44 protein-coding genes (1 of these 44 running past the window's edge) are annotated in these 42,550 nt (G+C 72.1%); 23 read left to right on the top strand and 21 right to left on the bottom strand.

What is annotated here, in order from left to right; translation table 11 throughout:
- Both KIK05_RS13695 and KIK05_RS13690 read right to left on the bottom strand, forming a co-directional pair.
- A partial coding sequence (locus KIK05_RS13695; protein WP_214411068.1) for an ArsR family transcriptional regulator occupies positions 1-141 on the bottom strand: 141 nt, incomplete at its 3' end.
- Between the two features lie 287 nt (positions 142-428).
- Entirely contained in the window at positions 429-1,247 is an 819-nt protein-coding gene (locus KIK05_RS13690; protein ID WP_214411038.1) for a helix-turn-helix transcriptional regulator, read from the bottom strand.
- A gap of 84 nt (positions 1,248-1,331) precedes the next feature.
- On the opposite strand from KIK05_RS13690, the gene KIK05_RS13685 reads away from it, so the two are divergent.
- Both KIK05_RS13685 and KIK05_RS13680 read left to right on the top strand, forming a co-directional pair.
- Positions 1,332-2,174, top strand: a complete 843-nt coding sequence (locus tag KIK05_RS13685) for an NAD(P)H-binding protein (protein ID WP_214411037.1) — start codon at positions 1,332-1,334, stop codon at positions 2,172-2,174.
- Between the two features lie 201 nt (positions 2,175-2,375).
- Complete coding sequence (locus tag KIK05_RS13680; RefSeq protein ID WP_214411036.1) at positions 2,376-3,557, top strand: cysteine desulfurase family protein; 1,182 nt, start codon at positions 2,376-2,378, stop codon at positions 3,555-3,557.
- A gap of 90 nt (positions 3,558-3,647) precedes the next feature.
- On the opposite strand, the gene KIK05_RS13675 is transcribed toward KIK05_RS13680, so the two are convergent.
- Together KIK05_RS13675 and KIK05_RS13670 are read right to left on the bottom strand one after the other, a co-directional pair.
- Positions 3,648-4,220: a YbhB/YbcL family Raf kinase inhibitor-like protein gene (locus tag KIK05_RS13675; RefSeq protein WP_214411035.1), complete on the bottom strand. Its 573-nt coding sequence runs from the start codon at positions 4,218-4,220 to the stop codon at positions 3,648-3,650.
- A gap of 23 nt (positions 4,221-4,243) precedes the next feature.
- The gene (locus KIK05_RS13670; protein ID WP_214411034.1) at positions 4,244-5,119 is read right to left on the bottom strand and encodes a CE1 family esterase; all 876 of its coding nucleotides are present in this window, start codon (positions 5,117-5,119) and stop codon (positions 4,244-4,246) included.
- 67 nt (positions 5,120-5,186) lie between these two features.
- Here KIK05_RS13670 and KIK05_RS48100 point away from each other — a divergent pair, with 67 nt between their 5' ends.
- Positions 5,187-5,633 carry a MarR family winged helix-turn-helix transcriptional regulator gene (locus KIK05_RS48100; protein ID WP_284681304.1) on the top strand — a complete coding sequence of 149 codons (447 nt, stop codon included), beginning with the start codon at positions 5,187-5,189 and terminating at the stop codon, positions 5,631-5,633.
- Between the two features lie 57 nt (positions 5,634-5,690).
- Here the strand turns inward: KIK05_RS48100 and KIK05_RS13660 are convergent, their stop codons facing one another.
- The gene (locus tag KIK05_RS13660) at positions 5,691-6,098 is read right to left on the bottom strand and encodes a hypothetical protein (RefSeq protein WP_214411069.1); all 408 of its coding nucleotides are present in this window, start codon (positions 6,096-6,098) and stop codon (positions 5,691-5,693) included.
- A gap of 13 nt (positions 6,099-6,111) precedes the next feature.
- Here KIK05_RS13660 and KIK05_RS13655 point away from each other — a divergent pair, with 13 nt between their 5' ends.
- The 3 genes from KIK05_RS13655 to KIK05_RS13645 all read left to right on the top strand — a co-directional run bounded on the left by KIK05_RS13655 (position 6,112) and on the right by KIK05_RS13645 (position 9,219).
- Positions 6,112-7,167, top strand: a complete 1,056-nt coding sequence (locus KIK05_RS13655) for an MFS transporter (protein WP_308249898.1) — start codon at positions 6,112-6,114, stop codon at positions 7,165-7,167.
- Between the two features lie 140 nt (positions 7,168-7,307).
- Positions 7,308-8,150: an SDR family NAD(P)-dependent oxidoreductase gene (locus KIK05_RS13650; protein WP_214411033.1), complete on the top strand. Its 843-nt coding sequence runs from the start codon at positions 7,308-7,310 to the stop codon at positions 8,148-8,150.
- A gap of 172 nt (positions 8,151-8,322) precedes the next feature.
- Positions 8,323-9,219: an RNA polymerase sigma-70 factor gene (locus tag KIK05_RS13645; RefSeq protein WP_214411032.1), complete on the top strand. Its 897-nt coding sequence runs from the start codon at positions 8,323-8,325 to the stop codon at positions 9,217-9,219.
- A 67-nt stretch (positions 9,220-9,286) separates the two neighbouring features.
- Here the strand turns inward: KIK05_RS13645 and KIK05_RS13640 are convergent, their stop codons facing one another.
- Positions 9,287-10,111 carry an NAD(P)H-binding protein gene (locus tag KIK05_RS13640; protein WP_214411031.1) on the bottom strand — a complete coding sequence of 275 codons (825 nt, stop codon included), beginning with the start codon at positions 10,109-10,111 and terminating at the stop codon, positions 9,287-9,289.
- 140 nt (positions 10,112-10,251) lie between these two features.
- Here KIK05_RS13640 and KIK05_RS13635 point away from each other — a divergent pair, with 140 nt between their 5' ends.
- The 3 genes from KIK05_RS13635 (at position 10,252) to KIK05_RS13625 (ending at position 12,698) form a co-directional block, all read left to right on the top strand.
- Complete coding sequence (locus KIK05_RS13635) at positions 10,252-10,722, top strand: MarR family winged helix-turn-helix transcriptional regulator (protein ID WP_214411030.1); 471 nt, start codon at positions 10,252-10,254, stop codon at positions 10,720-10,722.
- A gap of 15 nt (positions 10,723-10,737) precedes the next feature.
- Complete coding sequence (locus KIK05_RS13630) at positions 10,738-12,006, top strand: epoxide hydrolase family protein (protein ID WP_250562713.1); 1,269 nt, start codon at positions 10,738-10,740, stop codon at positions 12,004-12,006.
- Between the two features lie 212 nt (positions 12,007-12,218).
- A complete protein-coding gene (locus KIK05_RS13625; RefSeq protein ID WP_214411028.1) occupies positions 12,219-12,698 on the top strand; it encodes a DnaJ family domain-containing protein in 480 nt (159 codons plus the stop codon).
- Between the two features lie 273 nt (positions 12,699-12,971).
- Here KIK05_RS13625 and KIK05_RS13620 read toward each other — a convergent pair whose 3' ends face one another.
- Complete coding sequence (locus KIK05_RS13620; RefSeq protein ID WP_214411027.1) at positions 12,972-13,496, bottom strand: GNAT family N-acetyltransferase; 525 nt, start codon at positions 13,494-13,496, stop codon at positions 12,972-12,974.
- Positions 13,497-13,634: 138 nt separating this feature from the next.
- On the bottom strand, positions 13,635-14,885 hold the full coding sequence (locus tag KIK05_RS13615) for an MFS transporter (RefSeq protein WP_250562711.1): 1,251 nt from the start codon (positions 14,883-14,885) through the stop codon (positions 13,635-13,637).
- Between the two features lie 56 nt (positions 14,886-14,941).
- On the opposite strand from KIK05_RS13615, the gene KIK05_RS13610 reads away from it, so the two are divergent.
- The 6 genes from KIK05_RS13610 to KIK05_RS13585 all read left to right on the top strand — a co-directional run bounded on the left by KIK05_RS13610 (position 14,942) and on the right by KIK05_RS13585 (position 18,887).
- Complete coding sequence (locus tag KIK05_RS13610; RefSeq protein ID WP_214411026.1) at positions 14,942-15,841, top strand: LysR family transcriptional regulator; 900 nt, start codon at positions 14,942-14,944, stop codon at positions 15,839-15,841.
- Positions 15,842-15,917: 76 nt separating this feature from the next.
- Positions 15,918-16,295 (top strand): MmyB family transcriptional regulator, encoded by a 378-nt coding sequence (locus KIK05_RS13605; RefSeq protein WP_308249897.1) that lies wholly within the window; start codon positions 15,918-15,920, stop codon positions 16,293-16,295.
- Positions 16,296-16,376: 81 nt separating this feature from the next.
- Positions 16,377-17,003 (top strand): FMN-dependent NADH-azoreductase, encoded by a 627-nt coding sequence (locus KIK05_RS13600; protein ID WP_214411024.1) that lies wholly within the window; start codon positions 16,377-16,379, stop codon positions 17,001-17,003.
- On the top strand, positions 17,003-17,488 hold the full coding sequence (locus KIK05_RS13595) for a TIGR03618 family F420-dependent PPOX class oxidoreductase (RefSeq protein WP_214411023.1): 486 nt from the start codon (positions 17,003-17,005) through the stop codon (positions 17,486-17,488). The genes KIK05_RS13600 and KIK05_RS13595 overlap by 1 nt, the downstream gene beginning before the upstream one ends.
- A complete protein-coding gene (locus KIK05_RS13590) occupies positions 17,485-18,189 on the top strand; it encodes a DsbA family oxidoreductase (RefSeq protein ID WP_214411022.1) in 705 nt (234 codons plus the stop codon). The genes KIK05_RS13595 and KIK05_RS13590 overlap by 4 nt, the downstream gene beginning before the upstream one ends.
- The gene (locus KIK05_RS13585; protein ID WP_214411021.1) at positions 18,186-18,887 is read left to right on the top strand and encodes an MBL fold metallo-hydrolase; all 702 of its coding nucleotides are present in this window, start codon (positions 18,186-18,188) and stop codon (positions 18,885-18,887) included. The genes KIK05_RS13590 and KIK05_RS13585 overlap by 4 nt, the downstream gene beginning before the upstream one ends.
- A gap of 108 nt (positions 18,888-18,995) precedes the next feature.
- Here the strand turns inward: KIK05_RS13585 and KIK05_RS13580 are convergent, their stop codons facing one another.
- From KIK05_RS13580 to KIK05_RS13570, 3 genes are all read right to left on the bottom strand, one after another.
- Complete coding sequence (locus KIK05_RS13580) at positions 18,996-19,613, bottom strand: DUF1697 domain-containing protein (protein WP_214411020.1); 618 nt, start codon at positions 19,611-19,613, stop codon at positions 18,996-18,998.
- Positions 19,610-19,816: a hypothetical protein gene (locus KIK05_RS13575; RefSeq protein ID WP_214411019.1), complete on the bottom strand. Its 207-nt coding sequence runs from the start codon at positions 19,814-19,816 to the stop codon at positions 19,610-19,612. Before KIK05_RS13575 ends, KIK05_RS13580 begins: the two co-directional genes overlap by 4 nt.
- A gap of 145 nt (positions 19,817-19,961) precedes the next feature.
- A complete protein-coding gene (locus KIK05_RS13570) occupies positions 19,962-20,570 on the bottom strand; it encodes a TetR family transcriptional regulator (RefSeq protein ID WP_214411018.1) in 609 nt (202 codons plus the stop codon).
- Between the two features lie 82 nt (positions 20,571-20,652).
- On the opposite strand from KIK05_RS13570, the gene KIK05_RS13565 reads away from it, so the two are divergent.
- The gene (locus tag KIK05_RS13565; RefSeq protein ID WP_214411017.1) at positions 20,653-21,126 is read left to right on the top strand and encodes a nuclear transport factor 2 family protein; all 474 of its coding nucleotides are present in this window, start codon (positions 20,653-20,655) and stop codon (positions 21,124-21,126) included.
- A gap of 352 nt (positions 21,127-21,478) precedes the next feature.
- Here KIK05_RS13565 and KIK05_RS13560 read toward each other — a convergent pair whose 3' ends face one another.
- Positions 21,479-22,828: an MFS transporter gene (locus KIK05_RS13560; RefSeq protein WP_214411016.1), complete on the bottom strand. Its 1,350-nt coding sequence runs from the start codon at positions 22,826-22,828 to the stop codon at positions 21,479-21,481.
- Between the two features lie 65 nt (positions 22,829-22,893).
- On the opposite strand from KIK05_RS13560, the gene KIK05_RS13555 reads away from it, so the two are divergent.
- Complete coding sequence (locus KIK05_RS13555) at positions 22,894-23,082, top strand: hypothetical protein (RefSeq protein ID WP_214411015.1); 189 nt, start codon at positions 22,894-22,896, stop codon at positions 23,080-23,082.
- 47 nt (positions 23,083-23,129) lie between these two features.
- Here KIK05_RS13555 and KIK05_RS13550 read toward each other — a convergent pair whose 3' ends face one another.
- Complete coding sequence (locus KIK05_RS13550) at positions 23,130-23,579, bottom strand: MarR family winged helix-turn-helix transcriptional regulator (RefSeq protein ID WP_214411014.1); 450 nt, start codon at positions 23,577-23,579, stop codon at positions 23,130-23,132.
- Positions 23,580-23,637: 58 nt separating this feature from the next.
- Between KIK05_RS13550 and KIK05_RS13545 the strand changes: the two genes are divergently transcribed.
- Together KIK05_RS13545 and KIK05_RS13540 are read left to right on the top strand one after the other, a co-directional pair.
- Entirely contained in the window at positions 23,638-24,003 is a 366-nt protein-coding gene (locus tag KIK05_RS13545) for a VOC family protein (protein ID WP_214411013.1), read from the top strand.
- Between the two features lie 115 nt (positions 24,004-24,118).
- The gene (locus KIK05_RS13540; RefSeq protein WP_214411012.1) at positions 24,119-24,550 is read left to right on the top strand and encodes a hypothetical protein; all 432 of its coding nucleotides are present in this window, start codon (positions 24,119-24,121) and stop codon (positions 24,548-24,550) included.
- Positions 24,551-24,696: 146 nt separating this feature from the next.
- Here the strand turns inward: KIK05_RS13540 and KIK05_RS13535 are convergent, their stop codons facing one another.
- The 6 genes from KIK05_RS13535 to KIK05_RS13510 all read right to left on the bottom strand — a co-directional run bounded on the left by KIK05_RS13535 (position 24,697) and on the right by KIK05_RS13510 (position 33,097).
- Entirely contained in the window at positions 24,697-27,507 is a 2,811-nt protein-coding gene (locus KIK05_RS13535) for a DUF5682 family protein (RefSeq protein WP_214411065.1), read from the bottom strand.
- Positions 27,508-27,668: 161 nt separating this feature from the next.
- Positions 27,669-28,784 (bottom strand): ATP-binding protein, encoded by a 1,116-nt coding sequence (locus KIK05_RS13530; protein WP_214411011.1) that lies wholly within the window; start codon positions 28,782-28,784, stop codon positions 27,669-27,671.
- 10 nt (positions 28,785-28,794) lie between these two features.
- The gene (locus KIK05_RS13525) at positions 28,795-30,096 is read right to left on the bottom strand and encodes a VWA domain-containing protein (protein WP_250562710.1); all 1,302 of its coding nucleotides are present in this window, start codon (positions 30,094-30,096) and stop codon (positions 28,795-28,797) included.
- A gap of 8 nt (positions 30,097-30,104) precedes the next feature.
- Entirely contained in the window at positions 30,105-31,511 is a 1,407-nt protein-coding gene (locus tag KIK05_RS13520; RefSeq protein ID WP_214411009.1) for a hypothetical protein, read from the bottom strand.
- Positions 31,511-32,014 (bottom strand): hypothetical protein, encoded by a 504-nt coding sequence (locus tag KIK05_RS13515; RefSeq protein ID WP_214411008.1) that lies wholly within the window; start codon positions 32,012-32,014, stop codon positions 31,511-31,513. The genes KIK05_RS13520 and KIK05_RS13515 overlap by 1 nt, the downstream gene beginning before the upstream one ends.
- A gap of 228 nt (positions 32,015-32,242) precedes the next feature.
- Positions 32,243-33,097, bottom strand: coding sequence for a hypothetical protein (locus KIK05_RS13510; RefSeq protein ID WP_214411007.1), 855 nt, complete (start codon positions 33,095-33,097; stop codon positions 32,243-32,245).
- A gap of 236 nt (positions 33,098-33,333) precedes the next feature.
- On the opposite strand from KIK05_RS13510, the gene KIK05_RS13505 reads away from it, so the two are divergent.
- Together KIK05_RS13505 and KIK05_RS13500 are read left to right on the top strand one after the other, a co-directional pair.
- On the top strand, positions 33,334-34,146 hold the full coding sequence (locus KIK05_RS13505) for an SAM-dependent methyltransferase (RefSeq protein ID WP_250562709.1): 813 nt from the start codon (positions 33,334-33,336) through the stop codon (positions 34,144-34,146).
- A 93-nt stretch (positions 34,147-34,239) separates the two neighbouring features.
- Positions 34,240-37,788 carry a serine/threonine-protein kinase gene (locus KIK05_RS13500; RefSeq protein ID WP_214411005.1) on the top strand — a complete coding sequence of 1,183 codons (3,549 nt, stop codon included), beginning with the start codon at positions 34,240-34,242 and terminating at the stop codon, positions 37,786-37,788.
- Between the two features lie 5 nt (positions 37,789-37,793).
- Here KIK05_RS13500 and KIK05_RS13495 read toward each other — a convergent pair whose 3' ends face one another.
- Positions 37,794-40,076, bottom strand: a complete 2,283-nt coding sequence (locus KIK05_RS13495) for an ATP-binding cassette domain-containing protein (protein WP_308249896.1) — start codon at positions 40,074-40,076, stop codon at positions 37,794-37,796.
- A gap of 68 nt (positions 40,077-40,144) precedes the next feature.
- Here KIK05_RS13495 and KIK05_RS13490 point away from each other — a divergent pair, with 68 nt between their 5' ends.
- On the top strand, positions 40,145-40,777 hold the full coding sequence (locus KIK05_RS13490) for a TetR/AcrR family transcriptional regulator (RefSeq protein ID WP_214411004.1): 633 nt from the start codon (positions 40,145-40,147) through the stop codon (positions 40,775-40,777).
- 74 nt (positions 40,778-40,851) lie between these two features.
- On the opposite strand, the gene KIK05_RS13485 is transcribed toward KIK05_RS13490, so the two are convergent.
- Entirely contained in the window at positions 40,852-41,937 is a 1,086-nt protein-coding gene (locus KIK05_RS13485) for a M24 family metallopeptidase (RefSeq protein ID WP_308249895.1), read from the bottom strand.
- A gap of 150 nt (positions 41,938-42,087) precedes the next feature.
- Between KIK05_RS13485 and KIK05_RS13480 the strand changes: the two genes are divergently transcribed.
- Positions 42,088-42,550, top strand: partial view of a 5'-3' exonuclease gene (locus tag KIK05_RS13480; protein ID WP_214411002.1) — the 5' portion only. 443 nt of this gene lie beyond the right edge of the window; 463 of the gene's 906 nt are visible here — the first part of the coding sequence; it begins with the start codon at positions 42,088-42,090; its stop codon lies off the right edge, out of view.

Raw genomic sequence — 42,550 nt, 5'->3', positions numbered from 1 at the left:
CTGTTCCAGCAGGGCGTCGAGCCGCTGCGACACCGTCGACCTGGCCAGGCCGGTGAGCTGCATCAGCTCCGCCCGGGTACGGGCGCGGCCGTCGCGCAGGATCGTCAGGAGCGCGCCTGCGCCGGCGGTCTCGGAGATCACTTCGGCATTCCCCCCCTCTCACTAACGATGATCTCACATGCCGTTATGACGGTTGTACAACGCCTTTTGCTTGACCGTCGTCGTAAACCCGGCTTTAACATCCGCGATATGAACCAGAAACGCCGCCCAACCAGCAGAAGTTCACGCTGGGATCGTCGGAGCGTCCTGGTGCTGGAGAACACCCGGTGGAGCCCGGCCACGATGCCACCGGCCGTGGCCATTCCCTGATCGCCTATCTGGGCGTCGGCGACGGCGGATCTGCGAGCGTCGCGCCTGGTTGATCGAGCTCAAGGAGAACGACTACCGCTGAGTGACCGCAGGCGCTGGAGCGCGCGGTGCGAGGGCGTGCCCGGGGCCGCCGTGTAGAGGACGATGCGATGATCGCCGCCAGGCAGGGGCAGGATGTCGCAGTCGAGCTCCAACTCCCCCACCACCGGGTGCGCGGCTCGCTTCGTCACGGTCCGCCGCACCTCGATGTCCTGCGCCGCCCACAGCTCGGCGAACAGCGGGCTGACCGCCGTCAGCTCGTCCACGATCAGCCGGACCTGCGCGTCGTCAGGGTAGCGGCCGCCGGCCCGCAGATCGGCGACGACCTGGCGGGCCAGCCCGGCATGGTCGCCCAGCAGGGCGGGCGCGCCGCCGAACAGCCAGCGCAGCGTGTTGCGCTCACGGCGCGGTCTGGCCGCCGGGTCGCCGATGAGCGCGACCAGCATCCTGTTCCAGGCGAGCAGGTCCCAGCAGACGTTGACGACCATGGCGGGAACCTCGTCGAGGCGCTCCAGCAGGCGCAGCGCGTTCTCGGGAACCTCCGGCGCGGAACCGGTCCGGACCTGGGCCTGGCCACCCATCCGCAGCAGATAGTCGTGCTCGTCGCGGGTCAGCCGCAGGGTGCGGCTCAGCGCGGCGAGCACCTGCGCGGACGGCCGCGGGCCGCGGCCCTGCTCCAGCCGGATGTAGTAGTCGGCCGAGATCCCGGCCAGCAGCGCGACCTCCTCGCGCCGCAGGCCCGGTGTCTGGCGTCGGCCGCCGGCCGCGAGCCCCACCTCTTCCGGCCTGACCCGCCCGCGCCGGCTTCGCAGAAACCTGCCCAGCTCCTCCTTGTTCATCGCCTTCCATCATGGCCTGGTATCACCGGTCCCAGGCCCACCGGGGCCTACCCTCCGTCCGGGCCGCGCCGCCAGCCTGGTCGCATGACGATTCTGGTCACCGGAGCGCGCGGGCACATCGCGCGCGGCCTCATACAGCAACTTCTCGCCACGGGACAGCCCGTCCGCGCGGCCGGCCGGAACCCGGGCGCGGCCCGGCCGCCCGCCGGGGTGGACGCGGTGCTCTGCGACCTCGCCGACCCGGACACTTTCGACACCGCGCTCACCGGCGTCACCAAGGTCTTCCTGTACGCCGAGCCACGCGGCCTGGACGACTTCCTCGCCAGGGCGGCGACCGCCGGGGTGCAGCACATCGTCCTGCTCTCGGCGCTGCTCACCGACCCGGCCTCGACCGACGCGATCAGCCGCATCCACCGCGATGCCGAGCAGGCGGTGGCCCGCTCGGGAATCGCCTGGACGTTCCTGCGCCCCGGCGCCTTCGCCACCAACACCCTGCAGTGGGCGCCCTCGGTGCGGGCGGAGGGGGTGGTACGCGACCCGTTCCCGGACTCGCGGTCGGCCCCCGTGCACGAGGCGGACATCGCGGCGGTCGCCGTACGTGCCCTGACCGAGCCGGGACACCAAGGCGCGGCCTACGCGCTGACCGGGCCGGAGCTGGTCAGCCGCAGACGCCAGGCCGAGCTGATCGGGGAGGCCGTCGGCCGTCCGGTGCGCTTCGCCGTGCAGGACCTGGAAGAGTACCGCGAGGAGCTGAGCGCCTGGACGACGCCCCAGGTCGCCGACGCGGTGATCAGGGAGTCCGCCGCCGCCGTCGACCGTCCCACGCCGGTCACCGACACGGTCCAGAAGGTCACCGGCCGCCCCGCCCGCACCTACGGCGAGTGGGCCCGCGACCACGCCGGGGACTTCCGCGACGAGCCCTCATGACGGTGGCCGGGGCCGGACGAGGCGACGCCACCGGGCGTCGGCGGAGCCCGGCCCTGGTGCCGGTGCCGGCTGAACGGCGGCCCTGACCCCGCGCACGGCCGGTCGTCCGGTGACCCGGCGGGCGGCGAACAGGTCACATCCGCCGTGTTCCATGCCGTTCGATGGAATCATGGACGACGTGATCACGGCCGGAGCGACAGCATGACCGCCCGTCCGGCCTGGCGGCCGGTCCCCCATCCGGGGCTGGCCGGCGGGCCCGTCTACCTCGACTACAACGCCACCACCCCCGTCGACCCGCGGGTGGCCGAGGCGATGACACCGCATCTGACCACGCTGTTCGGCAACCCCTCCAGCGCCCATCCCTACGCGCGGCGGCCCCGTGCCGCCCTCGAGCATGCCCGAGGTCAGGTCGCCGAGCTGCTCGGCGCCCGCCCGCGCGAGATCGTCTTCACCGCCTCCGGCTCGGAGGCCGACCTGCTCGCCCTGCGCGGCGCGGTCATCGCCGCAGGCCGCCCGCGCCCGCAGGTGATCACTCAGGCCACCGAGCACCCGGCCGTGCTCCAGACCTGCCACGCGCTGGAACGCCTGCACGGCGCCCGCGTGACGGTGCTGCCGGTCGACGGCGACGGCCTGGTGGACCCGGCCGCGCTGACCGCCGCCCTGGACGAGGACACGGTGCTGGTGTCGGTGATGGCCGCCAACAACGAGACCGGTGTCCTGCAGCCGGTCGCCGCCCTCGCCGCGCTCGCCCACGAGTACGGGGCGCTGCTGCACTGTGACGCCGCCCAGGCCGTCGGGAAGATCCCGGTCGACGTCCGGGCACTCGGGGTGGACCTGCTCACCGTGGTCGGGCACAAGATGTACGCCCCCAAGGGCGCCGCCGCCCTGTACGTACGCGACGGCGTGGCCCTGGAACCGGTCGTCTACGGCGGCGGCCAGGAACGCGGCCTGCGTGCAGGCACCGAGAACGTCGCCCTGGCCGTGGCCCTCGGCACGGCCGCCGAGCTCGCCGCCCGCTCCCTCGACGGCGGCGAGGGAGCCCGCCTGGCCGCGCTGCGCGACGACCTCCACCAGAGGCTGGCGGACGGCCTGCCCGGCCGGGTCCACCTGAACGGATCCGCCGAGCAGCGGCTGCCGAACACCCTGAACGTCAGCATCGACGGCGTCCTCGGGCACGAACTGCTCGCGGCGGCGCCGCAGATCGCGGCCTCCACCGGGTCGGCCTGCCACAGCGGCACGCACACCCCCTCCCCTGTCCTGACCGCCATGGGCCTGGACGCCGATCGCGCCCTCGCCGCGGTGCGGCTGTCGCCGGGCCGATGGAGCACGCCCGCGGACATCGAGACGGCGGCGGCCGCGCTGATCAAGGCGGCCGCCGGGTGAGCGTCACCGGCCCACCGTGAAACCGGCCGGCGGGACAGACGTGCCCAGCCCACCGCACCGGTTCAATCGCCGATGCCCGTCGCGAGGGCGTCAGGCGCGTTCGTACCAGCCGTCGAGACGGCCGCGGGCGAGGACGTCACCGGCTGCGGCCAGCACGTCGCGGGGCCTGGCCGACTCCAGCGCGGCGCCGCCGGCCGCTCGGGTGACCGGTTTCGCCAGGGCGAAGAGCTGGAACACGTATCGGTGCGGGCCGTGCCCCTTGATCGGCGCCGGGCCGTGGTAGCCGCGGCCCACGCCCGAGCGCAGCAGGCGCACGCCGTCGGGCGGGTCGACGTCGTTGAGCGCCCCTTGGGCGACGCCGGTCACCGAGGGGTCCAGCAGGGCGACGCAGTGGATGAACGGCGCGGGGGTCGGCGCGTCGGGGTCCTCGACGACCAGCAGCAGCCGTGCCGCGCCCTCGGGTACGGAGGTCCAGGTCAGGGCCGGTGACAGGTCTTCGCCACCGGCTCTCTTCGCGGCGTGGACGGTCGGGATCGTCGTCTCGTGCGCGAAGTCCGGACTGCTCAGTGCCAGCGTGTCCGCGCCCGCGAGGTTCGGTGCGTTCCAGGCGAGGCCCGCTTGCCCGGCTCGACGGTTCTTCAGCAACTTGCCCAGCACTGCCATGGTCTCTCCTTATTGGGGTCGGGTCACAGCCGCCGGGTGTCCGCGGGGATGAACAGGGCTTCGGCGAAGCGGCAGATCTCCTCGGCCGCGTCGAACTCCTGGCTGGTCGGCTCGGCCCACTCGGGTGAGGCCGGCGCGCCCGGCCAGGAGTGGCCGCCTCCGAGCACCGTCCAGGCGACGACCCGGGTTCCGCCGGCGCCGGCGTCCGTCGTCGTGCGGCTGGAGAACTCGGTGGTGTGGGTCCGGCCCGGTCCGGGCGGGCATCCGTCGATGGCGCGCCAGCGCTCGGCGGTCTCCTGGAGGGACAGCGTGCGGCCGCGGAGTTCCCCGTCCGGTCCTCGGTGCCGGGAGTATCCGCCCTCGATCGGTGAGACCTGGTCGGCCGTGCCGTGAATCAGCAGTGCCGACACCGCGTGTGCCGGCTGAAGGCCGCTCAGGGCCGCGGGCAGCCCACCGGCGACGGCCGCCAGCACCGGCACCCGATCGCTCGCCTCCAGCGCCAGCCGGTGAGCCATGAACGCGCCGTTGGAGATTCCCGCCACCACGGCCCCGTCGGGCGACGTGCCGCACCGCTCGGCCGACCAGTCGATCAGGGCGCGGAGGAACGCGACGTCATCGACGCCCGCCTCGTCCGCCGTGGTGACTCCGCGGCCGTCCGCCCAGCACCCCCCGTGGCCGTCGGGATAGGCGATCGCCATGCCCCACGCGTCCGCCTGCCGGTCGAAGGTGGTCAGCTCGCGCATGATCGCTCCTCCGAGGCCGGGATGGTTGCCGTGCAGCGCGAGAACGAGCGGCACCCGCCGGTCGTCCGGCGCCGCTCGGGGCAGCCGGATCGTGAAGCTGCGGTCCCTTCCGCCGATCCTCATCTCGCCGGCGACGAGGTCGCCATCAGCCGTCATCGCGAGCCCCCACTCTCCACTGAAATTACGCAATCTAACTGCGCAGTTTTGCTGTACTCTAACGGATATGACAGGGAACACGACACCCCCGGCGGGCGACGCGGCGGCGATCGCCGATGAGCTGCAGATGGTGGTCGGCGCGCTGGTGCGGCGGATGCGCGCGGTGTCGCCGGGTCGTGAAGTGACGCTGTCGCAGGTCTCGATCCTCAAGCGGCTCGACCGCGAGGGGGCGCACACCGTCGCCGACCTCGCCCGGCTGGACAAGATCACTCACCAGTCGGTCACCGTCTCCGTGGCCGGCCTGGTCGAGCGGGGGCTGGTGCACCGCGTCCCCGACCGGAGCGACCGGCGGCGCAAGCTACTGGTCATCACGGACGAGGGCAGGCGATTGCTGGCCGAACGCCGGGACGCGGGCCACGAGAACCTCACCGAGGCGATCGCCGCCCGGCTCACCGCCGCCGAGCAGGCACGCCTGTCCGGCGCACTCGTGCTGCTCCGCCGGCTGCTCGATTGAGAACACCGGCTCCGTGAGCGTGAAGCGGATCCGCCACGGATTCCGCGACGTGCTCCCCTACCGCTCCACCGTGGAAGGCCGGCGGTTTCGGACCCGACCGGTCAGCACCGATCGGACCGTTTCGGTCACCATGTCGGCGGCCTCCTGAGGGGCCAGGCGTCCCGCGCGGACCTGGTCGGCCGCGCCGTGCAGGATGTAGTGGGCGACGCTGACCAGCCAGTCGGACGGCAGGTCGGTACGGAAGACGCCCTGCCGCTGGCCGCGGCGCACGAGGTCGGCCATGCGCTGGGCGGGCTGGTCGTGCAGTTCCCGCACCCGCCCCGCCGGGAGCACGTCCTCGGCGGCGGTCAGCAGGGCCGCGGACTCGGCCACCAGTTTCCAGCTCGAGGCCAGCAGGCGGGTCATGGCCTCGCCGGCGTCTCCCGACAGGTCGAGGGCCGACAGGGTCCGCTCGCCGACCCGCAAGGCGGGCGTGCTGGTGGGCGGCCGGATCGCCCAGGGGGCCGGGGCGGCGCTGCTGTCGCCCGCGGCGCTGTCCCTGGTGGTGGCGCTGTTCGACGGCCAGGAGCGGAACAAGGCGCTGGGCGTGTGGTCCGCGCTCGGCGGCGGGGGCGCCGCCCTCGGCGTCCTGCTCGGCGGCCTGCTGACCGCCGGCCCCGGATGGCCGTGGGTGTTCCACGTCAACGTCCCCATCGGGCTGGTGATCATCGTGGCGCTGGCCGCCCTGCTGCCGGCGCGGCGCGTGTCCGCGGCACGACCCGGCCTCGACGTCCTCGGCGCCGTCATGGTGACGGCGTCCTCGGCGTCGTTGATCTACGCTCTGATCGCCGCCGGCGAGCACGGATGGCTCACCGCGCTCACCGGGTGGCTCACGTTGGCGGCCGCCGTGGGGTACACGGTGTTCGTGCTGTGGCAGCGGCGCGCACGCTCGCCGCTGATGGACGTCCGGCTGCTGGCCCGGCGGCCCGTGGCCACCGGCGCGTTCCTCATCTGGATGGCCACGGCACTGATGATCGCGGTGTTCTTCCTCGGCACCTTCTACTTCCAGCACGCCCGCGGGTACGGCGCGATGCGGACCGGGCTGCTGTTCCTGCCGGTGGCGCTGGCCACGATGGCCGGGGCGAGTCTGACCGGACGCCTGATCGGCCGCTACGGCGCCCGCGTGCCGGCCGTCACGGGTCTGGTCGTCGCGGCGGTCGGCATGGCCGTCGCGGCGATCTCGATGCATCCGGTCGGCGTCGTGGCCGGTGTGGCCGTCGCGGCGGCGGGCACCGGCGCGATGTTCGTCGTCGCCTCGGCGACCGCGCTCGGCCAGGTGGCGCCGCACGAGGCCGGGATCGCCTCCGGCATCGTGAGCACCTTCCACGAGTTCGGCGCCTCCTTCGGCGCCGCGGGCGTGTCCAGCGTGGCGGCCGCCAGCCTGGACGGAACCACGTTGAGCGGCTTCACCCGCGGGTTCGTCGTGGCCGCGGCCGCGGCGGCGGCCGGTGCCGTCGCGGCGGCCCTGATGGCCCCCGGCCGTCCGCACCGCTGACGGCGCTCACAGGAGAGACGCAGGTCACACTCGAAGGGTGTTACATCTTCGCCGGGTCGCGTGTCTTGGGGGGTGGAACAGCAGAAAGCGGTCACCGGGCGTCCCTCCTGGACCGCCCCACAGCAGAACGGAACGACATCATGAGCAAGGTCTGGTTCGTCACCGGTTCGTCGCGCGGCCTCGGCCGTGACTTCGTCGAGGCCGCCCTGTCCCGGGGTGACAAGGTGGCCGCCGCCGCCCGGAACGCCGCGAGCCTTGACGAGCTGGTCGCCACGTACGGCGACGCGGTGCTCCCGCTCGAGATGGACGTGACCGACAAGGCCGCCGTCTTCGAGAGCGTGAAGCGGGCCAGGGAGCACTTCGGCCGGCTCGACGTCATCGTCAACAACGCCGGATACGCCCAGATCGGCGCGGTCGAGGAGCTGAGCGAGCGGGAACTGCGCGACCAGATGGAGACCAACCTGTTCGGCGCGGTGTGGGTGATCCAGGCCGCGCTGCCGTACCTGCGCGAGCAGCGCTCGGGGCACATCATCCAGCTGTCCTCGGCGGCCGGGATCATCGCCATGCCGCTCGGCGGCGCGTACCACGCCTCCAAGTGGGCCCTGGAGGGCCTGAACGAGGCCCTCGCCGGCGAGGTGGCCGACTTCGGCGTCAAGGTGACCATCATCGAGCCCGGCGGTTTCGCCACCAGGTCCGGCAAGAACCCCGACCCGCTCGCCAACGGGCACCTGGCCCGGACCGACCCCGCCTACGACGCCCTGCGCCGGCGCCTGGGCGCGGTCGCCGGAAAGCAGCCCGCCGGCGACCCCGCCGCCGCGGCCCAGGCGCTCCTCAAGCTCGTCGACTCCGACAACCCGCCCCTGCGGGTGCTCTTCGGCCAGGGCTTCTACCCGTTGATCCAGAAGGCCTACGCCGACCGGCTCAAGACCTGGGCCGACTGGCAGGACCTGTCGGCCCAGGCTCACGGCGGCTGCGACCGGTGACCCGCCGGGTCCTGAGCCGGAGCGGCTCCGGCGGCGCCCCTTGTCGCGGGGCGCCGCCGGGGCGGAGGCGTTCGGCACGGCCCGGTGAGCGACGGACGGAGGACCCGGCCGTGCATGCAGGCTTGTATGCGTTCGGCCACCAGGGCAGGCGAAGAAGGAGAAGGACCAGGACATGAGCGACCAGGCCACCAACGCGGCGACCGAGACTTTCCTCGCCTACCGCAACCTGTTGTTCACCGTCGCGTACGAGATGCTCGGATCGGCGGCCGACGCCGAGGACGTCCTGCAGGAAACCTGGCTGCGATGGGTCAAGGCCGACCTGGCACAGGTGCAGGACCAGCGCGCCTACCTGATCCGGATCACCACCCGGCAGTCGCTCAACCGCCTGCGCAGCATGAAGAGCCGCAAGGAGGCGTATGTCGGCCCCTGGCTGCCCGAGCCGCTGCTCACCGCGCCGGACGTGGCCGACGACGTCGAACTCGCCGAGAGCGTGTCGATGGCGCTCATGCTCGTCCTGGAGACGCTGTCGCCGACCGAGCGCGCCGTCTTCGTGCTGCGTGAGGCCTTCGACGTCGGCTACGACGAGATCGCGGCCGCCGTCGGCAAGAGCCCCGCGGCCGTGCGCCAGATCGCCTACCGCGCCCGCCGGCACGTCGACGCCCGCCGCCCTCGCGAGGTCGTCTCCTCCAGCGAGGCCTGGGCGGCTCTGGAGTCGTTCCAGCGCGCGCTCGCGCTCGGCGACCTGCAAGGTCTGCTCGACGTGCTCGCCCCCGAGGTGGTCCTGGTGAGCGACGGCGGCGGCGTCAAGCAGGCCGCGCCGCGGCCCATCATCAGCGCCGACAAGGTGGCCCGCTTCATCCTCGCCGGCCCCAGCAAGGCCCAGGTCACGCTCACGAGTGACCCCACCGTGGTCAACGGCGGCCCGGCGCTCATCATCCGGGTGGACGGCGAGGTCGACGGCGTCATCGCCGTCCGTGTCGAGGGCGCCCGCATCACGGGCCTCTACTATGTCCGCAACCCGCAGAAGCTGACCCGCATCGACGCCGAGACCCCGCTCGCCCTGCGATGAACGGCGGTGGCCCGACAGCCGGGCACCGCACCTGGTGGACGCACCGCGGGCCAGCGGCGACCGCCGCTCAGCGGAACTCGCCGGCGTGCTCCCGCGCCCACTGGGCGAATCCGCGCGCCGGCGCGCCCGTGATCCGCTCGACGGTGTCGGTGGTCAGCTCCGAGCGGGGACGAGCGGTGGCGGCCAGCAGTGCCTCCACCAACGCCGGCGGGCGTCCGTCGGCGAGCATCTGCCGCCGCGCCTCCTCCGCCGGAACGGGCTGGAACCGCAGCGGCCGTTCCAGCGCCTCGCCGAGCAGCCGCACCTGGTCGGCCCTGCTCAGCACCTGCGGTCCGGTCAGCACATGGGTGCCTCCCGCGTGCCGGTCGTCGGTGAGCACCCGCGCGGCCACCTCGGCGATGTCGTCCTCGTGGACGACCGCCGTCCCCGCGATGTCCGGGCCGCGCACCACGTCACCGGCGCGGACCTGCCCGATCCAGCCTCGGGCGTTGGAGGCGATGGTGTCGGCGCGCAGCACGGTCGCGGCGACCCCGGTCTCGGCGATCAGCCGCTCCAGATCGGCGTGCATCTGATTGATCGGGTCGCCCTGCCGCCGCGCGTCGTCGGCCACCCCGGCCGATGACAGGTACACCAGCCTCCGCGCGCGGTGCGCGATCGCCTTGACGACCTGGTCGGCACCATCGGCCGTCAGGAAAGGCCACACCAGGAAGACGGCGTCCACGTCCCGCAGCGGGTCCTCGAGACCGGCGGGATCCGCCAGATCACCCGCCGCCACCTCGACCCGCGGCGGGAGTTCCGCCGTCGCCGTGCGTACCAGCGCGCGCACCGTGACGTTCTCGGACAGAAGACGGGCCAGCACCCGCCGCCCCACGTTCCCGGTCGCGCCGGTCACCAGAATCCTGTGCATGCTGCGTGCAACCGACAGCGCCAGGGCGATCATCCCGCTGTGGCGAACGTCATGCCGGGTTCCGGGCGGTGCGGCCGGGCGAATTGCAGCAGAAACTTAAATAAGTTTCTGATACAGTTCGGCACGTGTCCCCGGAGACCCACCCCGCCGACCTGAGCGTCGCCGACCTGACCCGCGTGATGGAGGACTTCACCCGGATGTCCATCCGTCTGCCGTCGGTGCAGCGGCTGAGCTTCACGACCCTGTCCGTGCTCCACACGCTGGAGCGCGGCGGCCCGAAGCGGCTCAGCGAGCTGACCGCCAGCGAACAGGTCACGCAGTCGGCGATCACCCAGATCGTGACCAAGCTGGAGCGCGAGGGCCTGGTGGAGCGCCGGCCGGACCCGTCGGACGGCCGCGCCGTCCTCGTCCACGTCACGGCCGCGGGCGCCGCGGTCGTGGACGGACGGCGGGCCGAGCGCATGGAGCACCTGGCGGAACTCGCCGAAGGGCTCACGGAGGCGGAAAGGGCGGCCATCACGGCGGCCCTGCCCGCTCTGGCGCGCCTGGTCGACCTCAACGCGCGACGTGAGCGCGACGCGCGCCACCGACCCTGAACTGGAGGCATGACCATGTCGGAGACAGCAGCGGCATCCGTCCGCCACGAGGGGGGCGCCGAGGCCCGGCCGTTCCCGTTGAAGCCGGAGCCGATCCACGTGCCCGACGACGTGCTCACCGACCTGCGGCAGCGCCTGGAGCTGACCCGCCTGCCGGACGACGTGGGCAACGAGGACGGCTACTACGGCGTACGCGCCTCCTACCTGCGAGAACTCGTCGACTACTGGCGTACCGAATACGACTGGCGCAAGGCCGAGGCCGCGATCAACGCCTACGAGCACTACCGCGTCGAGGTCGACGGCGTGCCGGTGCACTTCATGCGCAAGCCCGGAGTCGGCCCCGACCCCACACCTTTGATCCTCACCCACGGCTGGCCCTGGACGTTCTGGCACTGGTCCAAGGTCATCGACCCGCTGGCCGACCCGGGAGCGTACGGCGGCGACCCGGCCGAGGCGTTCGACGTGATCGTCCCCTCGTTCCCCGGCTACGGGTTCTCCACCCCGCTGCCGGACAACCCGGACATGAACTTCTGGAAGGTCGCCGACGTCTGGCACACCCTCATGACCCGCACCCTCGGCCACACCAGGTACGCGGCCGCCGGCTGCGACGTGGGGGCCATGGTCACCGGCCAGCTCGGGCACAAGTACGCCGACGAGCTCCACGCCATCCACATCGGCTCCGGCCAGAAGCTCACCCTGTTCAACGGTGACCGGGCCTGGGACCTCAGCGGCGGCCGGCCCATCCCCGACGGCCTGCCCGCCGACGTCCACGCCCGGATCGTGCAGTTGGACAGGCGGTTCGCCGTGCACCTCGCCGCGCACATGCTCGCCCCGAGCACGCTCGCCCACGGACTGTCCGACTCACCGGCCGGGATGCTCGCCTGGATACTCGAACGCTGGGCGTCCTGGAGCGACAACGGCGGCGACATCGAGACCGTCTTCACCAAGGACGACCTGCTCACCCACGCGATGATCTTCTGGGTGACCAACTCGATCGGCACCTCGATCCGCACCTACGCCAACAACAACCGCTACCCGTGGACCCCGTCCCACGACCGGCAGCCGGTCATCGAGGCGCCCACCGGCATCACCTTCGTCGCCTACGAGAACCCGCCCGGCGTCGGCACCGACCAGCGCGTCCAGAACTTCCTCGACGGCGACCGCGCCCCCTGGTACAACCTCGTCAACCTCAACGTCCACGACCGCGGCGGCCATTTCATCCCGTGGGAGATCCCGGACGAGTGGGTGGACGACCTCCGCCGCACCTTCCGCGGCCGGCGGTAGCCCGGACGGTCCGCGCGCCCGGCAGGCCGCCGGGCGCGCGGATCGGCGCTCCTGACAGAAGACCGGCCCGCGGTCAGGGGATCAGGACCGCTGCCGCACCGGTCGGCGAATCCCCTTCGTCCCGCGCGGGCCGAGGCGGTCGCGGGCCCGCCGTGACCGCTGGTTATGCTCGCTGGCAGGTACCGACCGACATGCGATCTGGAGGCGGAACTGTGACAGAGCGGAAACCACCGGGCGTCAGCTTCGAGTCGTGGATCGACAAGCAGATCCGGGAGGCCACCGAGCGCGGCGCGTTCGACGATCTGCCCGGCGCGGGCAAACCCCTGCCCGACCAGGGCAAGCCGTACGAAGAGATGTGGTGGATCAAGCAGAAGCTGCGCTCGGAGGGGCTGTCCTTCCCGCTTCCCGGCACGCTGGCCCTCCGCAAGGAGGCCGAGGAGGCCCTCGCCGCCGCGTTGGGCGCCCGGACGGAGGCCGAGGCGCGCAGGATCGTCGGCGAGATCAACGAGAAGATCGTCGAAGGCATGCGGAAGCCGCTGTCGGGTCCTCCCCTCACCCTCATGCCGTACGACGTCGAAGAGGTCGTACGCGACTGGCGAGCCCGGCAGCCGGCCAGGACCCCGCCCTCCACCCCCGCCCCGCAACCGCGCGCCCGGCGCTCCCTCTTCGGCAGGCTCTCGAAGAGGTCCTGACCCCCACCGGGACCGGTCGCCCAGGGTCTCGTGAAGTGAGCCCGCCGGTCAGGTCGTGCGGGGCCGGTCGTGACGGCGGTCGCCGCGGCGGCACCCGGCGGTGCCGCCGCCGGCCTTCGCGGACCATGGTCAGGAGCTCACGCGCGTCCGGTGCATGCGATCGTCAGGTGGAGGCCGGCCCTCGTACCGGGCGTACTCGGACGATCCCGACAACACCTCCCGTGCCCCAAGGGCTACGGGCCGGCGCGTGACAGGCGAAACTTTCCGGACAGCCTAGTGCTTCTCCGGATCGGCGGAGAAGCGGGCATAGTGCACGAGGACCGGGCGCAGCCCCCGGCGCTCGTAGAGGCGCTGGGCGCCGGAGTTGGCCGCCAGAGTCCCGATGAGCAGATCGCCGATGCCGAGCCTCTTCAGCTCGTCGTCCACTTCGTCCAACAGCAGCGTGCCGATGCCGTTGCCTCGGTCGGCCGGAGCGACGGAGAGCGTCTGAAGCTCCGCGACACGGCTCCCCGTCACCCAGGTATCGTCGGGCCCGGACTGGATCTCTACGAAGGCGTAACCGACCGCCCGGCTGCCACGTTCGGCAAGCAGGATGAACGAGCCCTCCTCCAGGATCCAACGCCGATAACAGGAACGGCGCAGCTCCCAGGAACGCTCGCCCGCGAGGTACGCGAATCCTGGTTGCACGGACTGGTGGTGCTCGTGAAGCGCCAGCCACAGTGGCTCCAGCCGATCGATGAGCTCAGCCCCTCCCTTGCGGAGCGTGATGTCACCATGGGTGGAGCCGGCTTTACTCATCGCGACTTCTTCTCTTTCTTCTCGACGCACGGGGCGAGGCCCCATCTTCCCCCGCGCAGCCCAGTACATCGTCCCCGGGCACCGCCGAGGCCCGCTCGCCTGCGGCCGAGCAGGGCGTGAAAGCCGTCAGGAGCCGGATCAGGCGCGGCCCTTCGATGAACCGGTCGTTCGGCTCCTGCCCGACATGCCCACGATGGCCGCGCTTGCCGCAGCGAGTGCTGCCCCTACCCACATCACCGCGGAGAGCGACACCCCGTCCACGACCCGGCCGCCGGCGAACGAGCCAAGCGCGATGGAGACGTTGAAGGCACCGATGAAGAGCGCCGTGCCCATCTCCCCGCCACCCGACCGCATGATCCATAGTTGCAACGTCACCGACACGCCGCCGTAGCCCAGGCCCCACAGCACGAGCACGATCAGGGGCAGACCGACCAGGGGCAGCGCCGCCGCGGAAAGTGCCACCAGCAGAGCCAGTATCACCAGGACCGGCTTGGGGTTCCTGGCCGCCCGTACGCCTGCCACGAAGTTGCCGGCCACACCCGCGGCCCCGTACAGGAGCAGCGCGGCGCTGACGAAGGCGGGACCGGCATGCGAGACCTGCTCCAGAAACGGCCGGACGTAGGTGTAGGCCGCGAAGTGGCCCGACACGATCAAGACCGTCACGACGAGGACGACCTTGAGCGGACCGGAGAGCCAGGCGAGCCTCCCTTCCGACGTGCGGGCGGGGGTCTCGTGGGGCGACGGCTCGGACGCGCGGGCTCGGGACTCACCAGGCAGAGATGGCAGAGTGGTGGCCAGTAGCGCGACCAGGGCCAGGGCCAGCATCCCCATGGAAATGAACGCGGTCCGCCACCCCGCGAACGACGCGACGAACGCCGCCAGGGGCACCCCCAGTACCGAGGCCACCGACACCCCGGCCATGATGATCGACGTGGCCCGCCCCACGGACCTTTCGGGCACCAGCCGTAGGCCGAGTCCGGCCGCGAAGGCCCAGAACCCGCCGATACTCACCCCGGTCAGCACCCGGGCGGCCAGCATGACGGAGTAGTTCGGCGCGAAGCCACCCAGCAGGTTGGCCACCGCAAGCAGCGTCATCAGCACCAGCAGTGTGACACGCCGGTCGAGCCGCCGGGTGGTGATCGCCAGCACGGGCGCGGAGACGGCGGCGACCAATCCGGGCGCCGACATCATCAGCCCGGCCGTCCCGTCGGAGACGCCCAGGGTGGCGGCGATCGAAGTCAGCAGGCCGACAGGCAGCATCTCGCTGGTCACGATGGTGAAGGTGCCCACCGAGACCGAGGACACGGCGAGCCAGCGCGGCCGGTCGACGGTGGAAACGTCAGTCATGGTCATGCCGGCCAGCTTTCTGCCGACCACCAGCGGGAACAATGGCGAAGCTCGAAGGCTTGGTTTAGGTGAGCTAAAGCGATCAGATGGAGGCGACGATGGAGTTCAGGGAGCTGGAGTGCTTCGTCGTGCTCAGCGAGGAGTTGCACTTCGCACGTACGGCCGAGCGCCTCTACCTGTCACCTGGCCGGGTGAGCCAGCTCATGCGCTCGCTGGAGTCCAGGGTCGGCGGCCGGCTCTTCCACCGGACCAGCAGGCACGTGCGCCTCACACCGTTGGGCGAACGTTTCCTCGCCGACCTGCGCCCCTCCTACGACGGTCTGGTGAACGCGGTCAGCCGGGCCAAGGCGGCCGCCCGCGAGGTGACAGGCGTGATCAGGATCGGCTTCCTGGACACGCCGACGGAGATCGTCACCGACAGCGTGCGCGCTTTTGAGCGCCGGTACCCGGGGTGCGAGGCGGAGCTTGTGGAGATCCCGCTCTCCGACCCCTTCGGAAAGTTGCGGGCCGGGCAGGTGGACATCACGTTCACGCTGCTCCCCGTGGACGAGCCCGACCTGGCGACGAGTGAAGGGCTGAACCGGGTCCCGTACCACCTCGGTGTCTCCTCGCGTCACCCGCTGGCCACCCATGTGAGCATCGCCGCGGAGGAACTGGCCGACGTATCCCTGATCGGCCTGCACGGCTCGGCTACGCGTACGTGGCGCGAGCAGGTGGCACCGTCCGTCACTCCTTCCGGCCGTCCCATTCCCCGGGCCGGTACGGTGGCCACCAGCCAGGAGGGTCTGAGTCAGGTGGCGCTCAATCGGGGCGGCATGTTGTTCTGCACCCCCACGGCGGCTCACCACAGGCGGCCGGACATCAGTTTCGTCCCCGTCGTGGGACTGCCTCCCTCGGTCCTCGGCCTGGCTTGGGTGAAGGCAGTCGAGACAGCGGCGATCCGGGCGTTCAACGAGACGGCCGTCGGGCACGCGGCCCGGAGAGCGGTCCTGGTGTGATTTCTCCCGTGAGAATCGGCCCCGGAAAGACCTCGCCCGCCCCGCTGCAGCGTCGTCCCGCCCCGCACCGCCCCGAGTGACGCACGCCAGCGCCTCGGCCCGGCGGCTGCTGGCGGCCATGAGTGACGTACCGGCCCTCGTCCTGGACCGGCGCAACGACGTCCTCGCATGGAACCAACTGGACCACGCGCTGCTCGCCGGACACCTGGCGCCCGAGAGCCCTGACACACCCGCAACCCATCCCAACGTGACCCGGATGCTGGCCGATGTCGCGCCGCCGGAGCGGCAGGGCTCGGCGGTGGCGCGGGTGTCGCCGGGGTTCAGTCTCGCGATGATTCGCCGCAGTGCGACCTGGGACGGGCTTCCTTCCACGGCGAAGACTGCTCGTTCTTCAGGGCAGCACGGTCGCGGGTGCGGAGGTGCGCGGGCGCGCCGTCCTGGGCCACGCGCTTGACCGAACCGGACCAGAGTCCGTATCGTGTCGTCCAGCCAAGTAAGCGGACCATAGTCCGATAAATTGAGGAGTCGGCACACGATGGGCAAACTGCTGCACATCTCCGCCTCGCCCCGTGGTGAGGCGTCGGAGTCGTTGCGGATCGCGCGGGTGTTCACGGAGGCATACCAGGAGGCCCACCCCGGTGACGAGGTCGAGCACTGGGATCTGTGGGACGGGTCGCTGCCGGACTTCGCCGTCGGGGCCAGGGCGAAGATGACGGTGTTCGGTGGGAACGAGCCGCAGGGCGCCGAGGCCGAGGCGTGGGAGGCGGCACGCAGGACGTTCGAGAGGTTCGACTCCGCCGACCGGCTGCTCTTCAGCGTCCCGATGTGGAACGCGTCGGTGCCGTACGTGCTCAAGCAGTTCATCGACATCGTCAGCCAGCCCGGCTGGATCTTCACCGTCGACCCGGTGACCGGGTACGGCCATCAGCTGGCGGGGCGCGGCAAGCGGGTCGCCGTCGTCTACACCAGCGCGGTATGGGGACCGCCTCTCGGCCCGGAGTTCGGCAGCGATTTCCAGTCGACGTTCTTCGACGACTGGCTTCGCTGGACCGGGCTGACCGATATCCAGGAGATACGGTTCCATCCCACCCTCACCGGCGACTGGGACGAAGCGCGGCGTGAGGCAGACGCGCGGGCCCGGGACATCGCGAAAGTCTTCTGATGGCCCTTTCCGAGGAGGAGGGGCTGCGGCTCGTCCGGGAGTACGGCGCGGCGGAGCGGTGGCTCGCGGTGCTCGTGACGCTGCGGTCGGACGGGCAGCCGTCGGTCAGCGTCGTCAACGCCGGGGTCCTGCCGCATCCGGTGACCGGGACCGCCACGGTAGCCTTCGTGGCACGCGGGGGCACCGCGAAGCTGACGAACCTGCGCCGGGACCCGCACGCCACGCTCGTCTTCCGGGCCGGATGGGAGTGGGTCGCCGTCCGGGGAACCGCCGAGCTCGCCGGTCCCGACGATCCGCTACCGGCAGTCGGCCCCGACCGGCTGCCGGGGCTGCTGCGCGACATCTACCACGCGGCCGGTGGGAACCACTCTGACCTGGCCGAATACGACCGCGTGATGGCTGAGGAGCGCCGTACGGCCGTGCTGCTGTGGCCTACCCGATTCACCACCAATCCCTCTGGTACAGAACATCAGGAGCACGGATGACAACAGATGCTTCCGCGACGCCACCCGTCGCGGCCGGCACGGTGCAGGTCTGGTCGGACCTGCTGTGCCCGTTCGCCTACGTCGGCCTGCTACGGCTGCGCCGGGCGCGCCGGCGGCTCGGGCTGGACGGAGTCGCCCGGCTCGAGCACCGGACGTTTCCCTTGGAGCTGTTCAACGGCCCGCACCCCCGCCGTGGCACCGACACCGAGGCCGTCGGACTGGGGCAGATCGAACCCGAGGCGGAGTTCCGGGTCTGGACCGCCGCCGACGACCTCTACCCCCACACCGTGCTGCTCGCCGCCGAGGCCGTGCACGCCGCGAACGCGCAGAGCCTGGAGGCCGGAGAGGAACTCGACCTCGCGTTGCGCCGCGCGTTCTGGACCCACTCCCGGTCGATCAGCCACCGGCAAGTAATCCTGGAGATCGCGGGCGAACTGGCGGACCGCGTCGTCGACGTGACCGAGCTGGCCACCGCGCTGGACAGCGGCCGGCACCGGGCCGACGTCATGCGCGACTTCGCCATCTCCCAGACCGACGCCATTCCAGGCAGCCCGACCTTCCGCCTCCACGACGGAACCACCGTCAACAACCCTGGCATCCAGGTGCACTGGGAGGGGCCGTGGGCCGCAGGCTTCCCCGTCGTCGACTCCCACGACCCCCACGTGTACGACGACCTGCTCAAACGAGCCGCTCAGTCGTGACCGTCAGGGCCGTGCTGCGGCGGGTCGTCGTCGGCGTGCTGGAGACCAACTGCTGGATCCTGCACGCCCACGGCGACCGCCGGGCACTGATCGTGGACCCAGGAGATGAGCCGGGTCGCGTCCTGGACGCCGTCGCCGACCTGGACGTGGTCGCCGTGCTCCTCACCCACGCACACTTCGATCATGTTCTGGCCGTGCCCGAGGTCGTCGAGGCGCTGGGCGTCCCGGTTCTCGCGCACCCCGCCGACCAGCCCGTATGGCCGCACGAGATCGCGACCGCTCGCCGCACCGGCCACTGGGACGCGGGCACCGCGACGGCCGACATCTCTGCGCGCGATCCCGCTCGGCTGGCTTTCCCCAGTGATGCCCGGCTGTGGGATGGCATGTCCGTACCGATCCTGGACGGCGAGATTCTCCATATCGGCCCCCTGCCGGTCCGTGCCCTGCACACCCCTGGACACACCCCGGGAGGGCTGACACTGGCCGTGGAATCGCACCTGCTCACCGGGGACACCCTGTTCCCCGGCGGGCCGGGACTCACCGGCCCGCCGCTGTCGGACTTCGCGGTCGTCATCCGGTCCGTACGCACGCTTCTCGGGTTTCCCGGCGCGACACGCATCCATCCCGGGCACGGCCCCGACACCACCGTCGCGACCGAACTCCCGCACCTCGACGACTGGATCGCGCGCGGTTGGTAAGCGCGAAGCACCACAAAACCGGTATGGCCGGTGCCGATGGCGGCGATCCGGCCGGGGGGCGGTCCGAGGTTCGGCGCGCAACACGTCGAGCGCCGCGTGGCCGATGCGTCACCGACGACCGGTGAACGCTTTGACGAGGCGCGTGATCGTCCCTGCGGTACGCGTTGTGGCGGGCACCTTGAGTCTCAGCTCCACCTCCGCGGTGGGACTGCCGGCCCGCGCTCCGATCCTTCTGAGGACGCTCAACGCCACCCCGTCGCCGATCTCGATGATCTCGACATCGCCTCGGCCGTTCCTCCAGGGGATCGGGGCCCCGAACTCCTGGACGCCGTCGAAGAAGGTGAACGTCTCGCGGTAGGTGCGTTCGTCGCCGGCGCCGGCGAAGGGATCGCGATCGAGGATCGCCGCGAGCCGGTCAAGGGGACGCACGAACGCGGCATCGGCGTAGCCGCTGACCGTCAGCAGTCGCGGCGCCGCGCGACGTACCACCTCGGCCGGCGCGGCGTCGCCGGTCTCGATCACGACCGTTCCGTTCGTCTGGAACGACCGTGCCGACGACGCTCCCGCCTCGAGCAGCGCGTCCTCCAGTATGGACCGGCTGGGGCTGTTGCGATGGCCCAGGTTCATGTTCCGGTAGAAGACGACGAAGGCTGCAGACATGCGAAAGGAGCTCCAGGTTCTGCGGTGATCAACGGGGCTGTAACCGGTACTTTCCGGCAAGGTCATCGGCGGGCGGCGAAGCACGTGCGGATGCCGGCGAGGAGTCGCGGCCCCTCCTGCGCGGCATGGTGTCCGCCCCTGCCGTACTCCACGAACCCGGTGACCCTAAGCGGATGCCCCCGGTGGCCGTACGCGGCCGGCAGCGGCGTGACCCGCTCCCCCGCCCACGCGCCGAGAGACGAACCGCCGATGAGAACAATGGCCGACACCAGCCGGCTCCTTCCGATCCATGTGCTCCGTCGGCCAGGCTAGGAGGAATTGCGGACACTTTTCGCCCTCTTAAGGATCACGACAGCGATCTCGGCACCATGCTCGACCAGCGAAGCGAACGGGCGCGGCGGAGCCCGTGCCTCCTCACGCGGGCCGGGCGAACGCCTCCCGCAGGAAGGACAGGGCTTTTTCGCACTCCTTCAGGAGAGGGCCGCGCATGCCTGATTCCAGCCAGAAGGTGACCGCGACGCGCATCGCGTCCGTGATGGCGTGCGTGAGCACGTGGGCACGTAGTTCGGTGTCGTGGGTCCTGGGGCCGTCGGCGAGCAGGGCCGTCACGAAATGTTCCTGGCCTCCGCGCCAGACGAGCTGGAACATCCGCGCCTGGAGAGCGGGCACCGTCTGGACCAGGCGGTATCCGCGCAGGGTGCGCGCCGGATCTCCGGCGCTCAGGCCGGCGAGCATCGCGCGCGCCACGAAGTCGACGTCGGTCTCTCCTGGCCGGCGCTCGGCCAGCGCCTCGCGGGTCGCCTCCTCGACACCTTGTCCGCCGAGAAGGACGTCCTCCTTGGCCGGGAAGTAGCGATAGAACGTCCGCGGCGAGACATCGGCCGCCGCCGCGATCTCCTCCACGGACACGGCCTCGTACCCCTTCTCCTCGAAGAGGCGGAGAGCGACATCGATGATCGCTTCCTGGGTGCGCTTCCTCTTGCGCGCGCGCAGGCCGGTGTCCTCACTGCTGCTGGCCCTCATGGCCTCAGCGTAGCGATCAACTGACACTCGCGCCAAATGACAGGATTGCCAAATGGCAGATGTGTCACTAGTGTCCCATGGCATGCGACTCAACGACACGATCAACCAGTTCCACCGGTCATACAGTGACCACGACATCGAGGGATTGCTGACCCACCTGGCCGAGGACGTCACCATCCAGTTCCCGACCGGCCCACAGCCCATTCGCGGCAAGAAGAACATCGGGCCGGTCTGGACAATGGTGTTCACCACGCTGATCCCCGACATCCGCCAGGAGCTGCTCTCGACAGTGGCGCATGAACAGTTCGCGGCCTGCGAGTTCATCGAAACCGGAACGCTCACCATCCCGGCCGAAGCAGCCGGCCCGTTGGGCCTCACCCCCGGCGGGCGGCCCTATTCGATGAACATGGCCTCGTTCTTTCACTTCGACGACGAAGGCCTCATCGACGAGATCCGTTCCTACTGGGACACGGGGAGCTTCGCAGATCAGATCGGGATCGACATCGCCGTCATCCGCTCCCTGCAGGCTCGCGCACACTCGGCAAGAAGCAGCTGACGAACCGCTGCGCACCCGGAGCCGACAGGCTCCATTTCGACACCGGCCTCAGCAGGCGCAACGTCGCCCGAGCCGGCGCCGCGTGCCGTTCAAGGATGTGCCGGTGCCACCATCGATCACGGCGGCACACCGGACACCGCGCTCATCCTCGAGTACTACTGACCGGTCCTCTGCGTCGCCGGCTCCCTCGGACACCTGGAATCGTTCGATGACGACCTCTAAGTTGACCTTTTCGGTCCCGCCACCATCAAACCCGCATAAGCAGGTGGGCGATCCGGGCATCGGCGGACCGGTCCGCGGGCCGCCTCCGGCGGACCTCCTTCCCGCCGGTCAGGCCAGTCGTCGTCCGCCATCATCCGCTGGTGAGAGGCGTGCCGCGGTAGGTGCGCCAGACGGTGATGTCGTAGCCGATGCCCAGGGCGGCGCCGAGCAGGAGCGGGGCGCCGACGACGAACAACGGGCCGCTGAGCAGCAGGGTGGCGACCATGGGGCTGACGGAGACCGCGACACTGCGCGCCACGCCGGTCACGCTGGCCGCCGTGGTGCGGTGCGCGGGCGCGACGACGGCGGCGGTGAAGGCCTGGCGCGCCGGTACGTCGATCTTGGAGAACACCTGGCGGGCCAGCAGGAGGGCGACGGCGCCGCCGAGCGTGGGCGCGAACGGGATGCCGGCCAGCAGCAGGTTGGCGACAGCGTGCGGGAGCAGCATCGCCGTCAGCAGACCGCGCCGGGCGACCAGCAGGGGCGCGGCCGACTGGGCGAGGGCGGGCAGGAGGTTGGCGGCGGAGAACACCAGGCCCAGCTGAGCGGTGGTGGCTCCGTAGTGCCGGGCGAACCACCAGGCCAGGACGGCTTGCACGGCCAGCCCGCCGGAGAAGGCGTCCAGGGCGAAGAGCCCGGCCAGGCGGCGAACGGACCACGGTACCGGCCGGTGATGATCCTCCGGGCCCCCGGTGGGCTCCCCGCCGGCGTTGTGCTCGGACCCTGCGGTGGGCTCCAGCCCGGCGGTGCGCTCGGGGACGGCGGTTGGCTCGGGATCTATGGTCGGCTCCCGCCCGGCGGTGGGCTCGGGGGCGGCGTCCCGGGGTGGGGCCTCTACGTCGGCCGACAGGCGCAGGAACAGCATCACCGTGCAGGCGGCCAGGACCGCGTACAACGCGAAGGCCGCGTCGGCGGCCGACACCCACCGCTGCGTGCCGAGGACGGCGGCGGCCAGCCCGCCCGCGGCTCCCGCCGCCGACGCCACGACGTTGTAGCAGGTGAAGACGCGGGTGTGCCGGGAGGGACGGCAGGTCTGGGCGAGGATCGCCTGCTCGACACCCGAGAAGGGACTGTTGTCGTTGGTGGAGGGCGAGATGGTGCCGACGAAGGCCGCGGCGACCAGGAGAGGGTAGGACTCGCTCAGCGCGAAGACGACTCCGGCCAGCGCCATCAGGCAGCCGCACGCGATCAGCGTGCGCCGCCGCCCCCAGGTGTCGGCGAACAGCCCGAGCGCCAGGCCTGCCACCACCGACCCGGCGGAGGCCGCGGCCAGCAGCAGCCCGGTCTGCCATGGCGCGTCGCCGTCCTGGGCCAGCAGCTCGGCCAGCAGCACGCTGGTGCAGCCGTATCCGAACGTCCGCGCCGCCCGCGCCGCCACCACCAACCGCCCGTTGCGCCCTACTTCGGAGAGAAACAGGACGTTGACCTGCAGGTTCACCATGCGGCATGGTGCCCCACCCGACCGGCCTCCGCACGGCGAATCACCGAAGGTTTGGCCGATCAAAGGTGCGCGGCGGTCGTCAGGACGGGTGCTCCGGCGTGCTCGGCGAGGCCGGAGCGCCCGCCCAGGACGTCGTCGGCACCTTCGGGAACCGCGACACGCGAATTACGGCGGGCCGATGTGGAACGTGCGGCTCGATCACGGCGCTCCCGGTCCTGGTCGTGTCCGTGCCGGCCCAGCGGCAGTTCATCTAAGGCGTGGCCCGCACCGGGCTGAAGGGCTGAGGCCGTCTCCCCGCCTGTCAACCGCCGGCGTCGAGGGCCTCGGCCATCCGGTCGAGGGCGTCGAGGAGGGTCTCGGCACGGGCGGCGTCGAGGGGCGCGGTCATCCGGCGCTCGATGGTGAGCACGTCGGCGCGCGCCGCACGCAGCCGGGCGCGGCCTTCGTCGGTGAGCCGGGTGGGCAGCGCCCGCCCGTACGGGGCGGTGGAGGGACGCTCGACCAGGCCGGCGTCCTGCAGGTTGCGCAGCACGACGTTCATCGACTGGCGGGTGACGAACGTGCCCTGGGCCAGCTGGGCGTTGGACAGACCCGGCTGCTGGCCGAGTAGTTCGAGGCAGGCGTACTGCGGCGTGGTGAGACCGTGCTCCCGCAGCGCGGCGTCCATGGCGGAGCGGAGCGCGGCCTGGACCCTCTTGAGCTGGTACCCCATGCTGCGCCCGAGCTCGATGGAGGCGTCGTCTTGCTTCATGTCAGTATTTTGACATAGAGTCCCTCATGTCAAAATGCTGACATCAAAAGGAGCAGTCATGACCGTTTCCGGAGTCGACTTCGTCGCCCTGCAGGTGCGCGACCTGGAGGCCTCGGCGGCCTTCTACGAGAAGCACCTCGGCCTGCGCCGCGATCCCGCCGGGCCGCCGCACGCGGTGGTCTTCGCCACCAGCCCCATCCCCTTCGCCGTGCGCGAGCCGCTGCCGGGCGTCGACCTGGACCAGGCGGAACGGCCGGGCCTCGGCGTCGCCCTGTGGCTGAAGGCCGACGACGCCCAGCGCCTGCACGACGACCTCGCCGGCGCGGGCGTGCCGATCGTCGCGGCCCCCATCGACGGCCCGTTCGGCCGCACGTTCTCCTTCGCCGACCCGGACGGGTACGTTGTCACCGTCCACGACCGGTGACGACCACCGGGCCACGGGTACGGGCACCATTGCACGTGCGAACCCGCCCGCCGGGCGTACGCCGGGCGGGCGGGCGCGTGTCTGGGGGCCGGAGTGCCGGGTCACCGTCGGCCCTATGAGCGGCTTCCCACCTACTGACGCTGCCACCTGGACCACGACCACCTCGCTCGCTACCACAGCCCGCGCGTTCCCCACCGAAGACCCCGGCCCCCGGTGGTCCACCGACGCAGACGGCCGACGGCGCTATGAGGTCGGCTACATCTACCTCACCGTGCACGAAGCCTCATGGCTGCGCCCCGATCACCTGGAACTGTGCTTCATGGCCGCCACCAGCACCATGAGCCGTCTGTTCAGGAACTCGATGTCGATCCGGGACTTCTTCGCCACCCTGGCGATCCGCAACTCAGGGCTGCTCTGCGTGCTGGATGTGGAGGACGACGGGAAGATCGTGGTGTCGGCGGGGAACCGGCGACTGTTCGAACCCCTGGACGGGACACGGTGGACCTCGATTTCGGACCTGCTGTCCACGGACGGCCTGATCACCTGATCAACTCGATCCCTTCCAAGGGACCGCCTCAGCTCGGTCGACCAGGCTTCGATGACGACGCTCACGACCAGGCCGAATGCCGGCTGCTGGACGACGGGCGTGGCGACGAGGCCGCCGAGTACGTCCTGGCGGTCCCCCGGCATCGCCTAGGGGGCGATCCCCGCGGCCGGTAGCAGGCGGGTCAGGGCCTCGGCGGATTCGGGGTGCCGGGACACAAGGGCCGCCGCCTCCGCCGACGCGGAGTGACCGGGAAGGACGACCGCTGGGCTCGTGCCGGCGGCCGGTGTCATCCACGTTCCCTCGTAGCCGAGCAGCGCGGCCACGGCGTCGCAGGTCGCCGGGTGCGCGGTCAGGAGGCCGGTCACCGGGCCGGCGGGCCGGGGGACGGGTACGACCGCCTGGGGGGCCGGGCCGGAGGCGGGCGCCCAGGGGGGCACCCAGGCGTCCACGGCGGCGAGGGTCCCGGGGAACGTGCGGCCCGCCTCGCGGACGAGCACGGGCACCAGCTCGGGCGCCTGGTCGCGCAGGGTGGTGATCAGCTTGGGCAGCCACGGGAGCAGCACGCCGTCCGGCAGCCGCGCGAAGGCCTTGGAGATCACCTCGACCACGAACGGCGCCAGCGTCGGGACCGGTTCGAGCGCCTGGACGAACCCGCTGATGTACAGGGGGAACGACGGGACGACCAGCGGGTTGGCGAGCAGCTCGTCGCAGCGGGCCCGCAGCTCGGCCAGGGGAAGCGTGCCGAGCCGTGACTGGGCGGCCCACAGCAGCGCGACCTTGGCCGGCGCGGACGGGTGTGACTGCCGTACGGCGATCTCCAGCTGGGCCCGGTCGCAGCCGAGGGAGATGGCGAGGCCCTCCATCGTGAACAGGAACCCCAGCATGGCCGCCACCTGCCGGACTCCGGTGTCCTCGTCCACCGAGGCGGTGGGCAGCAGCGTGCAGTAGTGCGCGTAGCCGGCGGTGACGAACTCCCGGCACCAGGCGGGCAGCTCCGGCTCGGTGGCGCGGTAGTGGGCGAGCAGGCGGCGGATCCGGCTCAGCACTTCCGGGGCGTCGTCGACCGTCCGCTCGGCGGCCAGCAGCTCCACGGCGCGTTCCCCGAGCTCCTCGGCGAACCTCCGGCCGCCCAGGAAGACGATGGCGTCCTCGACGGCCGCGAGAGCGGTGGCGGCGCTCGCCGCCGGGTCCCGGACGGCGCGGCGCAGGCGCTGCTCCAGCACCTGCTCGACGGTGACGCCCTCGTAGCCCAGCTCGATGAGGGAGCGCTGGTGGCGGCCGAGGTCCAGGTCCCAGCTCTCCTGGATCGACCGCTCCCCCAGGCCGCGCGAGCCCATGATCGGACGGGCGGCCCCCTGCGGCAGCAGGCGCCGCAGGACCCACAGCAGGTCGGAGCAGGGCCGCAGCTCGGGACGGGCGTCCAGGTCGAGCAGCGCCCGCTGCACGTTGCGCTTGTCCAGCGCCAGCCCGAGCGGCGCCAGCCGGTCGTGGACGTCGCGGGCCAGCGGCGGGAGCGCCTCGTACCCGACCTGGCCGATCCGGTCGCCGCCGAGGAGGATCTCGCACAGGCGCCGCACGTCGCGGCGTCCGGGCACGACGTCCTTCTCGATGCACGTGACCGCGGCGTCCTGGAAGTCGTACGGCGTCGGGCGGGCCCGGTTGCGCAGGCCGGCGAGCAGGATGGAGGTCTCGAACACGGCGATGGCGTCGGCGGTGCTGGCCAGGTAGCCGTTGCGGCGGGCCAGGCGGACGATGTCGACGCACCAGCCGAGCAGCTCGTCCTCGTCGAGGCCGCCGAGGGCGGGCGGGCTGGACAGGAAGCCGGACAGCCGGTCGCCGGCCGGCCCGGCGGGAGCGGCGGGCGGGGCGGCGGCCGGGCTCTTGCGGCTCCCCTTCTGGCCCTGCAGCCGGAACGGGGTGACACCGCCGCGCGCCACGGCCTTCGTCCAGGTCGCGGCGGCGATCGACACCGAGCCGGAGGCCAGCCCGAACTGCGCCTCGATGGCCGAGTGGCTGGAGGGGATGAGCCCGTACAGCCAGCGGGTGGGGGTGCGCGGGGTGATCTCGTAGGCGGGCGCCCCCGGGGCCAGGCCGAACTGCTCGACGCGGCCGGCCGCGTGGTAGGCCCCGCAGACGTACATGCACCGCGCCGGGTCGGCCCCGGAGGCGGCGAGGTGCTCGCGCATGCGGGTCCACATGTACCGCTCGCGGTCCTCGTCGACGGCCTCCCGGCCGTCGCCGGCGGGGCGGAGGCGGCGGAAGAGGCTGCCGATCAGCACCATGACCTGCCGGTAGGTGTCGTGGTCGGCGCCGGCGAGGGGCTGCTCGACGTACTGGTCCCACCATTCCGACCAGTGCCGCACCTTGCCGTGGTGGAGCAGGTGGGCCTCCAGCTCGGCGAAGCGCGGCCGCAGGTCGCCGATCTCGACGCCGACGGCGTCGCCGTGCAGGGCCCCGTCCTCCCCGCCGGCCGGGGACGGCTCATCCGGCTCGGCCTGCTCGTCCGGCCGGGCCGTCTCGCGGGGCAGCCACTGGAAGACGTGGTCGGCGGAGCGGTCGACCAGCACCAGCTCGACGCCGGGGGTCTCCAGCGCGTAGGCGATGGCCTGGTACTCGGCCGAGGCCTCGGTGATGGGCGCGACGACGCTGAGCGGTCCCTCGACGTCCGGCGGGAAGCCCTCGGCCTTGGAGGCGAACGCCTGCAGCGCCACGGGGAGGCGGCAGTTGCGCAGTTCGCCGAGCAGCGGGGTGAGGTCCTCGCAGAGTTCGAGGTAGACGACCTCGGGCCGCTTCTCGCGCAGCCGTCTCGCCATGGCGAGCGCCGAGGCGGGCGAGTGGTGGCACACGGGGAAGATCTCGAGTTCCTCCCGCAGCGCCCGGTCGACGTCGTCGACCATGCCCGACAGGATGCCCGCGAGGGCGTCCGGCTCGGCGGCGAAGGCCTCTGCGGCGTCCATGAGCTGCCGGCGCAGGGCGGCGAAGGGCCCCGCGGGCGCGCCGCCGTCCAGCGAGCCCGGGACCGCGTGCCCGTCGGGCGGGGCCGGGACGGCGGACGCCCGGCCGCCGTCGCTCGCGGACGCCCGCACGATGCCGCCGCCCGCCGGGAAGGAGTCGGAGGTCATGAGAGCGTGGCGATCGCCTGGCGGCCGCCTTCGAGGAAGTCCTCCCACGGCCCGCCGTCCTTCTTGCTGCGAGGCTCGACCACACCGTGCCAGTACTTGTTCAGGATGGCGAGGTCCTCGGGGCTGCGCCGGGCCAGTGAGCCCACCAGCGAACCGGCGAGCGTCGCGGCGCGCAGCGTGCGGTCTCCGAAGAAGTGGCTGTGCAGGATGGCGTCCTCCAGCACGCCGATCTGCTCGGCGGTGGACAGCGACGACTCCAGCCTCTCGTCGTCGCTCGCCGCCGAGGCCGACGCCGACCGCAGGTCGGCGAAGCTCTGCAGCAGGATGTCCAGCAGCGTGGGGGGAACGTCCAGCTCGATCCGGTGGCGGCGGAGCAGTTCGGTGGTGCGGAAGCGCACGATCTCCGCCTCGCTGCGTTTGCTGGTCACCACCGGGATGCGGACGAAGTTGAAGCGCCGCTTCAGCGCCGAGGACAGGTCGTTCACCCCCCGGTCGCGGCTGTTGGCGGTCGCGATGATCGAGAAGCCGGGCTTTGCGAACACGATGTTGTCGTCGTCGAGCTCGGGGATGGACACGTACTTCTCGGACAGGATCGAGATCAGCGCGTCCTGCACGTCGCTGGTGGAGCGGGTCAGCTCCTCGAAGCGCCCGATGACGCCCCGCTCCATCGCCGTCATGATCGGCGAGGGGATCATCGAGTCGCGGGACTGCCCCCGCGCGATGACCATGGAGACGTTCCACGAGTACTTGATGTGGTCCTCGGTGGTGCCGGCGGTGCCCTGGACAACGAGGGTGGAGTTGCGGCAGATCGCGGCGGAGAGCAGCTCGGCCAGCCAGCTCTTGCCGGTGCCGGGGTCGCCGATCAGCAGCAGGCCGCGGTCGGAGGCGAGGGTCACGATGGCGCGCTCGACGAAGCTCCGGTCGCCGAACCACTTCTGCGGGATCTCGCGCTCCAGCCCGTCGGAACGCTCGGAACCGAGGACGAACAGCCGCACCATGCGGGGGCTGAGCCGCCAGGAGAACGGCTTGGGCCCGTCGTCGACGGACTCCAGGTAGTCGAGCTCGGCGGCGTACTTCACCTCGGCGGGGGCACGCAGCATGTCGTCGGTCATATGCGGTCTCCTAGGTGAGGAAGCTCTTGAGCTCGAAGACGAGTTTGCGGATGTGACCCGAGATCACCGGCGTGCCGAGGTCCTTGAACCGCTCCCGGAACCACGGGTTCACGATCTGACTGCCGGAGCTGTTGACCGAGCCGACCGGGATGAACCTCACGCCGGAGCGGTGCACCGCCTCGATGCCGTCGAACAGCGGCTGGGACCGGTCGAACTCGTAGAAGTCGGAGATCCACACCATGACGGTGTCGCGCGGGTTGGTGATCTTGGGCCGGGCCATGGCCATCGCCACCGGGCCGTCGTTGCCGCCGCCGAGTTTGGTGCGCAGCAGCACCTCGAACGGGTCGTGGACCCACGGCGTCAGGTCGAGCGCCCGGGTGTCGTAGGCGATCAGGTGCACGTCGACCTTGGGCAGGCCCGCGAAGATCGACGCCAGGATCGTGCAGTTCACCATCGAGTCGACCATCGACCCGGACTGGTCCACCACCACGATCAGCCGTGCGGGGGTGGTGCGGCGGGCGGTGTGCCGGTAGTACAGCCGGTCGACGTACAGCCGCTCGTCCTCGGGGCTCCAGTTGGTGAGGTTCTTCCAGATGGTGCGCTCGAGGTCGAGGTTGCGGAACACCCGCTTGGGCGGCACCGACCGGTCGATCTCGCCGACGCTGGTCTGCTCGACCTGGGTGCGCAGCACCTCGGCGACCTCGTCGACGTACCTGCGGATCAGCGCCTTGGCGTTGGCCAGCGCGACCCCCGACAGGTTGGCCTTGTCGCGCAGCAGCTGCTCGATCAGCGACATGCTGGGCGTCAGCTGCCGGGCCAGGACGGGGTCGGCGAGCACGTCGCGAAGGCGCATCCGGCGGACGAGGTCGCCCTCCAGGGCGGCCAGGGTTCCGGACAGGTCGCCCGCCCCGGGGCCGTCGCCGAGCGCGCGCCGCAACCATCCGGCGTCGTTCTTCCAGCCCGCGAGCCGCGTGGCGGTCACGCTGCCGGCCCCGGTGGAGAAGACGTTGAGCAGCAGCTTGGACACCAGGGCCGCGCGGCGCACCTCGGCCTCGCCGACGGGGCCGGGGTCACCGCCCGCGGCGTCGTCCCCCGGCTCGAGGAGGCCGTCGAACTCGCCGGCCAGCTCCGGGAAGCGTTGCACGAGGGTGTCGGCCGACACCGACGGGTCGAGCAGCGCGGGCGGCAGGCCGAGGTCGCCGACGACGGCGACGCTCGCGGCCTCCAGGGTGTGCTGCTCGTCGGAGTCGAACAGCCGCGCCAGCAGGCGCCAGTAGAGCACCTGGCGCCGGTTCTCGTGGGCGCCGGTCATCGGGTCGCTCATTTCCGCAGCAGCCGTCCCGCCCGCTCGCGCAGCACCGCCACCGCGTCGCCCGATTTGGCCTCGGCCTTGGCGACCTTGGGGTCGGTGGGGCCGAGCGCCCAGTCGCCGCTGTGGGCGGCGACCGGCTTGCGCTTGACGGTGGCCTGGACGGCCAGCGGCTGCAGCGTCCAGCGTCCGCCGTCCCAGCGCACCAGGCCGAGGCAGGCGGAGGACGCGGCGACCAGCTCGGGGGTGAGCGGGCCGCAGGCCGGCAGGCGGGCCGTGTCGGCGACGATCACGTTCCCGCCGAGGTCGAACGCCACCGCGCCGTCCTCGCCCGGGGTGGCCGTGTAGCCCTCGACGAGCACGGGCTCGCAGATGCGCGCCGGGTGGCGGTCGAGGGGCCGCACGGCCGGGGCCTGCGCGGCGGGGAGCTGGAGCCGGGCGACGGCGAAGGGATCGGCGGCGTCGCCGAGGCGGGCCCGCTCGTCGGTCCACACCAGGTCGCCGCCGGCGAGCAGGGGCATGCCGTCGACCTCCAGGGCGCGGCGTTCGGCCAGCGCGCCGAGCAGCACCGGGAAGCCGCCCAGCAGCCGCCACACGGCCGGCCCGGTGATCGTGTCGACCTTGGCCGCGGAGACGGACGCCCGTACCAGCCGCGAGGGGGCGTCTCCCGCCGGCTCCAGGACGGCGTGCACCTGAACCTGGACGGCGGTGGCGTGCTCGTGGACGTCGGCGCCGAGGATCAGCAGCCGGCCGGAGACGGTCCCGGCCGGCTCGGCGCCCGGCAGGCCGCCGGGCTGCGACAGCAGCAGGGCGCGCGTCCACAGGTCGGCCCAGCGGCGGGCGGGCACGACGTCCATGGTGGCGACGGGGCACGACGCGCGCAGCTCGGCCGCCAGGCCGTCGAGCAGCACCGCCAGGCGGCGCGTCGCGGGCTCGCCGAGCAGGGCGTCGAGCGTCTGCGCGGAGGCGGAGACGAGGTCGTGGTCGACGCCGCGCCAGCCGGTGATGGCGAGCTCGTGCAGCCACGACCGGCAGCCGGCGAGCAGGTTGCCGGGGAGGGACGCGGCGGCGGGCGGCTCCTCCCAGGACGTCCGCGCGCGCCCGGTCGCGGTGTCGAAGCGGTCGAGCAGCGCGTCGTGCACCGCGCCGAGCAGGGCGGCGCGCCCGCCCGCCAGCACCGTCAGGTGCTCCCCGGCGACCGAGCCGGAGGCGATCTTCTCGGCGGCCTCCGCCGTCGGCTCGCCGAGCGGGGTGGCGGCCAGCGCCCCGGCCAGGGCGGTGAGCGCGCCGGCGCGATCGCCGCCGAGGCGGGCGAACCCGTGCGTCAGGGCGTCGTCGAAGCCGGTCACCAGGTCGAGGGCCTGCGCGGCCCCGGCGGGATCGTCACCGAGCAGCTCGGCCAGCTGCACGCCGAGCATCAGCCCGCCGCCCTCGTGGCCGGGAACCAGTGCATTTCCTCGATCGGCACGGCGGCGGCGGGGATCTCGAGGTAGGCCAGGTGGCGCAGGAAGCGGCTGAACACCGCGGCCGCCCCGCCGGGCTCGATCGTGCCGTTGAGGCGCTCCATCAGGTCGTCGCCCGACACCCCGCCCTCGCCGGCGTCCACGCGGAGGTAGCGGGCGACGCGGTCGAAGCCGTACTGCAGCACGGCCTCGTCGGCGAGGGCGCGCAGGTGCTTGCAGGGCGAGCCGTGCAGGCCGCCGCAGGGCCGGTTGTTGTTGGTGCTGCAGCTGAAGCCGTGGGTCGCGGCGGCGATCGACGAGACATAGACCCGTTCGATGTCGGAGCCGCTCGACACCACGCCCTGCAGACGCCCGTCCGCCATCTCGACGAAGGGGACCTTCGCCAGCTTGCGGGGCCGGGCGGGCGGCACGACGGCCACCACACTGCACCGCTCCCACGCGGCGCTGTCCGCGTTCACGACCTGAAGCCTCCAGCCCTGCGCCGCGCGCGCGCCGACCGGCGGCCGACGCTCGGCGCGGACGGCCGACACATGATCGGGTAACCTACCGCATCCGCGTGCGGGCGGTGACCGGCTTCACATTCGGGACACTTCACACCGGCCGTCGGACGGCCGGGGCGCGGTCAGGTCACGCCCCGGCCTCCACCTGGGGCGTCCTGCAGGACACCCCAGGTCATGCTCACGAGGTCAGGACGAGGGCGTCGGGGCCGGCGTCGTGGTGTCGGTCGTGGTCGGGGTCGGCTCGGGTGTCGTGGGCGTCTCCGTCGGGGTCACGCTCGGGGTGGGCGTGGCGGTGTCGGTGGGCGTCGGGGACGGGGTCGTGGGCGGGGTGGGGCAGGCCTCCGGGCTGCCCTGGATCGACGGGACGGGGTTCTGCCAGGCCCGGTACCACCAGGTCCTGGAGCGCCAGAAGTTCTTCGCCGGACGGGTCAGGTCGGTGAGATAGGCGGCCGTGGCCGTCTCGCCCTCGGTGGTGGCGATCACGGACGTCCACTCCCCCTGGCGGACCTCCTTGTTCCGATGCCCCGAGGTGACGCGGGTGTCCTCGGTGATGGCGTACACCTTCTCGAAGCCGTCCCGGCTGCGCACGGTGATGGAGTCCTCCGTGACGGCGGTGGCCTCACCGGTCTGGGCGAGCAGGGTCAGCGTTCCGCACCCGTCCTTGGTGGGGACGGAGAACTCCCCGTGCAGCGCGCCCGCGAACACCCTCGGGTCGAGGCGGGGCACCTCCACGGGGGTGGGCTGGGGAGCCGGGGTGGCGGTGTCGGTGGGGACCGGGGTCGCCGTGCTCGTGTCCGTGGGGGCCGGCGTGGCCGTGTCGGTGGTGGTCGGGGTGGGGGCGGGCGTCGCGTCGGTGGTGGTCGGGGTGGGGGCCGGGGTCGAAGGGCTGACCGGGGACGCGGCCGACGCGGCGGCCACTCCGACGCCGCCGGACGCCAGCAGCACCGTCGCCGCGAACACCAGCGGCCCGGCCGAGCGCAGACGCGGGCGCCGGTCCCAGGACGGACCTCTGTCCGGCCGGCCGGGGGTTGTTGGGGGCACCTTGTTCCTCCATCCATCCATCTCGATTCGATAACGGTGTCTTTGCGTACCCCCTCGACATCAGGCAAACACTTTTTTGGCCAGAAATCCTGAAAAAGGGTGGTCTCAACTTGGCCTCTGGAACGTGCAAAAAAGAGGCGAAGCACGGCGAATTCCCAGCTCATTCGGCACAATTGGCAATCTTCGGCAATGCCGGAGATTGCGCGGCGAATTGGAGGCACGCCAAGATGCCTGCCATGATCGACGACCTCGAGAGCAGGATCAGGGCCCACGTCCCGCACAGCGCACGGGTCTGGAACGTCTTCCTCGGCGGCAAGGACAACTACCCCGTCGACCGCGAGGCCGCCCGGCGCTACCGCGAGTTCTTCCCCCAGATCGACGCCATCGCCCTCACCGACCGGGCATTCCTGGGCCGCGCGGTCCGCTACATGGCGGGTGAGGCGGGCATCCGGCAGTTCCTCGACATCGGCACCGGCCTGCCGACGATGGACAACACCCATGAGGTCGCCCAGCGGGTGGCCCCCGAGTCGCGGGTGGTGTACGTCGACAACGACCCCCTGGTCCTGGTGCACGCCCACGCCCTGCTCACCAGCACGCCGCCGGGCGTCACCGACTACGTCGAGGCCGACCTGCGCGAACCCGGCAAGATCCTCGCCAAGGCGGCCAGGACGCTCGACTTCGATCGCCCGGTCGGGCTCATGCTGCTGGGCATCCTCCACTTCGTCGAGGACTTCGACCAGACGCGCGAGGTCGTGGCCCGGCTGGTCGACGCCCTGCCGCCCGGATCCCACCTCGCGCTCACCCACGCCACCTTCGACATCGGCGACCAGGAGGTCGTCCAGGCGAACGCGGCGGCCCAGGCGGACTACAACTCCGGCGCCGACACCCCCCTCACGGCCCGGACCAGGGACCAGATCCTCCGCTTCTTCGACGGCCTGGAGCTGGTCGAGCCCGGCCTGGTGTCGATGTCGCGCTGGCGGCCCGAGGCCACCCCGTACGGCGAGCCCGCGGAGGTCGCCGGTTTCTGCGGGGTCGGCCGCAAGCCGTAGCGCGGCGCCGCCCCGCGGCGTCCGTCCTCCCGCGAACTTCGCCGGGGCGGGCGGCATCTAAGGGGGCGTGACGCACGACGGACAGGGTGGTCGATGATGGCGGGGTCGGGGCTGGCGGCGGGGGATCCCTCCCGGTTGGGCGATTACTGGCTGGCAGGGCGGCTGGGGGCCGGTGGCCAGGGCGTGGTGTACGAGGCCTACGACGCCGAGGGCGCCCGGGTGGCGATCAAGGTGCTGCACCCCGACGCCGCCGCCGACGGCGACCTGCGCTCCCGGTTCGGCAAGGAGGCCACCGCCGCCCGGCGGGTGGCGTCCTTCTGCACGGCCCGGGTGCTGGCGGTGGATCTGGACGGCGAGCGGCCCTACATCGTCAGCGAGTACATCCAGGGCCCCAGCCTGCGCCAGGCCGTGACCGGGGGGCGGCGGTTCGCCGGGGACGATCTGTACCGGCTGGCCACGGCGGTGGCCACCGCGCTGACGGCGATCCACGACGCGGGGGTGATCCACCGCGACCTCAAGCCCGACAACGTCCTGCTGGGCCCCGACGGGCCGCGCGTCATCGACTTCGGGGTCGCCCGCACGCTGGAGATGTCGCTGACCGCGACCGGCCTGGTCACCGGCACGCCCACCTACATGGCGCCCGAGGTCTTCACCGGGCAACGCGCGGGGGCGCCCGCCGACGTCTTCTCCTGGGGTGCCATCGTCGTCTACGCCGCGGCCGGTGACGACCCGTTCCGGGCCGAGACCCTCGGCGCGGTCATGCACAAGGTGCTGGCCGTCGATCCCGACCTGGACGACCTGCCCGCGGCGCTGCGGCCGCTGGTCGCCGCCGCCCTGTCCAAGGACCCCCTGGCCCGTCCCACCGCCCGCGAGCTGCTGCTCGGCCTGGTCAGCGGGTTCTCCGGCACGCAGGCCGAACTGCTCGGCAAGGGCAGCGCCGAGGCGGCCCTGCTGGGCGCCTCCGGCGACGACCCCGCTCTCGGCACGCTCGCCGAGGACGCCTACGGGTTCCTCACCCCCGCCGAGCGCAACCTCGTCCCCGACCTGTTCCTGCGGCTGGTGGGCGTCGGCGAGGCCGGTGAGATCGTCATGCGGACCGTGTCGCGCGGCGAGCTGGCCGACGGGCGCACCCCCGAGGAGGAGGCGGCGCTCAACCGGGTGCTGGAGGTGTTCTCCTACCTGCTGGGCACCCGCGACGACACCGTCTTCCTCGCCAGGCCCGCCCTGGTGCAGGCCTGGCAGCGGCTGCGCTCCTGGGTGGCCGACGAGCGTGACGGGCTGCGGGCGCACGCGGCCATCCACGCCGCCGCCCGGCACTGGGACGACCACGGCCGCCGCCCGGCCGATGTCTACCAGGGCAGCCGCCTGGAGGCCGCGCTGCGCTGGGCCGCCACCGGTCGCCGCCACCTCACCCTGACCAAGCTCGAACGCGACTTCCTCGACGCCTCCAATGCGGCCACCCGCCACCGGGTCCGCCGCCGCCGCCTGGTCACCACCGCTCTGGCCGTCCTGCTCGTCCTCGCCCTCGCCGGCGGCACCCTCGCGGTCCGGCAGAGCAGCGAGATCGCCGCTCAGCGCGACACCGCCGCCGCCGGCCAGCTGGCCGGGCAGGCCGACGCGATGCGCACCGACGACCCGCGGCTGGCCATGCTGCTCAGCGTCGCCGCCTGGCGGCTGTCCCCCACGTCCGCCACCCGCTCCACCCTGCAGAACGCGTGGGCGCAGCGGGAAAGGCAGGTCTTCGCCGACCCCGAGCGCGGCGGCCAGACGGTACGGCAGATCACCGCCGACGGCCGCCGGCTGTTCAGCGTGTCCCCCCGAGGGGTGCGCGTCTACGACCTGCGCACCGGGCGGCGCGTCGGCGGCTGGGACGGCCTCGGCATCGGCACGGACCGGTTCGAGGGGGCCAGCCTGAGCCCCGGCGGCCGCTACCTCGCCGTCGCGGCGGGCGACAAGATCAAGGTCTGGGACACCACCACGGCCAGGCCCACCGGAGCCGTCCGCAAGGTGGAGAATCCCGGCCTGCTCGGCCTGATCACATTTCAGAACGGCGACCGGTACCTCAAGGTCGAGCTCGGCACGGACAGGGAACTGTGGGACACGCGGACGGGCGCCGTCGTGAGGCTCAAGTCCGGGATCACCACCGTCTCGGTCACCCCGGCGAACGACCTGGCGGCCGTGACCGACCCCGACGAGCGTTTCCGGCTGCTCCGGCTTCCGGGCGGCGAGCCGGTCGGGCACTGGCACGACTCCGGCACCTGCACCGAGAACGCGGCGGACGTGGCCTTCAGCCCGGACGGGCACACCCTCGCCTGCGCGACCGGCTCGTACGTCACCCTCGTCGACGTGCGCACCGGGCGCAGGCTCCCCGGCGACACCGCCTCGGTGGAGTGGCGCTCCGACACCGGTCACCTGTGGTTCAGCCCGGACGGGCGCCACCTGGTGATCTCCCAGGAGGACTCCTGGGAGATCGTGCGGGTCTCGGACCGCAAGATCCTGCTGACCTGGCGGGGCACTGCCGAGGGGCTGGGGTTCGACGGGACGACGGTCCGCCTCCTCACCGACGACACCGTGGTGAGCGTCGACGTCTCCGACGCTCTCGCCCCGGCACACCTGACGAGCACACGTCCGGACTCGGCGGTGTTCAGCCCGGACGGCCGGTTCCTCGCCACGTTCCAGGAGAAGAGCTTCCGGGTCGTGCTCTGGGACCTCGCGCGGCACCGTCCCGTGGGTTCCCCGCTGCGGCCGACCGTCGGGGACGGCAGCGGCGGCCTGCTCGCCTTCAGCGGGGACGGCCGCCTGCTGGCGATGATGGGCGAGCTCGGCGACACGGTCGAGGTCCGGGACACCGCGACGCTGAAACTGGTCCGCCGGGCCCGGCTGCCCGCCGGGTGGGCCTCGTCGTCGCTGAGCGTGAACGACGACGGCACCCTCCTCGCGGTCACCGCCGCCGACGGCGTCGGCGACGACTACTCGGGGAAAACCGTCAACCGGGCGTTCGTCCTGGATCTGCGGCAGGGCCGCTGGATCGGCAAGGTCGACTACCCCTACTACACACAGGTCGTCTTCAGGCCCGGCAGCCGCATGATCGCCCCGGTCAGCGGCTCGGCCAACCAGCTGGTCGACGTGTCCACGGGACGGCCGATCGGCAACGTCTTCGGCGGAGGTTCGCTCTTCTCCCTGGTCAACGCCCTGGGCTTCAGCCCGGACGGGGCGACGGCCGCCACCGGCGACCTGTCCGGGCGGCTGGCCTTCTGGGACGTGCGCACCGGCGACCAGCGCGGCCAGTCCTCCCGGGCGCACACCCTCAAGGGCGGGATCTCCCGCATCGTCTTCTCCCCCGAGGGCGATGTGGCGGTCTCCACGGGGGCGTCGGAGGTACAGCTCTGGGACGCCCGCGCCACCCGCAAGCTCGGGCCTTCGATCAATCTCGGCGCGGGCCAGAACCTGCTGTCGGTCGCGTTCGGCTCCGGCGGCACGGTCCTCCACACGATCGACGAGAGCGGCGTGCTGCGGGACGTCACCGTCGATCCCGGCCGCGCGGCCGCCGAGGTCTGCGCCCGGGCGGGAGGGACGCTGACCCCGGCCGAGTGGGAGCGGTACCTGCCCGGCATCTCCTACCGCGACGTCTGCCCGCGCTGACGGGCTCAGGCCGCGCCCGCCACCTCCCGGCGCAGGTATTCGGCCGTGTGGGAGCCGTCGGCCGTCAGCAGGCCGGCGGGCGTGCCCTCGTAGAGGACCCGCCCGCCGTGCCGTCCCGCCCCGGGGCCGAGGTCGACGACCCAGTCGGCGTTCGCGATCACCTGCAGGTCGTGCTCGACCACGATCACGGTGTTGCCGCCGTCGACCAGGCGGTCGAGCAGGGCGAGCAGCCTGTCGACGTCCGAGACGTGCAGTCCGGCGGTGGGCTCGTCGAACACGTACACCGCCCCCGACTCCCGCAGCCGGGTCGCCAGCTTGAGCCGCTGCCGCTCGCCCCCGGAGAGGGTGCTGAGCGGCTGCCCGAGCGTGAGATAGCCCAGCCCCACCTCGCCGAGCGTGTCCAGCGCGCGTGACACCGCCGGTTCGGTGAAGAAGCCGCGCGCCTGGTCGACCGTCAGGTCCAGCACCTCGGCGACGGTCCTGCCGCGCAGCCGGTGCGCCAGCGCCTCCGGGCGGAACCGGCGGCCCTCGCACACCTCGCACACGGTGGTCACCGGGTCCAGGAACGCCAGGTCGGTCTGGACGTACCCCTTGCCCTGGCAGGCGGGGCAGGCGCCCGCGGAGTTGAAGCTGAACAGCGCCGGGTCGGCCCCGCCCGCCTGGGCGAACAGCTCCCGCACGGTGTCCATGACGCCGATGTAGGTGGCCGGGGTGGAGCGCGAGGAGCCGCCGATCGCCGACTGGTCGACGACGACGGACCGGGGGTGCTGGGCGGTGAACACCTTCGAGATCAGGGTGCTCTTGCCCGACCCGGCGACGCCCGTCACCGCGGTGAGCACCCCTGTGGGAATGCCGACGGTGAGGTCGAGCAGGTTGTGCAGGTTCGCGGCGCGGATGGTCAGTACGCCGGACGGGGTGCGCGGGGACCGTTTCACCGTGAGCGGGCGGCTCAGTGCCAGCCCGGTCGGGGTGCCGGCCTCGCGCAGCGCCGCCACGCCGCCCTGGAAGAGCACCTGCCCGCCGTCCGTCCCGGCGGCGGGGCCCATGTCGATCACGTGGTCGGCCAGGGCGATGACGTGGGGGTCGTGCTCGACCACCAGGACGGTGTTGCCGCGGTCGCGCAGTCCGAGCAGCAGCTCGCCCAGCCGGCGCACGTCGCGCGGGTGCAGTCCGGTGCTGGGCTCGTCGAAGATGTAGGTCATGCCGGTCAGGCTCGATCCCAGGTGGCGCACCGTCTTCAGCCGCTGCGCCTCCCCGCCCGACAGGGTGGAGGTCTCGCGGTCGAGGCTGAGGTAGCCGAGCCCGAAGGTCTCGAGGCGGCGCAGCGCGGCGAGCGCGGCGGTCGCGACGGGGACCGCCACCGGGTCGTCGATCCGTTCCAGTTCAGCGATGAGGTCGGTCACCTCCATGGCGCAGTGGTCGGCGATGGTGTGCCCGCCGATGGTGGAGGCCAGGGCGGCCTGGTTGAGCCGGGCGCCGCCGCAGGCCGGGCAGCGGCCCCGCGTGGTGAGGCGCTCCAGGGCCTGCTGCGTCTTGCCGGTGCCCGCGCCCGGGGCGCGCTTGAGGTAGCGCCGGTTCATGATCCCGACGACGCCTTCGTACTCGTTCTGGTAGACGCCGCGGCGGCTGGCGCGGGCGACCTTGAACCCGCCGCCGTACAGCAGCAGCTCGCGCTCGGCCTCGGTGAAGTCGCGCAGCGGCTTGTCGGGGTCGAACAGTCCCGACTCGGCGTACAGCTGCCAGGTGGCGGTGCCGACGGCGAACGCCGGAAACCGGATCGCCCCCTCGCCGAGCGACTTGTCCTCGTCGAGCAGTTCCCGCAGGTCCAGGCGGACGACGTGGCCCAGCCCCTCGCACTCCGGGCACATGCCCTGGGGGTCGTTGAAGGAGTACGCGCTGGAGTGCCCGGCGCTGGGCGAGCCGTGGCGGGAGAACAGCACCCGGAGGATGGGGTGGATCTCCGTCATCGTCCCGACCGTGGAACGGGAGTTGCCGCCGACGTGCCTCTGGTCGACGACGATCGCGGGCGAGAGGTTCTCGATCGCCTCGGCGCGGGGCCGCTCGTAGTGGGGCAACCGGTTCCGGAGGTACGCCGGGAAGGCCTCGTTCAACTGGCGCTGCGACTCCACGGCGATGGTGTCGAAGACGATCGACGACTTGCCGGATCCCGACACTCCGGTGAAGACGGTCAGCAGTCCTTTCGGGATCCGCACCGAGACGTCCTTGAGGTTGTTCTCCCGCGCTCCGCTGATCACGATGGCGGACCGCTCCGCCTGGCCGATGCCCACCCTGTCCTCCTTCACGGCTATGGCTAATAGCTATAGCTAAGGCTATTACCAATAGTACTATGGGCGGCATGGAGGGCATCAAGGAAGCGGGCGGCGACCGGCGCGGGCGGCGGCGCGCCGAGACCAAGGCCGAGATCCTCGAGATCGCCGTCGAGCTGATGGCGGAGGAGGGCGCGGCCGGTCTCAGCCTGTCGGCGGTGGCCCGGCGCTTGGGCATCCAGCCGCCCTCGGTCTACAAGTACTTCCCGTCCCGGCACGCGGTGTACGACGCGGTGTTCGCCCAGGGGCAGCGCGACTTCCTGGCGGCGCTGCGCCGGGGCGCGGCGGGCCGCGAGCCCGGCCTGCCCGCGCTGTTCGGCGCCGTCACGGCCGGCATGCGATGGGGGGTCGAGCACCCGGCGGTCGCCCAGCTGCTCTTCTGGCGCCCCGTCCCGGGGTTCGAGCCCTCACCCGAGGCCTACGCGCCGGCGCTGGAGGCGGTCGGCCAGATCGGCGACCTGGTGGCCGAGGCCGTCCGCCTCGGCGGGCTGCACCCCGGCGCCGACAGCGACGAAGGCCGCGAGATGCTGGGGGTGCTGCTGGCCGGGGTGGTCACCCAGCAACTGGCCAACGACCCCGGCACCCCGTTCGACGAGGGCCGTTTCAGCCGGCACACAGAAGCCGTCCTCCGCGCCTTCACCCTCCTCTACCCGCCCCCCTGAACAGGGCGAAGCCCGGACCAGCGATGATCCGGGCTTCTCGGGCCGCTCGGGACCCGCATGGTGGAACCGGGCGATCAGACCACGACGAGCTCGCGAGGCCGGTTGTTGAGGCGCTCGCCACCGTCCTCGGTGCAGATCAGGATGTCCTCGATGCGCGCGCCGTGCCGGCCCGACAGGTAGATGCCCGGCTCGACCGAGAACGCGAAGCCCGGCGCGAGCGGCTCGGTGTTGCCCGCCACGATGTAGGGCTCCTCGTGGGTCTCCAGGCCGATGCCGTGACCGGTGCGGTGGATGAAGTGGTCGCCGTACCCGGCCTCGGCGATGACCTCCCTGGCCGCCGCGTCGATCGACTCGCACGACACGCCCGGGCGCACGGCCTCGCAGGCGGCGTCCTGGGCGCGGCGCAGCACCTCGTAGTACTCCGCGAAGTCGGCGGGCGGCTCACCCACGCAGTACACGCGGGTGGAGTCGGAGCAGTAGCCGCTCGGCATCTGGCCGCCGATGTCGATCACCACCGGCTCGCCGGCCTGGATGACACGGTCGGAGAGCTCGTGGTGGGGGCTCGCGCCGTTCGGGCCGGAGGCCACGATCACGAAGTCGACGGTGGCGTGCCCGGCGGCGAGGATCGCCTCGGCGATGTCGCGGCCGACCTCGCGCTCGGTGCGCCCGGCCTTCAGGAACTGCGGCACCTGGGCGTGGACGGCGTCGATGGCCGCGCCCGCCTCACGCAGCGCCGCGGCCTCCGCCGGGCTCTTGCGCGTGCGCAGGCCCCTCAGCACCGACGTGGCGAGCACCTGCTCGGCGCCGGGGAGGACGGAGCGGAAGCGCAGCGAGTGCATGGCCCACATGCGCTCGGCCAGCCCGATGGTGGCGACCTGCCCGATCCTGCCGGCGACCACGGAGTACGGGTCGTCGGTCTCGTCCCACGCCACGAACTCCAGGCCGAGCCGGGCGGCGGGCGAGTGCTCGGCCGCGGGGATCTCGAGCCTGGGCACCATTATGAACGCCTCCCCCTCGGCGGGCACCACCAGGCAGGTGAGCCGCTCGAGCGGAAGGGCGTCGTAGCCGGTGACGTACCGCAGGTCGGCTCCCGGCGTCAGCAGGAGGGCGCCGATCCCGGCGGCGCCGACCGCCTCGCGCACGGCGGCCAGGCGGCTCACAGGGTAAAGGTCAGAAGGGGTCGTAGTCACACCGCCCAATGTATTCCACCCCGATCGATCACTCCCACCCCCCGTGACGCGGGCGGCCCGGCCCGAGTCCGGGGGTGGTACCGGTGCCGTTTCGTCGGTGTGGGCTGCAAGGATGGGGTCATGCCAGGGTTGATGCTTCTCGACACTCCCTCGTTGTACTTCCGGGCGTTCTACGGGGTGCCCGAGTCGATGACCGCGCCGGACGGCATGCCGGTGAACGCCGTCCGGGGGCTGATCGACATGATCGCCACGCTGGTCCGGGCCAACTCCCCCGGCGAGCTCGTCGCGTGCATGGACGCCGACTGGCGGCCCGCGTTCCGCGTGGCGGCCATCCCCTCCTACAAGGCCCACCGGGTCGCCACCGGCGACCAGGAGGAGGTGCCCGACACGCTCGAGCCGCAGGTCCCCGTCATCGAGCGGGTGCTCGACGCCGTCGGCATCGCCCGCATCGGCGTCCCGGGGTACGAGGCCGACGACGTGATCGGCACCTGCGCGGCCCGCGCCACCGGGCCCGTCGACATCGTCACCGGCGACCGCGACCTGTTCCAGCTCGTGAACGACGCCCAGCCGTGCCGCGTCCTCT

This window comes from Sphaerisporangium fuscum (assembly GCF_018531465.1).
Lineage (GTDB): Bacteria > Actinomycetota > Actinomycetes > Streptosporangiales > Streptosporangiaceae > Sphaerisporangium > Sphaerisporangium fuscum.
The sequence above is the reverse complement of the archived record's forward strand: the minus strand, read 5'-3'. Positions and strand labels throughout refer to the sequence as shown.

Bases quoted from the DNA above. Each gene is read 5' to 3' on its own strand.
- KIK05_RS13690 (WP_214411038.1), bottom strand. From the start codon at position 1,247: ATGAACAAGGAGGAGCTGGGCAGGTTTCTGCGAAGCCGGCGCGGGCGG.
- KIK05_RS13685 (WP_214411037.1), top strand. From the start codon at position 1,332: ATGACGATTCTGGTCACCGGAGCGCGCGGGCACATCGCGCGCGGCCTC.
- KIK05_RS13680 (WP_214411036.1), top strand. From the start codon at position 2,376: ATGACCGCCCGTCCGGCCTGGCGGCCGGTCCCCCATCCGGGGCTGGCC.
- KIK05_RS13675 (WP_214411035.1), bottom strand. From the start codon at position 4,220: ATGGCAGTGCTGGGCAAGTTGCTGAAGAACCGTCGAGCCGGGCAAGCG.
- KIK05_RS13670 (WP_214411034.1), bottom strand. From the start codon at position 5,119: ATGACGGCTGATGGCGACCTCGTCGCCGGCGAGATGAGGATCGGCGGA.
- KIK05_RS48100 (WP_284681304.1), top strand. From the start codon at position 5,187: ATGACAGGGAACACGACACCCCCGGCGGGCGACGCGGCGGCGATCGCC.
- KIK05_RS13650 (WP_214411033.1), top strand. From the start codon at position 7,308: ATGAGCAAGGTCTGGTTCGTCACCGGTTCGTCGCGCGGCCTCGGCCGT.
- KIK05_RS13645 (WP_214411032.1), top strand. From the start codon at position 8,323: ATGAGCGACCAGGCCACCAACGCGGCGACCGAGACTTTCCTCGCCTAC.
- KIK05_RS13630 (WP_250562713.1), top strand. From the start codon at position 10,738: ATGTCGGAGACAGCAGCGGCATCCGTCCGCCACGAGGGGGGCGCCGAG.
- KIK05_RS13620 (WP_214411027.1), bottom strand. From the start codon at position 13,496: ATGAGTAAAGCCGGCTCCACCCATGGTGACATCACGCTCCGCAAGGGA.
- KIK05_RS13610 (WP_214411026.1), top strand. From the start codon at position 14,942: ATGGAGTTCAGGGAGCTGGAGTGCTTCGTCGTGCTCAGCGAGGAGTTG.
- KIK05_RS13600 (WP_214411024.1), top strand. From the start codon at position 16,377: ATGGGCAAACTGCTGCACATCTCCGCCTCGCCCCGTGGTGAGGCGTCG.
- KIK05_RS13595 (WP_214411023.1), top strand. From the start codon at position 17,003: ATGGCCCTTTCCGAGGAGGAGGGGCTGCGGCTCGTCCGGGAGTACGGC.
- KIK05_RS13590 (WP_214411022.1), top strand. From the start codon at position 17,485: ATGACAACAGATGCTTCCGCGACGCCACCCGTCGCGGCCGGCACGGTG.
- KIK05_RS13580 (WP_214411020.1), bottom strand. From the start codon at position 19,613: ATGACCTTGCCGGAAAGTACCGGTTACAGCCCCGTTGATCACCGCAGA.
- KIK05_RS13570 (WP_214411018.1), bottom strand. From the start codon at position 20,570: ATGAGGGCCAGCAGCAGTGAGGACACCGGCCTGCGCGCGCGCAAGAGG.
- KIK05_RS13565 (WP_214411017.1), top strand. From the start codon at position 20,653: ATGCGACTCAACGACACGATCAACCAGTTCCACCGGTCATACAGTGAC.
- KIK05_RS13560 (WP_214411016.1), bottom strand. From the start codon at position 22,828: ATGGTGAACCTGCAGGTCAACGTCCTGTTTCTCTCCGAAGTAGGGCGC.
- KIK05_RS13550 (WP_214411014.1), bottom strand. From the start codon at position 23,579: ATGAAGCAAGACGACGCCTCCATCGAGCTCGGGCGCAGCATGGGGTAC.
- KIK05_RS13545 (WP_214411013.1), top strand. From the start codon at position 23,638: ATGACCGTTTCCGGAGTCGACTTCGTCGCCCTGCAGGTGCGCGACCTG.
- KIK05_RS13540 (WP_214411012.1), top strand. From the start codon at position 24,119: ATGAGCGGCTTCCCACCTACTGACGCTGCCACCTGGACCACGACCACC.
- KIK05_RS13535 (WP_214411065.1), bottom strand. From the start codon at position 27,507: ATGGACGCCGCAGAGGCCTTCGCCGCCGAGCCGGACGCCCTCGCGGGC.
- KIK05_RS13530 (WP_214411011.1), bottom strand. From the start codon at position 28,784: ATGACCGACGACATGCTGCGTGCCCCCGCCGAGGTGAAGTACGCCGCC.
- KIK05_RS13525 (WP_250562710.1), bottom strand. From the start codon at position 30,096: ATGACCGGCGCCCACGAGAACCGGCGCCAGGTGCTCTACTGGCGCCTG.
- KIK05_RS13520 (WP_214411009.1), bottom strand. From the start codon at position 31,511: ATGCTCGGCGTGCAGCTGGCCGAGCTGCTCGGTGACGATCCCGCCGGG.
- KIK05_RS13505 (WP_250562709.1), top strand. From the start codon at position 33,334: ATGATCGACGACCTCGAGAGCAGGATCAGGGCCCACGTCCCGCACAGC.
- KIK05_RS13500 (WP_214411005.1), top strand. From the start codon at position 34,240: ATGATGGCGGGGTCGGGGCTGGCGGCGGGGGATCCCTCCCGGTTGGGC.
- KIK05_RS13490 (WP_214411004.1), top strand. From the start codon at position 40,145: ATGGAGGGCATCAAGGAAGCGGGCGGCGACCGGCGCGGGCGGCGGCGC.